Here is a 56,218-nt window from a genome sequence, read left to right as displayed (position 1 = left end):
AGTCAAAAATCGCTCAGCTGTTTCAGGTGGCGGACGCAAACCATGGCGTCAAAAAGGAACTGGACGTGCTCGTCAAGGTTCTATCCGCTCTCCACAATGGCGTGGTGGTGGAACTGTCTTCGGACCAACTCCACGTAGCTATGCGTACAAACTTCCTCAAAAAGTTCGTCGCCTTGCGCTTAAATCTGTTTACTCAGAAAAAGTTGCTGAAAACAAATTTGTAGCCGTTGATTCTCTTGAATTTACAGCTCCAAAAACTGCTGAATTTGCAAAAGTTCTTGCAGCTTTGAGCATCGATTCTAAAGTCCTTGTTATTCTTGAAGAAGGAAACGAATTCGCAGCTCTTTCAGCTCGTAACCTTCCAAACGTGAAAGTTGCGACCGCTACAACTGCAAGTGTTCTTGACATCGCAAATAGTGACAAACTTCTTGTTACTCAAGCAGCTATCTCTAAAATCGAGGAGGTTCTTGCATAATGAATTTGTATGATGTTATCAAAAAACCTGTTATCACTGAAAGCTCAATGGCTCAACTTGAAGCAGGAAAGTATGTATTTGAAGTTGACACTCGTGCACACAAACTTTTGATTAAGCAAGCTGTTGAAGCTGCTTTTGAAGGTGTTAAAGTTGCAAATGTCAACACAATCAACGTAAAACCTAAAGCTAAACGTGTTGGACGTTACACTGGTTTTACTAACAAAACTAAAAAAGCTATCATCACTCTTACAGCTGATTCAAAAGCAATCGAGTTGTTTGCTGCTGAAGCTGAATAATCTAAGGAGGAAATATCGTGGGAATTCGTGTTTATAAACCAACAACAAACGGTCGCCGTAATATGACTTCTTTGGATTTCGCTGAAATCACAACAAGCACTCCTGAAAAATCATTGCTTGTTGCTTTGAAGAACAAGGCTGGTCGTAACAACAACGGTCGTATCACTGTTCGTCACCAAGGTGGTGGGCACAAACGTTTCTACCGTTTGGTTGACTTCAAACGTAACAAAGACAACGTTGAAGCAGTTGTTAAAACTATCGAGTACGATCCAAACCGTTCTGCAAACATCGCTCTTGTGCACTACGCTGACGGTGTGAAAGCATACATCATCGCTCCAAAAGGTCTTGAAGTTGGTCAACGTATCGTTTCAGGTCCTGAAGCAGATATCAAAGTCGGAAACGCTCTTCCGCTTGCTAACATCCCAGTTGGTACTTTGATCCACAACATCGAATTGAAACCATGCCGTGGTGGAGAATTGGTCCGTGCGGCTGGAGCTTCTGCTCAAGTATTGGGTCAAGAAGGTAAATACGTTCTTGTTCGTCTTCAATCTGGCGAAGTTCGTATGATTCTTGGAACTTGTCGTGCTACAGTTGGTGTTGTCGGAAACGAACAACATGGACTTGTAAACCTTGGTAAAGCAGGACGTAGCCGTTGGAAAGGTATCCGCCCAACGGTTCGTGGTTCTGTAATGAACCCTAACGATCACCCACACGGTGGTGGTGAAGGTAAAGCACCAGTTGGTCGTAAAGCGCCATCTACTCCATGGGGCAAACCTGCTCTTGGTCTTAAAACTCGTAACAAGAAAGCGAAATCTGACAAACTTATCGTTCGTCGTCGCAACGAGAAATAATAGTAAACTAGTCGCTTAAGCAACTAGGAAATCCGCCAGCTCGGTAGCGCTCCATGTGAGCGCAAGCCGCTGTGGTACAATATTTAAAGGAGAAAACATAAAAATGGGACGCAGTCTTAAAAAAGGACCTTTCGTCGATGAGCATTTGATGAAAAAAGTTGAAGCTCAAGCTAACGACGAAAAGAAAAAAGTTATCAAAACTTGGTCACGTCGTTCAACGATCTTCCCAAGTTTCATTGGTTACACTATTGCAGTTTATGACGGACGTAAACACGTACCTGTTTACATCCAAGAAGACATGGTAGGTCACAAACTTGGTGAATTCGCACCAACTCGTACTTACAAAGGTCACGCTGCAGACGACAAGAAAACACGTAGAAAATAAGGAGAACATAAATGGCAGAAATTACTTCAGCTAAAGCAATGGCTCGTACAGTACGTGTTTCACCTCGTAAATCACGTCTTGTTCTTGACAATATTCGTGGTAAAAGCGTAGCCGACGCTATTGCAATCTTGACATTCACTCCAAACAAAGCTGCTGAAATCATCTTGAAAGTTTTGAATTCAGCTGTAGCTAACGCTGAAAACAACTTTGGTTTGGACAAAGCTAACTTGGTAGTATCTGAGGCATTCGCAAACGAAGGACCAACTATGAAACGTTTCCGTCCACGTGCGAAAGGTTCAGCTTCACCAATCAACAAACGTACAGCTCACATCACTGTAGCTGTTGCAGAAAAATAAGGAGGTAACATCGTGGGTCAAAAAGTACATCCAATTGGTATGCGTGTCGGCATCATCCGTGATTGGGATGCCAAATGGTATGCTGAAAAAGAATACGCGGATTACCTTCATGAAGATCTTGCAATCCGTAAATTCGTTCAAAAAGAACTTGCTGACGCAGCAGTTTCAACTATCGAAATCGAACGCGCAGTGAACAAAGTTAACGTTTCACTTCACACTGCTAAACCAGGTATGGTTATCGGTAAAGGTGGCGCTAACGTTGATGCACTCCGTGCAAAACTTAACAAATTGACTGGAAAACAAGTACACATCAACATCATCGAAATCAAACAACCTGATTTGGATGCTCACCTTGTAGGTGAAGGAATTGCTCGTCAATTGGAGCAACGTGTTGCTTTCCGTCGTGCACAAAAACAAGCAATCCAACGCGCAATGCGTGCTGGAGCTAAAGGAATCAAAACTCAAGTATCAGGTCGTTTGAACGGTGCAGATATTGCCCGTGCTGAAGGATACTCAGAAGGAACTGTTCCACTCCACACACTTCGTGCAGATATCGATTACGCTTGGGAAGAAGCAGATACTACATACGGTAAACTTGGTGTTAAAGTATGGATCTACCGTGGTGAAGTTCTTCCAGCTCGTAAAAACACTAAAGGAGGTAAATAACCAATGTTAGTACCTAAACGTGTTAAACACCGTCGTGAATTCCGTGGAAAAATGCGCGGTGAAGCAAAAGGTGGAAAAGAAGTAGCATTCGGTGAATACGGTCTTCAAGCTACAACTAGCCACTGGATCACTAACCGCCAAATCGAAGCTGCTCGTATCGCCATGACTCGTTACATGAAACGTGGTGGTAAAGTTTGGATTAAAATCTTCCCACACAAATCATACACTGCTAAAGCTATCGGTGTGCGTATGGGATCTGGTAAAGGGGCACCTGAAGGTTGGGTAGCACCAGTTAAACGTGGTAAAGTGATGTTCGAAATCGCTGGTGTATCTGAAGAGATTGCACGTGAAGCGCTTCGTCTTGCAAGCCACAAATTGCCAGTTAAAACTAAATTCGTAAAACGTGAAGCAGAATAAGGAGAAGGCATGAAACTTAATGAAGTAAAAGAATTTGTTAAAGAACTTCGTGGTCTTTCTCAAGAAGAACTCGCGAAGCGCGAAAACGAATTGAAAAAAGAATTGTTTGAACTTCGTTTCCAAGCTGCTACTGGTCAATTGGAACAAACAGCTCGCTTGAAAGAAGTTAAAAAACAAATCGCTCGTATCAAAACAGTTCAATCTGAAGCGAAATAATAGACTAGGGAAGGAGAAATTTCAATGGAACGCAATAATCGTAAAGTTCTTGTTGGACGTGTTGTATCTGACAAAATGGACAAGACAATCACAGTTGTAGTTGAAACAAAACGTAACCACCCAGTCTATGGTAAACGTATTAACTACTCTAAAAAATACAAAGCACATGATGAAAACAATGTTGCCAAAGAAGGCGATATCGTACGTATCATGGAAACTCGCCCGCTTTCAGCTACAAAACGTTTCCGTCTTGTAGAAGTTGTTGAAGAAGCGGTTATCATCTAATCAAGCCTGAAAGGAGAAAACTGAAATGATTCAAACAGAAACTCGTTTGAAAGTCGCAGACAACAGCGGTGCACGCGAAATCTTGACTATCAAAGTTCTTGGTGGTTCTAAACGTAAATTTGCGAACATCGGTGATGTCATTGTGGCATCTGTAAAACAAGCTACTCCTGGTGGTGCGGTTAAAAAAGGTGACGTTGTAAAAGCTGTTATCGTTCGTACTAAATCAGGTGCTCGTCGCGCTGATGGTTCATACATCAAGTTTGACGAAAATGCAGCTGTTATCATCCGTGATGACAAAACTCCTCGCGGAACACGTATCTTTGGCCCAGTTGCACGTGAATTGCGTGAAGGTGGCTTCATGAAGATCGTGTCACTTGCTCCAGAAGTACTTTAATTTTTAGAAACAAACTAGTCCCCTAGCTTCAAGCTAGGGTGCCCTTGTGGGCGTAAGAAAAATCAAGGAGAAACCTAATGTTTGTAAAAAAAGGCGACAAAGTTCGCGTAATCGCTGGTAAAGATAAGGGAACAGAAGCTGTTGTCCTTACTGCCCTTCCAAAAGTAAACAAAGTTATCGTTGAAGGTGTTAACATCGTTAAGAAACACCAACGTCCAACTAACGAGCTTCCTCAAGGTGGTATCATCGAGAAAGAAGCAGCTATCCACGTATCAAACGTTCAAGTATTGGACAAAAATGGTGTAGCTGGTCGTGTTGGTTACAAATTTGTAGACGGTAAAAAAGTTCGCTACAACAAAAAATCAGGCGAAGTGCTTGATTAATCACGAAGGAAAGGAGAAGTATAATGGCAAATCGTTTAAAAGAAAAATATCTTAATGAAGTAGTTCCTGCTTTGACAGAACAATTCAACTACTCATCAGTGATGGCTGTGCCTAAAGTAGATAAGATCGTTTTGAACATGGGTGTTGGTGAAGCTGTATCAAACGCTAAAAGCCTTGAAAAAGCTGCTGAAGAATTGGCGCTTATCTCAGGTCAAAAACCACTTATCACTAAAGCTAAAAAATCAATCGCCGGCTTCCGTCTTCGTGAAGGTGTAGCGATCGGTGCAAAAGTTACCCTTCGTGGGGAACGTATGTACGAATTCTTGGATAAATTGGTTTCAGTTTCACTTCCACGTGTGCGTGACTTCCACGGTGTTCCAACAAAATCATTTGATGGACGCGGAAACTACACTCTTGGTGTGAAAGAACAATTGATCTTCCCAGAAATCAACTTTGATGACGTTGACAAAACTCGTGGTCTTGACATCGTTATCGTAACAACTGCTAACACTGACGAAGAGTCACGCGCATTGCTTACAGGCCTTGGAATGCCTTTTGCAAAATAATATAGGAGGTAAATCTAATGGCTAAAAAATCAATGATTGCTAAGAACAAACGTCCAGCGAAGTTCTCTACTCAAGCTTATACTCGTTGTGAAAAATGTGGTCGTCCACATTCAGTTTACCGCAAATTTAAACTTTGCCGTGTTTGCTTCCGTGAATTAGCTTACAAAGGACAAATTCCTGGTGTAACAAAAGCATCTTGGTAATATCATGATACAAAGAGCGTAACAACCACAGCGAAAATAGGAAATTTGGTGAGGGAGCGATGCTCCAAAACAAATTTATCTTTTTTGCACAGGTTGTAGCTCGTGTTCAAATAAGAGTTCTCTCATTTGAATGTGTCAATACTATCTGAGCCCAGCTCAATCATTAACTAGCAAGTGCAACTTGCAAACTACTAGTAAGAGGAGAAAAACAAAATGGTTATGACTGACCCAATCGCAGACTTCCTAACTCGTATTCGTAACGCTAACCAAGCGAAACACGAAGTACTTGAAGTACCTGCATCAAACATCAAAAAAGGGATTGCTGAAATCCTTAAACGCGAAGGTTTTGTAAAAAACGTTGAAATCATCGAAGATGACAAACAAGGCATCATCCGTGTATTCCTTAAATACGGACCAAACGGTGAAAAAGTTATCACTAACTTGAAACGTGTTTCTAAACCAGGACTTCGTGTCTACAAAAAACGTGAAGATCTTCCAAAAGTTCTTAACGGACTTGGAATTGCTATCCTTTCAACTTCTGAAGGTTTGCTTACTGATAAAGAAGCTCGTCAAAAGAACGTTGGTGGAGAAGTTATCGCTTACGTTTGGTAATATTTAGCTCCCAATTTCTTTGTGACTCTTCGTTATCGTCTCTTGCCTAACCCAAAGTTATGCCTGCGAGACGATGCCTAGATTCACTTTGAAATTGAAACCTAAATGTTCCTTTAAATCGAGAAATCGATTTAACCCCGTGAAAACTGGCCGTCAAGGCCTGACAATTTAACAGGAGAAAATAAACATGTCACGTATTGGTAATAAAGTTATCGTGTTGCCTGCTGGTGTTGAAGTCACTAACAATGACAACGTAGTAACTGTAAAAGGACCTAAAGGAGAACTTACTCGTAAGTTCTCAAAAGATATTGAAATTCGCGTGGAAGGTACTGAAGTAACTCTTCACCGTCCAAACGATTCAAAAGAAATGAAAACTATCCACGGAACTACTCGTGCCCTTTTGAATAACATGGTAATTGGTGTATCAGAAGGATTTAAGAAAGAACTTGAAATGCGTGGGGTTGGTTACCGTGCACAACTTCAAGGATCAAAACTTGTTTTGGCTGTTGGTAAATCTCATCCAGATGAAGTTGAAGCTCCAGAAGGGATTACTTTTGAACTTCCAAACCCAACAACAATTGTTGTTAGCGGAATTTCAAAAGAAGTGGTTGGGCAAACAGCTGCTTACGTACGTAGCCTTCGTTCACCAGAACCTTACAAAGGTAAAGGTATTCGTTACGTTGGAGAGTACGTTCGTCTTAAAGAAGGTAAAACAGGTAAATAATGTTGAGTTGTTGATTTTCAACCACCAACCTATTTTCCAACTTTGTGCATAGCACGCGATTTAAAACTAAAGAGGTGAAAACTGTGATTTCTAAACCAGATAAAAACAAACTCCGTCAAAAACGCCACCGTCGCGTTCGCGGAAAACTCTCTGGAACTGCTGATCGCCCACGTTTGAACGTATTCCGTTCTAATACAGGCATCTACGCTCAAGTGATTGATGACGTAGCGGGTGTAACGCTCGCAAGTGCTTCAACTCTTGACAAAGAAGTTTCAAAAGGAACTAAAACTGAACAAGCCGTTGCTGTCGGTAAACTCGTTGCAGAACGTGCAAACGCTAAAGGTATTTCAGAAGTGGTGTTCGACCGCGGTGGATATCTATATCACGGACGTGTGAAAGCTTTGGCTGATGCAGCTCGTGAAAACGGATTGAAATTCTAATAGGAGGACACTAGAAAATGGCATTTAAAGACAATGCAGTTGAATTAGAAGAACGCGTAGTTGCTGTCAACCGTGTTACAAAAGTTGTTAAAGGTGGACGTCGTCTTCGTTTCGCAGCTCTTGTTGTTGTCGGTGACCACAACGGTCGTGTAGGATTTGGTACTGGTAAAGCTCAAGAAGTTCCAGAAGCAATCCGCAAAGCAGTAGAAGATGCTAAGAAAAACTTGATTGAAGTTCCTATGGTTGGAACAACAATCCCACACGAAGTTCTTTCAGAATTCGGTGGAGCTAAAGTATTGTTGAAACCTGCTGTAGAAGGTTCTGGAGTTGCCGCTGGTGGTGCAGTTCGTGCCGTTGTGGAATTGGCAGGTGTGGCAGATATTACATCTAAATCACTTGGTTCTAACACTCCAATCAACATTGTTCGCGCAACTGTTGAAGGTTTGAAACAATTGAAACGCGCTGAAGAAGTTGCTGCCCTTCGTGGTATTTCAGTTTCTGATTTGGCATAAGAAAGGGGATAAAATGGCTCAAATTAAAATTACTTTGACTAAGTCTCCAATCGGACGCATTCCATCACAACGTAAAACTGTTGTAGCACTTGGACTTGGCAAATTGAACAGCTCTGTTATCAAAGAAGACAACGCTGCTATCCGTGGTATGATCACTGCAGTATCTCACTTGGTAACAGTTGAAGAAGTAAACTAATGAATTTTTAGGGGATGTGGCAATACTCATCCCCTAAAACTAGGTATAGTCATCTTAGATGACGATGTATAGGCGAGTTGATAAGGGAGACAACCTTTTCTCTCTTATCGGCGCTAGCATTTTACAAAAGAGGAGAAAAAAATAATGAAACTTCATGAATTGAAACCTGCAGAAGGTTCTCGTAAAGTACGTAACCGTGTTGGTCGTGGTACTTCATCAGGTAACGGTAAAACATCTGGTCGCGGTCAAAAAGGTCAAAAAGCTCGTAGCGGTGGCGGAGTTCGCCTTGGTTTTGAAGGTGGACAAACTCCATTGTTCCGTCGTCTTCCAAAACGTGGATTCACTAACATCAACGCTAAAGAATACGCAATTGTAAACCTTGACCAATTGAACGTCTTTGAAGACGGTGCAGAAGTGACTCCAGTTGTGCTTATCGAAGCAGGAATTGTGAAAGCTGAAAAATCAGGAGTTAAAATTCTTGGTAACGGTGAGTTGACTAAGAAATTGACTGTGAAAGCAGCTAAATTCTCTAAATCAGCTGAGGAAGCTATCACTGCTAAAGGTGGTTCTGTAGAAGTCATCTAAGAGAGGTGACCCATGTTTTTTAAATTATTAAAAGAAGCGCTCAAGGTTAAACAAGTTCGATCAAAAATTCTCTTTACGATTTTTATCATTCTTGTTTTCCGTATTGGGACAAGTATTACTGTTCCAGGTGTGAATGCAAAAAGTTTAGAAGCTCTTAGTGGTTTATCTTTCTTGAACATGCTTAGTCTTGTTTCAGGGAATGCCATGAAGAACTTCTCCGTTTTTGCACTCGGAGTAAGTCCGTATATCACTGCTTCCATCGTTGTTCAATTGCTACAAATGGATATTTTACCGAAGTTTGTAGAATGGGGCAAACAAGGGGAAGTAGGACGGAGAAAACTAAACCAAGCTACTCGTTATATTGCACTTGTGCTTGCATTTGTTCAATCTATCGGGATTACAGCAGGATTTAATACTCTATCTGGAGCGAAATTATTAACGACAGCTTTAACTCCACAAGTTTTTGTTACTATTGGTATTATCCTCACAGCAGGTAGTATGATTGTAACTTGGCTCGGGGAACAAATTACAGATAAGGGATACGGAAATGGTGTTTCTATGATTATCTTTGCAGGTATTGTTGCTTCAATTCCTGAGATGATTAAAGGCATCTATGTTGACTACTTCGTCAATATTCCAAGTAGCCGTTTGACTTCATCTATTATCTTTGTCGTTATTTTGATTATCGCTGTCTTGTTGATTGTTTACTTTACAACCTTTGTTCAACAGGCAGAATATAAAATTCCAATCCAATATACAAAAGTTGCTCAAGGAGCCCCATCAAGCTCATACCTTCCTTTGAAGGTGAACCCAGCGGGGGTTATCCCAGTTATCTTTGCAAGTTCCATTACAGCAGCACCTGCAGCCATTCTTCAATTTTTGAGTGCTACAGGTCATGATTGGGCTTGGGTACGTACGGCACAGGAAATGTTATCTACAACATCTCCAACAGGTGTTGCTATGTATGCCTTGTTGATCATTCTCTTTACATTCTTCTATACGTTTGTACAGATCAATCCAGAGAAGGCAGCAGAAAACTTGCAAAAGAGTGGAGCCTACATTCATGGGGTCCGTCCTGGTAAAGGGACAGAAGAATACATGTCGAAACTTCTTCGTCGTCTTGCTACCGTCGGCTCTCTCTTCCTAGGTGTTATTTCTATCTTACCTATCGTAGCTAAAGATGTATTTGGCCTTTCAGAAGTTGTTGCTTTTGGGGGAACAAGTCTACTAATCATTATCTCGACAGGTATTGAAGGAATTAAACAATTGGAAGGGTATCTATTGAAACGTAAGTATGTTGGTTTCTTAGACACAACAGAATAGTTGTAATAGGAAATAAAATTGACTATTGCTCAGAGAGTGGAGTGTAAAAATCGAAGACTTTGTCAGATTTTTATCTCCTCTCTTCTATTTTGTTTTTAAATAGGGGTTGAAATAGATTTCTGCTTCTATTTAAATACAAAATAAGGAGATCCTATCATGAATCTTTTGATTATGGGCTTACCTGGAGCAGGTAAGGGAACGCAAGCAGCTAAAATTGTGGAGAAATTCCATGTTGCACATATCTCAACAGGCGATATGTTCCGTGCTGCAATGGCTAATCAAACTGAAATGGGTGTACTCGCAAAGTCATACATTGACAAAGGTGAGTTGGTCCCAGACGAAGTTACAAATGGTATTGTTAAAGAACGCCTTTCACAGGACGATATCAAAGAAACAGGTTTCTTGTTAGATGGTTACCCACGTACGATTGAACAAGCCCATGCCTTGGATGAAACATTGGCTGAACTTGGTATTGAACTTGAAGGAGTAATCAACATCGAAGTGAATCCAGACTGTCTCTTGGAACGCTTGAGTGGCCGTATCATTCACCGCAAAACAGGTGAAACTTTCCACAAAGTTTTCAATCCACCAGTTGACTACAAAGAAGAGGATTACTACCAACGCGAAGATGATAAACCTGAGACAGTTAAGCGTCGTTTGGATGTGAATATTGCACAAGGTGAACCAATCATTGCTCACTATCGTGCTAAAGGTTTAGTTCATGATATCGAAGGAAATCAAGATATCAATGATGTGTTCAAAGACATCGAAAAAGTATTGACAAATTTGAAATAAAGCGTTTTTCATGCTTGCAAAAAATCGCGACAAATGTTATACTGAAATAGTCTGACTTATAATTGTTGCCTCTGTGTCTTGAGGCATCGAATCGAAATTTATGGAGGTGCTTTTGCGTGGCAAAAGACGATGTGATTGAAGTTGAAGGCAAAGTAGTCGATACAATGCCGAACGCAATGTTTACGGTTGAACTTGAAAATGGACATCAGATTTTAGCAACAGTTTCTGGTAAAATTCGTAAAAACTATATTCGTATTTTAGCGGGAGATCGTGTTACTGTCGAGATGAGTCCATATGACTTGACACGTGGACGTATCACTTACCGCTTTAAATAATCGAAAAACTTGGAGGGATAAGAAATGAAAGTAAGACCATCGGTCAAACCAATTTGCGAATACTGTAAAGTAATTCGTCGTAATGGTCGTGTTATGGTAATTTGCCCAGCAAATCCAAAACACAAACAACGTCAAGGATAAGATAGAAAGGAGAAAACATGGCTCGTATTGCTGGAGTTGACATTCCAAATGACAAACGCGTAGTAATCTCATTGACTTACGTTTATGGTATCGGACTTTCAACATCTAAGAAAATTTTGGCTGCTGCTGGAATCTCAGAAGATGTTCGTGTACGTGACCTTACATCAGATCAAGAAGATGCTATCCGTCGTGAAGTGGATGCAATCAAAGTTGAAGGTGACCTTCGTCGTGAAGTAAACTTGAACATTAAACGTTTGATGGAAATCGGTTCATACCGTGGTATTCGTCACCGTCGTGGACTTCCTGTCCGTGGACAAAACACTAAAAACAACGCTCGCACTCGTAAAGGTAAAGCTGTTGCGATTGCTGGTAAGAAAAAATAATATAGGAGGTAAAAGTCTTGGCTAAACCAACACGTAAACGTCGTGTGAAAAAGAATATCGAATCTGGTATTGCTCATATTCACGCTACATTTAATAACACTATTGTTATGATTACTGATGTGCATGGTAATGCAATTGCTTGGTCATCAGCTGGTGCTCTTGGTTTCAAAGGTTCTCGTAAATCTACACCATTCGCTGCTCAAATGGCTTCTGAAGCTGCTGCTAAATCTGCACAAGAACACGGTCTTAAATCAGTTGAAGTTACTGTAAAAGGTCCAGGTTCTGGTCGTGAGTCAGCTATTCGTGCGCTTGCTGCCGCTGGTCTTGAAGTAACAGCAATTCGTGATGTGACTCCAGTGCCACACAATGGTGCTCGTCCTCCAAAACGTCGCCGTGTATAATCATCGCATTACACTGCTTTTCGTTTAAGAGGGAGTAACTAAATGATTGAGTTTGAAAAACCAAATATAACAAAAATTGATGAAAATAAAGATTATGGCAAGTTTGTAATCGAACCACTTGAACGTGGCTACGGTACAACTCTTGGTAACTCTCTTCGTCGTGTACTACTAGCTTCTCTACCAGGGGCAGCTGTGACATCTATCAACATTGATGGTGTGTTACATGAGTTTGACACAGTTCCAGGTGTTCGTGAAGACGTGATGCAAATCATTCTGAACATTAAAGGGATTGCAGTGAAATCATACGTTGAAGACGAAAAAATCATTGAGCTTGACGTTGAAGGTCCTGCTGAAATTACAGCTGGAGATATTTTGACTGACAGTGATATTGAGATTGTAAATCCAGATCATTATCTCTTTACAATCGGTGAAGGTTCTTCTCTAAAGGCGACATTGACTGTTAACAGTGGTCGTGGATATGTGCCTGCTGATGAAAACAAAAAAGATAATGCGCCAGTTGGAACACTTGCTGTAGATTCTATTTATACACCAGTTACAAAAGTCAACTATCAAGTTGAACCTGCTCGTGTAGGTAGTAACGATGGTTTTGACAAATTAACCCTTGAAATCTTGACAAATGGAACAATTATTCCAGAAGATGCTTTAGGGCTTTCAGCACGTATCTTGACAGAACATCTTGATTTGTTTACAAATCTTACAGAGATTGCTAAATCTGCAGAAGTGATGAAAGAAGCTGATACTGAATCGGACGACCGTATTTTGGATCGTACGATTGAGGAACTGGACTTGTCTGTGCGTTCATACAACTGTTTGAAACGTGCCGGTATCAATACGGTGCATGATTTGACAGAAAAATCTGAAGCAGAGATGATGAAAGTACGAAATCTTGGACGTAAGAGTTTGGAAGAAGTGAAACTCAAACTCATTGACTTGGGTCTTGGATTAAAAGATAAATAAAGGAGGAATACATGGCTTACCGTAAACTAGGACGCACTAGCTCACAACGTAAAGCAATGCTTCGCGATTTGACAACTGACCTTTTGATCAACGAATCAATCGTGACAACTGAAGCTCGTGCTAAAGAAATCCGTAAAACTGTTGAAAAAATGATTACACTAGGTAAACGTGGTGATTTGCATGCACGTCGTCAAGCAGCTGCTTTTGTACGTAATGAAATCGCATCTGAAAACTATGATGAAGCAACTGATAAGTACACTTCTACTACAGCACTTCAAAAATTGTTCTCAGAAATCGCACCTCGTTATGCTGAACGTAACGGTGGATACACTCGTATCCTTAAAACTGAACCACGTCGTGGTGATGCTGCGCCAATGGCGATCATCGAATTAGTATAAAATCATCAATTTTGTTGAGTGTTATGATGATGGAGTCTTGTGCTCTTAGTCTAGCTCTGGTCTACCGCTGGGACTTCGGTCCTAGCGGGAACACTCATCATCATTTGATAGGGTAGACGCTTGTTTACGAAATTGTTTTTTTCTTAAGAACAACTTCGTAAGCAGGCGTTTTTTAGTATTTTCTATGGAAATATGCTATACTAGGTAAAAAGAAAATCAAAAACGTTCAGGTTTTTTAATAATCGTAGAGATGGGGTATAAGGATGAAGGCTATTATTACAGTGGTTGGCAAAGACAAGGCTGGGATTGTTGCAGGTGTATCTACTAAGATTGCAGAGTTGGGTTTGAATATTGACGATATTTCTCAAACAGTACTGGATGAATACTTTACCATGATGGCGGTCGTTTCTAGTGACGAAAAGCAGGATTTTACCACTCTTAGAAATGAGTTTGAAAGTTTTGGGCAAACCTTGAATGTTAAAATCAATATTCAAAGTGCAGCGATTTTTGACGCTATGTACAATATCTAGGAGGTTATCATGGATATTAGACAAGTTACGGAAACCATTGCCATGATCGAAGAGCAGAACTTCGATATCAGAACCATCACCATGGGGATTTCCCTTTTGGACTGTATTGATCCAGATATTGAACGTGCTGCTGAAAAAATTTACCAAAAAATCACCACTAAAGCTGCAAATCTAGTGGCTGTAGGAGATGAAATTGCTGCAGAACTTGGGATTCCTATTGTCAATAAACGGGTATCGGTGACTCCGATTTCCTTGATTGGTGCTGCGACTGATGCGACGGACTATGTCGTTTTGGCAAAGGCTCTTGACAAGGCTGCCAAGGAGATTGGTGTTGACTTTATCGGTGGATTCTCAGCTTTGGTACAAAAAGGCTACCAAAAAGGAGATGAAATTCTCATCAATTCTATCCCACGCGCTCTAGCTGAGACAGACAAGGTTTGTTCGTCTGTTAATATTGGCTCAACCAAGTCAGGTATCAACATGACTGCGGTTGCAGATATGGGACGTATCATCAAGGAGACAGCGAACTTATCAGATATGGGAGCGGCTAAGTTGGTCGTATTTGCTAACGCTGTTGAGGACAATCCTTTTATGGCGGGGGCCTTCCATGGTGTCGGTGAAGCAGATGTCATCATCAATGTTGGTGTTTCGGGTCCTGGCGTTGTCAAGCGTGCCTTGGAAAAGGTTCGTGGACAGAGCTTTGATGTAGTAGCCGAGACGGTCAAGAAAACGGCCTTCAAGATTACTCGTATCGGTCAATTAGTTGGGCAAATGGCGAGTGAACGTCTTGGTGTTGACTTTGGTATTGTTGACCTAAGCTTGGCGCCAACACCTGCGGTTGGTGATTCTGTGGCTCGTGTCCTTGAGGAAATGGGCCTAGAAACAGTTGGTACGCATGGGACGACGGCTGCCCTCGCTCTTTTGAATGACCAAGTTAAGAAGGGAGGAGTGATGGCTTGTAACCAAGTCGGTGGCTTGTCAGGTGCTTTTATCCCCGTTTCTGAAGATGAGGGGATGATTGCTGCGGTGCAAAATGGCTCTCTGAATTTAGAGAAACTTGAGGCCCTGACGGCTATCTGTTCTGTCGGGTTGGATATGATTGCCATTCCGGAAGATACGCCTGCTGAAACCATTGCAGCTATGATTGCGGATGAGGCGGCCATCGGTGTTATTAACATGAAAACAACGGCTGTCCGTATTATTCCAAAAGGCAAAGAAGGCGATATGATTGAGTTTGGTGGCTTGCTAGGAACAGCTCCAGTGATGAAAGTTAACGGGGCTTCGTCTGTTGATTTCATCTCTCGCGGTGGCCAAATTCCTGCGCCAATCCATAGTTTTAAAAATTAATAAAAAGTGAGAGGATTTAAGTTGAGTTTAAGGATGACGGTGTATACTATAATCATTAAATAAAGACCTCCTAACTTTATTTAATAGAAATCCTAAACTTTTTCATAATAATCTCCTAGGGAAGCTACCATGAGGGTAGCTTTTCTTTTGGATAATTTACAAATGTTGGATTTGCTTTTGAAAGCCGAATATTTCTTTGTTCCATGATATAATAGAAGAAATGGAGGATAGAAAATGTCTAAAGTAAGATTGTACTTGGTCCGTCATGGGAAAACGATGTTTAACACGATTGGACGTGCACAAGGATGGAGTGATACGCCTCTAACCGCAGAAGGTGAGTTGGGAATCCATGAACTGGGAATTGGCTTGAGAGAGTCTGGTTTACAATTTGACCGCGCTTATTCCAGTGATTCAGGGCGCACCATTCAAACTATGGGAATTATCCTAGAAGAACTTGGTTTGGAGGGAAAAATCCCTTACCGCATGGACAAGCGCATCAGAGAGTGGTGCTTTGGTAGTTTTGATGGGGCCTATGATGGGGACCTCTTTATGGGCTTGATTCCGAGAATTTTCAATGTAGACCATGTTCATCAGTTGTCCTATGCGGAGCTAGCAGAAGGTCTAGTTGAGGTTGATACTGCAGGCTGGGCTGAAGGTTGGGAAAAACTCAGTGGTCGAATCAAGGAAGGCTTTGAAGCGATTGCCAAAGAAATGGAAGAACAAGGTGGGGGCAATGCTCTCGTCGTAAGCCATGGAATGACCATTGGGACCATTGTTTATTTGATTAATGGTATGCATCCGCATGGCCTCGATAATGGTAGCGTGACGATTCTTGAATATGAGGACGGTCAGTTTAGCGTTAAGGTTGTTGGTGACCGTAGTTATCGAGAGCTAGGACGTGAGAAGATGGAAGAAATAAAAAATTGATAGAAGTTAGCTCCGATTAGGAGCTAATTTTTTTCCTGTTAAATAAGGTGGATTTGCGACCTCAGTATTTCTTGTTATCCAAGTCTAAAAGAACATTTCTCGTCTTTCAAATTCCCCTAAAAATGGTATAATAGTAACATCATAAAATTGGAGAGAGACCATGAGTTTTTACAATCATAAAGAAATTGAGCCTAAGTGGCAGGGCTACTGGGCAGAACATCATACATTTAAGACAGGAACAGATGCATCAAAACCGAAGTTTTATGCTCTCGATATGTTCCCATATCCTTCAGGAGCTGGATTGCACGTAGGACACCCAGAAGGTTATACAGCAACGGATATCCTCAGCCGTTACAAACGTGCGCAAGGATACAACGTCCTTCACCCAATGGGATGGGATGCCTTTGGTTTGCCAGCTGAGCAGTATGCTATGGATACGGGGAATGACCCAGCTGACTTTACAGCGGAAAACATTGCCAACTTTAAACGCCAAATCAATGCGCTTGGATTCTCTTACGACTGGGACCGTGAAGTCAACACAACAGATCCAAACTACTATAAGTGGACGCAATGGATTTTCACTAAGCTTTACGAAAAAGGCTTGGCCTATGAAGCCGAAGTGCCTGTAAACTGGGTTGAAGAGTTGGGAACAGCTATCGCAAACGAAGAAGTCCTTCCTGACGGAACGTCTGAGCGTGGAGGCTATCCAGTTGTCCGCAAACCGATGCGCCAATGGATGCTTAAAATCACGGCCTATGCAGAGCGCTTGCTTAATGACTTGGATGAGTTGGATTGGCCAGAGTCTATCAAGGAAATGCAACGTAACTGGATTGGGAAATCAACTGGTGCTAATGTCACTTTTAAAGTGAAAGGGACTGACAAGGAATTTACCGTCTTTACTACTCGTCCTGATACGCTTTTCGGTGCGACCTTCACAGTCTTGGCTCCTGAGCATGACTTGGTAGATGCCATCACAACAGCTGAACAAGCTGAGGCTGTAGCGGACTACAAACACCAAGCTAGTCTCAAGTCTGACTTGGCTCGTACAGACCTTGCCAAGGAAAAAACAGGGGTTTGGACGGGCGCTTATGCCATCAACCCTGTCAATGGCAAGGAAATTCCAATCTGGATTGCCGACTATGTTCTTGCGAGCTATGGTACAGGTGCAGTAATGGCTGTTCCAGCCCACGACCAACGTGACTGGGAATTTGCCAAACAATTTGACCTCCCAATCGTAGAAGTACTTGAAGGTGGAAACGTAGCAGAAGCTGCCTACACAGAAGATGGTCTTCATGTCAATTCAGACTTCCTAGATGGCCTTAACAAAGAAGACGCTATTGCTAAGATTGTGGCTTGGTTGGAAGAGAAAGGTTGTGGACAAGAGAAGGTGACTTACCGTCTCCGTGATTGGCTCTTTAGCCGTCAACGTTACTGGGGTGAGCCAATTCCAATCATTCATTGGGAAGATGGAACTTCAACAGCTGTCCCTGAAAATGAATTGCCACTTGTCTTGCCTGTAACCAAGGACATTCGCCCTTCAGGTACTGGGGAGAGTCCATTGGCTAACTTGACTGACTGGTTGGAAGTAACTCGTGAAGATGGCGTCAAAGGTCGTCGTGAAACCAACACCATGCCACAATGGGCAGGTTCGAGTTGGTACTACCTCCGCTATATCGACCCACATAACACAGAAAAATTGGCTGATGAGGACCTCCTCAAACAATGGTTGCCAGTAGATATCTATGTGGGTGGTGCAGAGCATGCTGTACTTCACTTGCTTTATGCTCGTTTCTGGCACAAATTCCTCTATGACCTCGGTGTTGTTCCGACTAAGGAACCATTCCAAAAACTCTTTAACCAAGGAATGATTTTGGGAACAAGCTACCGTGACCACCGTGGAGCTCTTGTAGCGACTGATAAGGTTGAAAAACGTGACGGTTCTTTCTTCCATGTGGAAACAGGAGAAGAGTTGGAGCAAGCGCCAGCTAAGATGTCTAAATCGCTCAAGAACGTTGTCAACCCAGACGATGTGGTGGAACAATACGGTGCCGATACCCTTCGTGTTTATGAAATGTTCATGGGGCCGCTGGATGCATCTATCGCTTGGAGCGAAGAAGGGTTAGAAGGCAGCCGTAAATTCTTAGACCGTGTTTATCGTTTGATTACAAGTAAAGAAATCACTGCGGAAAACAATGGTGCTCTTGACAAGGTTTACAATGAAACAGTTAAATCTGTCACTGAGCAAATCGAGTCCATGAAATTCAATACAGCCATTGCCCAACTTATGGTCTTTGTCAACGCTGCTAATAAGGAAGACAAACTCTATGTGGACTACGCCAAAGGCTTTATCCAATTGATCGCCCCATTTGCACCTCACTTGGCAGAAGAACTCTGGCAAACTGTTGCAGCAACAGGTGAGTCCATCTCTTACGTGGCTTGGCCAACATGGGACGAAAGCAAATTAGTTGAAGATGAAATCGAAATCGTCGTCCAAATCAAAGGTAAAGTCCGTGCCAAATTGATGGTCGCTAAAGACCTGTCACGTGAAGAATTGCAAGAAATCGCTCTAGCGGATGAAAAAGTTAAAGCGGAGATTGACGGTAAGGAAATCGTGAAGGTGATTGCGGTACCTAACAAACTCGTTAATATCGTCGTTAAATAACGAGTTTATTAGCCCTATCTGCCACCTTCAATAGTCCACTGGACTATTGAAGCCAACCAAACTCGTTAATATCGTTGTGAAATAAGATAGGAATCCTTCAGAGTAGAATCTGGAGGATTTTTAAATTGGATTATGCTATAATAGTCCCAACTAAGATAAAAACACAGTTCTGGTTGGTAGTCCAGACGTAGGCAAGCCTATCAGTAACCTTCCTCCTTGGTTGTCCATTCTTAGGGATAGATTTAAGGAGGTGCTGTCGTGGAAATCGTTTCAATTGGCTTGACAGTTTATTTTAAAGATGGATTTTGGCATGGATTGTTTGAACAAGAGTATGAGGGAACTTATCAAGTTTGTCGTGTGACATTTGGTCAGGAACCAAAAGAGGATGAAATTTTGAGACTTTTACAGACTCAGTTTGCTCGGTTATCTTTTAGTCCAGAGGCGACAGTTAAACAGCATGTGAAGATTAAGAATCCGAAGCGTCTGCAGCGAGCTGTAAAGAAACAGGTGAAGCAGAAAGTTTCTTCTAAGTCACAAGAGCTTTTACAGTTGCAGTACGAGGAACGAAAAAAGCATTCAAAACAACAGTCCAGTCTCCAAAAGCAATTGCTCAAGCAAGAGAAATTTGAACGCAAACATCAAAAACGTAGAGAGAAGCACAAGGGTCACTAGTGACTCTCTCTTTCATAAAATAGAACAGCTCTTCTTGGATAACAAGAGCTGTTTTTGCTTGTATTGAAGATTTCTTTCCTAATAGATAGACTTATCGTTAATGGCAGTTTCAAATTCAGGACCATACTTGCTTACTTCAAATTTAATCCTGCCCCATTCAGCATTTTCATTTTACTAGAAGGGAGTGTGTGCTATGATTTCTGATTCATTTTTTATTGTTTGGTTTAGCGAGAACAATACTATTGACTCTTGGATTTTTCTGCCGGATGCTATAAAACACCTCTTTTATAGCACATGTTTAAAAATATAATGTGTGGTTGTAAGTGATTTTAAACTTCCTCTAGTGATTCGATAGGAGAAAAACGGTTGCAGTCTGCTCTACTTTAATTTAACCCCCATTATTTTACCACTTGGCCTTTCATTTTAACTGCTTATCTCAAAAGTCGATTTTTCTTTCATTCTTTTTGTTAAACTAGTGAGGTAAAGAGGAGGGGAAAATATGATTTTACAAGCTAAACATTTGACTAAACGGTACGGTAATCATATGGCTGTCGATGATATTCAGTTAGAGTTTGAAAAAGGAAGTTTCAATGCTATTTTGGGACCCAATGGTGCAGGGAAATCAACCACCATTTCCATGTTAATCGGTTTGAAAAAGCCGACACAAGGTCAGATTCGATATGCGCCAAATACGAAAATCGGAGTTGTTTTTCAAGCTAGTGTACTGGATGAGATGTTGACGGTTAGGGAAAATCTCACGATTCGTGCTCAACAGTATAAGGAGATTGCGGCAAGTCGTGTGGATGATTTGATTCATCAATTGAGTTTGACTGCTTTCCAGAAACAACTATATGGGACTTTGTCAGGTGGGCAAAAACGTCGGGTTGATATTGCGCGTGCTCTTCTTTCGCGACCAGATATTCTTTTCTTGGATGAACCAACGACAGGTCTTGATATTCAAACTCGCAAATCCATCTGGGATCTACTGTATCGACTACAAAAGGATGAAGGGATGACTATTATCTTAACGACTCATTATCTGGATGAAGCAGATGAAGCGGATCAGATCTATATCGTTGATCATGGGAAAGTGATTGCGCAAGGTTCTGCGACTGCTATTAAAAGTCAGTATGCATCTAATATTCTAAAAATTCGTTTTAAGGAAATGAAGGATCTAGAAAAATTGCTACAGACTGGAATGACAGTCGAGGAAGAAAATGAGATGGAATATCTTTTTTATCCAAGGACGTCACAGGAGGCCATTGAATATTTGACAAAAGTTCGAGAAGAAATTGATTCTTTTGAGTTTCGTCCGGGTACTATGGATGATGCCTTTATTGCACTTACAGGAAGAGAGGTTCGCTAATGTTAGCTTTATTGAAACGGAATTTTATCTTATATTTTCGTAATCGTTCGGGAGTATTTTTCTCATTATTGGGGGCATTGATTTCCTTCCTCCTTTATATCATTTTTTTGCAGAAGAACTTAACGGATGCTTGGTCTCAACTCCCTGATAATACGAACCTTTTAAACAACTGGCTGATGGGTGGGACCTTGGCTGTGACTGGGATTACAACCAGTTTTACGGCTCTTACACAAATGGTACAGGATCGTGAAAATCAAGTAGATCAAGATCTCTTCTTGACAGATTTAGGTAGCTGGGGCTTACAGGCGTCCTATCTAATCAGCAGTATTATCATTTCTTTTGTCATGCAGGTGTTTATGTTTGCTGTTATGAGCCTTTATTTTAAAGAAAGTCCAGTTATCAGCCATTTACCGGAAATCGCTTTGATTATGTTATTAAGCAGTCTGATTTCAAGTTTGGTAAATGTTCTCTTGATTTACCGTTTTCAATCTGTAGATAGCCTTGGCAAACTGGCAACGATAGTGGGAACTGCCTCTGGATTTTTAGTAGGAACTTATATCCCCATTGGAGTATTACCTGATTCTGCACAGCTTTTCATGAAATGTACCCCTGCAACTTATATTGCCTCTCTCTATCGACAAGTCTTGATGAAAGAGCGGTTAGAGACCGCATTTTCAGGAAATAACAGTCTGTTACAGGAATTTCAAGAAAAAATGGGAATCCAAATCAACTGGCAAGAACTATTGACAAAGGAAGAAACATACTTTATAGTGGTTATTATCAGTCTCGTCGCTATTCTTCTTTGGATGTTATTTGTTAAAGTGTTTAGCAAGAGAAAATAAAGATGTATTGGAGAGAAAATGAAGATTCGTTTTGAAATGAAGACAGAGTTTTCAGAAAAAGACCCACACATTTTAATTCAGGCAGCTCAGTTAACCGACCAAGCAAGAGAGGTCATGGAGTATTTAGAACAATTTTCAACGACTAATCAGGTGGTCATTCCTATTCGAACGGATGATCATCTGGTTATGGTGAAAATTGAGGATCTTATTCTAGCAGATATCGATAAAAATTTGTTGACCATTTATACGGTAGATGGGATTTATAAAACTAAGGAAACATTGACAAACTTTCAGAATCGGGTTAACCGACGTAACTTTATACAGATATCACGTCATTCAATTATAAACATTGACCATCTAGAGTCATTATCGGATAGCTTTTCAGGGAACATGATGGCTAAGATGACTCGGGGTATCAAATCGAGTGTGAGTCGGAAATACGTTAAGTCCTTAATGGATTATCTAGGTTTATAGGAGAAAATCATGAAGCGATTGATTGCTTATTTTGTATCGGGAATGCGTACGGCCTCCTTTGTTTATTTGAGTTTGGTGTTATTGGCTCAGTTTTATTCAGGTATTACCTATCCCACACCAACGACAAAAAATATTCTAGCTTTGTTTTTGATGAGCGGAATTATGGGGGTATTGACCTTAATCCTTGAAAGGCTAGAGTTTCTTGCTTATAGTATGCGTGTAGGAGTTCATTTGTTAGCGACAGCTACTATTTTAGTATTGACCTACCTATTTTTTGGCTGGGGTTCAGCCTTGTTGAGTCCCTTGCTTTGGTTCTTTTTCTTATTAATTTATGGACTGATATGGTTGTACCAGATCTGGCAAACTCACAAGCTCACCCAACGAATTAATCAGGCCTTAGAAGATAAAAGAAAGAAAACGAATCACTAATGTAGTGTTGAGGATGAGGTTTGAGGAGAGTGCTAGTTTCCATATAGAGCAAATTATGATATAGTATTTTCAGCGTAAAGCAAGGAGAAAAACGATGCCAGTAAATGAATATGGTCAGATAATTGGTGAGTCAATGGAAGGTTATACTCCAGGAGAATTGCCTTCCATTGATTTCTTAGAAGGGCGCTACGCTCGGATAGAGGCTCTTTCGGTGGAAAAGCATGCGGAGGATTTATTAGCTGTTTATGGTCCAGGTACTCCTCGGGAGATGTGGACCTACCTCTTTCAGGAACCAGTGGCAGATATGGAGGAACTGGTTAGCCTTTTAAATCAGATGTTGGCTCGTAAGGATCGCTTTTACTATGCGATTGTAGACAAGGCAACTGGTAAGGCCTTGGGAACTTTTTCTCTCATGCGCATTGACCAGAATAACCGAGTAATAGAAGTGGGTGCCGTCACTTTTTCTCCAGAGCTCAGGGGAACACGTATAGGGACAGAGGCTCAGTATCTCCTAGCGCGATATGTTTTTGAGGAGCTTAACTATCGTCGCTACGAATGGAAATGTGATTCTCTAAATATCCCATCAAGACGAGCTGCGGAGCGTTTGGGCTTTGTCTATGAAGGAACCTTCCGTCAGGCAGTCGTTTATAAGGGGCGTACGAGGGATACGGATTGGCTCTCTATGATTGATAAGGACTGGCCTCAAGTCAAAGCTCGTTTGGAAGCATGGCTGGCTCCTGAAAATTTTGATAAAAATGGACGGCAGTACAAGAGCTTAAGAGAATTCTGAGAGGTATTGAGATGATGACTATTAGAAGGCAAGAAATTGTCAAGCTAGAGGATGTTTTGCATCTCTATCAGGCAGTTGGATGGACAAATTATACCCATCAACCTCAGATGTTGAAGAAAGCCTTGTCTCACTCATTAGCGATTTATCTGGCACTTGATGGCGATGCCGTGGTGGGCTTGGTCCGTTTGGTCGGAGATGGTTTTTCATCGATTTTTGTCCAGGATTTGATCGTTTTGCCTAGCTATCAGCGCCAAGGGATTGGTAGCGACTTGATGAAAGAGGCTTTAGGTGACTTCAAAGATGCCTATCAAGTCCAACTAGTGACCGAACAGACAGAAAAAACCTTGGGATTCTATCGTTCTCTGGGATTTGAAACCTTATCTACTTATGATTGTACAGGAATGATTTGGGTGGATCGAAAAAGATAAAAAAATTATTTTTTCTTAAGTAAAGTTTAAGCCTTTTCCTGTATTATATAATCATTAAATAAAGACCTCCTAACTTTATTTAATGAAATCCTAAACTTTTCTTTTTCATCATAATCTCCTAAAGAAGTCACCCAATCAGGTGGCTTTTTTGTTTGAAAAAACTCCTTAGAAAAGACTAAGGAGAAAGAATTATGTTTTCTTTTTTAGTTGTTGGTTTCGATACTGTCTAGGTGTTAGGTAATAGTGCTGCTTAAATTGACGGTTGAAGTTTGAAAGGTTGGTGAAACCGACCTGGCTTGCAATTTCTTGAATACTGAGGTTGGTTTGGACGAGTTTCTCACAGGATTTCTCAAGACGTAACTGGAGCAGGTAGTCCATACAACTGGCTCCAGTATGTTGCTTGAAAATACTCATAAAGTGATTTTTACTATATCCAAATGTTGCAGCCAGTTGCTCAATATGAATGGCTTCTGAGTAGTGCTGTTCAAGGTAGCAAATCACTTCTTTTAGTTTTTGGTATTTTTGGTAGGTATCATCTGTATAGTGTCGATTAACGTATCTATACTTAAAGAGAAGATGAAGCAATTCGTATAGTTTAGATTTTATGAGTAGATCGTAGTATATGCCTTTTTCTTCAAGGATAGAAAAAAGGGAAAGAAGGCAGGATTGAATTTGATCATAGGCCTTATCGCCTGGTGATATTTGAGGAGTGAGGCAAAAGTGACCAGAGTGGAGGGGTTGGATATAGCGTTGGCTAAAGCTGTCAATTTGACTTCTCCCAAGATAATCTAGATGAATCCGAAAGCTGGTAGAAAATAGTTCTTGATCTTTGTGAGAATAGATAGCATGGAGAGAGGTCGGTTGGATAAGAAAAATATCTCCTTCACGACTTTCAAAGCGTTCTGAGTTGATATGAACGATGGCAGAACCCTTTGTAACATAAATAATCTCTAGCTCAGGATGACAATGATAGATTGTGTCAGGAGATGTTTTGGATAAGATTTGTTTTTCAAAATCATATGGGAAGTCAGATGGGTTATCTCGTAAGAAACGTGAACGGTCTGCCATGGTAAATCCTCCCAATATTCTATTACTACTTTTATTATACCAAAAAAACTTCCTTATTTAGGAAGTTTTCGAGTTTTAAGCTTTCTTTTTCATATAAAAAATAGTAAGCATAAGTCCAATGAAGGCCAAAGCGATAGCAACATAAAAAGCTACACTATAATTTCCATTATTAGCCATTGCCATTTGAACAGCGACCTTGGGAGCGAAAAATGCTGCTAAAGAATATCCAGTGAAGACGATACCGTAGTTGACTCCTTGATTTGCAGGACCGTAATTTTCCATGACGATAGATGGGAAGACCCCCATAACACCGCCAAAGCAGATACCAAGTCCAATAATTCCTAAGGTAAACCCGAATTGACCAGGAACGATTGTTAGGGAGAATAAAGCTAGGACAATGACAGAATAAATAATCAATAAGGTCTTTGAACGGCCGATTTTATCAGAAAGTGATCCCCAGATAAAACGACCACTAGAGTTTGCGATTGAATAAAGAGAGACATAGAGAGCTGCAGTGCCTGCAGAGAGTCCAAACATTGATTGACCGATTGGTGATGCCTGAGAGGCAATCATCAAACCAGAAAAGGCGCCAACAAAGAACATGCTAATGATAATGTAAAACAGAGGACTTTGTAGCATTTGTTTCCAGTTTTTATTAGTAGATCCTTGCTTAGTTTGTACTGGAGCTTTCCAGCCTGCTGGTTGGTAGCCAATTGGAGCTGCCTTGATAAAGAAAATTGCACAGATGATAACAACTATATAGACTAGCCCAATTGTACGAAAAGCAAAGAAGGCATCTTGTTGTTGAATGAGATTGCTCGCGACTGGGGAAGCGATGACTGCGGCAAATCCCATGCCACCTGTCAGAATTCCGGAGGCTAAGCCACGTTTATCAGGGAAGAGGCGAAGTGAATTGGAGAGGGCACCCGAATAGGCAAAACCTTGACCAAGCCCAGCCATTAATCCATAAGTCAAATAAAGCATGGCTGGTGAATTGGCATAGCCGGTTAAGTAAAATCCGCTAGCAAATAGGAGAGCGCCGAGGGCGATGGTCCATTTTACATAACCTTTGTCAACTAAATAACCTCCGAGAATCATGGGGATAGGGCCGATTGCAGAGTTGATAGCAAATGCTAACATAATATCAGACATGGACCAGCCTGTTGAACTGCTAAGTGGTCCGGCAAAAACAGAAAAGGAATAGACGGCACCTGTGCAAAGAAGAATGGCTGTAGACGCGACTAAAATCCTCCAACGATTGAATGTCTCTTTCATAAAAACATCCTCCTTAAATGTATATTTTTTCACCAAGACTATATCATAGTTAAGGAAGCTGGTCAATAGTTTAAGAAGATATTTTGTTAATTTTTTCACGAACTTGTACTAAAGTACGATAATCTGATAGAATAACACGGTCTTTATTATCAAGGATTTACAAGATTTTCTAAAGTAGTATAATGAAAGTAGATTAAATAAATGAAAGGGGTATCAAGATGAAACTAGTTGCTATCGTTGGAACCAATTCAGATCGCTCAACCAATCGGAAACTCTTGAAATTTATGCAAAAGCACTTTTCGGATAAAGCCGACATTGAGGTATTGGAAATCAAACAATTGCCAGCATTTAACGAACCTGAGGACAAGCAAGCGCCAGCTGAAGTTCAAGCTTTTTCAGAAAAAATTCTTGCCGCAGATGGTGTGATTATTTCAACACCTGAGTACGACCACACGATACCAGCTCCTTTGGCCTCTGCTTTGGAGTGGATTGCTTATACCAGTCGTGCTTTGGTTAACAAACCAACTATGATTGTCGGTGCTTCTCTTGGCTTGCTAGGAACATCTAGAGCGCAGGCACATTTACGTCAGATTTTAGATGCGCCGGAGCTTAAAGCGAGAGTTATGCCTGGTACGGAGTTCTTTCTAGGTCATTCTGAGCAAGTCCTAGATGATGAGTGTCATTTGAACAATCCTGAAAAGGTTGCAGAACTAGAAGAACATTTTTCAGAGTTTCAAAATTTTGTTGAATTAACAAAAGCTTTAGTCAAACCAGAAGATACAAATCGTAAGAAATCTTTCATTTGGGAAGAATGGTTGAAAGCATAGGTATTTCAAGAAAGGAGAACAATCCATGAAATTAGTAGCTATTGTTGGGACTAATGCAAAAAAATCCTATAATCGCAACCTGTTGCAATTTATGAAAAGACATTTTGCTCAGAAAGCGGATATTGAGATTTTAGAGATAACAGATGTACCAATGTTCAATGAAACAGATGATCAAACAGATACACCTATTATTCAGAAGTTTAATCAAGCTATTTCAGAAGCTGATGGTGTCATTATCTCGACACCCGAGCACAATCATACGATTCCATCAAGTTTGAATAGCTTGCTCGAGTGGTTATCTTTTAACATTCATCCACTAGACGGAAAGCCGACAATGATTGTCGGAGCTTCTTACGATATTCAAGGTTCTTCACGTGCACAACTTCATCTTCGTCAGATTCTGGATGCTCCTGGGGTAAATGCAACAGTTATGCCAGGTAGTGAGTTTTTACTTGGTCGAGCGCATCGAGCATTTGATGATAATGGAGATTTGATTGATGAGCGAACCGTTGATTTCCTAGATAGTTGTTTTTATCGCTTCCTTCGCTTTGTATCTGTTGCAAACCAACTAAATCTTCCTGAAGAAGTCCGCTTTGAACCGGGGACTTACCATGTTACAACTGAAGGCCATAATGGTAAATTGCCGATGGATGTCACAGTTTCTGAAGGCCGTATTGAAAAAATTGAAATCGATTCTTCTGGAGAATCTTCAGGAATCGCAGATGTCGTCTTTACCCGTATTCCAGCAGAAATCATTGAGGGGCAAACATTAAATGTCGATGCGGTGTCAGGAGCTTCTGTGACTTCAAATGGTGTTTTAGATGGAGTTGCGCGTGCAGTCAAACAAGCTGGTGCAAATCCAGATGTTTTACGCAAGCGTTCAAAAGCAGCATCTGCCCTAGATAAAGAAGATAAGACCTATCAGGCAGACGTTGTCATCGTCGGAGGTGGAGGAGCTGGTTTAGCTGCGGCTGCAGCAGTCTTACAAGCGGGTAAGAAGCCAATTGTTGTTGAGAAATTTCCTGCAATTGGAGGAAATACTGTTCGTGCAGGTGGTCCAATGAATGCACCAGATCCAGCATGGCAAGGAACCTTCGCAGCTCATCCAGGTGAGGCACATACGCTTCAAGAATTGATTGCGACAGATGAATCAACGATTGACTCAGAATATCTAGAGGACTTTAGAGCCTTGAAAGTTGAGGTTGAACAGTATTTGCAGGACCCAAGCTATTTGTTCGATTCTACCTTGCTCTATCGTATCCAAACCTATATCGGTGGGAAACGAAAAGATTTACAAGGAAATGAAATTCATGGCCAATATGATTTAGTATCTGTCCTAACTGAGCGAGCCCTAGAGTCTGTTCGTTGGTTGGAAGACATCGGCGTTGAATTTGTTCGTAGCGAAGTGACAATGCCAGTTGGAGCCCTTTGGCGTCGTGGCCATAAGCCGGTTCAACCAATGGGGTATGCCTTTATATCTGTCCTACAAAAATATGTTCTAGAACATGGTGGCAAGATCTTGACTGACTCTCCAGTTAAAGAATTGCTTGTAAAAGACGGGGATGTCAAGGGTGTCAGAGCAGAAGGTCGAAACGGTCAAACCATCATTGTCAATGCAGATGCTGTTGTTCTAGCTTCTGGAGGATTTGGTGCCAATACCAAGATGCTACAAAAATACAATACCTACTGGACTGAAATTGCAGATGATATTGCCACATCTAATACACCAGCTGTAACAGGAGATGGTATTCTTTTAGGGCAAAGTGTAGGTGCAGATCTAGTGGGTATGGGCTTTAGTCAAATGATGCCAGTATCCGATCCAGTGACAGGAGCCCTCTTCTCAGGACTTCAAGTTCCTCCAGCTAACTTCATCATGGTAAATACTCAAGGGAAGCGCTTTGTAGATGAGTACGGTAGCCGAGACAAGCTATCTCAAGCGGCGATTGATAATGGAGGCTTGTTCTATCTAATCGCAGATGAACGTATCAAGGAAACTGCCTACAATACTAGCCAAGAAAAAATCGATGCCCAAGTCAAAGCAGGTACTCTCTATCGTGCAGATACGATAGAAGAGTTGGCGGTTCAGATTGGTGTAGATCCACAAGTTCTAGTGGAAACGATTAAGAATTACAATTCCTATGTAGATGCAGGTTTTGATCCTGAATTTAATAAAGGTAGCTTTGATCTTAAGTGTGAGGTTGCGCCATTTTACGCAACACCGAGAAAACCAGCTGTTCACCATACAATGGGTGGGCTCAAGATTGATACTTCAACACACGTTTTGAATGCAAAAGGTCAGATTATCCCTGGTTTGTATGCTGCCGGAGAAGTCGCAGGTGGACTCCATGCAGGTAACCGTCTAGGAGGAAATTCGCTTACGGATATCTTTACTTTTGGACGTATTGCAGGTCAAACAGCTGTTAAAGAAAATTGTTAGTGATTGATTTAAAAATTAAGGGAATTTTAAGTCTCCTTGTGTATTATATAATCATTAAATAAAGACCTCCTAATACTCTTCGAAAATCTCATCAATCTTCGTTAGAGTCGACTTAGCTAACTATAGTTACGCTTGCGTCTATCTGCCTAGTCTGATTTCGATTTTCATTGAGTACCCTTTATTTAATGAAATCCTAAACTTTTCTTTTTCATAATAATCTCCCTAAAGAGGCCACCCAATCAGGTGGCTTTTTTGTTTGTGGCTTGGATTTTTGATATAATAGAGCCATGAGTAGAATTTTAGATAATGAAATCATGGGGGATGAGGAGTTGGTAGAACGTACGCTCCGTCCTCAGTATTTACGTGAATATATTGGGCAGGATAAGGTCAAGGACCAGCTGCAAATCTTTATCGAGGCTGCCAAAATGCGTGATGAGGCGCTGGACCATGTTCTTTTATTTGGTCCTCCAGGTCTCGGGAAAACAACCATGGCCTTTGTTATTGCCAATGAACTGGGAGTCAATCTCAAGCAAACGTCAGGTCCTGTCATTGAAAAAGCGGGTGACCTAGTAGCGATTTTGAATGATTTGGAGCCTGGAGACGTTCTCTTTATTGACGAGATTCATCGCTTGCCCATGTCGGTGGAAGAGGTGCTTTATAGTGCCATGGAAGACTTCTACATTGATATCATGATTGGTGCTGGTGAAGGCAGTCGCAGTGTTCATTTGGACTTGCCACCATTCACCTTGATTGGTGCAACGACACGGGCAGGAATGCTCTCAAATCCGCTACGGGCACGTTTTGGGATTACAGGTCATATGGAATACTATGCTCACGCTGACTTGACAGAGATTGTTGAGCGGACAGCAGATATTTTTGAGATGGAAATCACTCATGAGGCAGCTACTGAGCTGGCCTTACGTAGTCGTGGAACTCCTCGTATTGCCAATCGTCTCCTCAAGCGCGTGCGCGACTTTGCCCAGATTATGGGGAATGGGGTTATCGATGATGTCATTACCGATAAGGCTTTGACCATGCTGGATGTTGACCATGAAGGCTTAGACTATGTGGACCAAAAAATCCTTCGCACCATGATTGAGATGTACGGTGGTGGTCCTGTCGGTTTAGGAACTCTTTCTGTTAATATTGCCGAGGAGCGTGAGACAGTCGAAGATATGTACGAACCTTACCTGATTCAGAAAGGTTTCATCATGCGAACTCGTTCTGGACGGGTGGCAACTGCTAAGGCATATGAGCATTTAGGTTATGAATACAGTGAAAAATGAACAAGATATTCTAGAGGTTTTTAGAGAAAATCCAGATATGATGACCATTCTGACCATCATTCGTGACCTTGGTCTGAAAGACTCGTGGTTGGCGGCAGGTTCTGTCAGGAATTTCATCTGGAATCTCTTGTCTGATAAATCGCCTTTTGACCGTGAGACGGATGTTGATGTGATTTTCTTTGATCCAGATGTTTCTTATGAGGAAACAGTATCCATAGAGAAAAAACTGAGAGAAGATTTCCCTCAGTATCAGTGGGAGTTAAAAAATCAGGTCTATATGCATCTGCACAGTCCCCACACTGTGCCTTACACGAGTTCTCGTGATGCTATGAGTAAGTATCCAGAACGTTGTACGGCTATAGGACTCCGCTTGCATGCCGACGCAACTTTAGAGCTCTTTGCGCCTTATGGTATAGAGGATATTTTGAACTTTCAGGTTTCCCCAACTCCTCATTTTTTAGAGAATGAGGACCGAATGAAGCTCTATCAAGAACGCTTATCTAAGAAAAATTGGCAAGAAAAATGGAAAAATCTCACTTTCTAAAAAAACTTAAGAAAAATTTAAGTTAGGGACGGTATACTAGGTTCATAAGTTAAGAGGAACTTAACTTAAACTCCTAAAACTTTTTCATAATAATCTCCCTATAAAATTAAGTCGCCCAATCAGGCGGCTTATTTTTTGTCTTTACGGAGAGCTAATAACTTAGCAATAGAAGAAAATAGGGAAATATGGTATAATGAAACGATAGATTTTTGAATAGGAATAAGAACATGTTTGGATTTTTTAAGAAAGATAAAGCTGTAGAAGTTGAGGTTCCAACACAGGTTCCTGCTCATATTGGCATCATCATGGATGGGAATGGTCGTTGGGCTAAAAAACGGATGCAACCACGGGTTTTTGGTCATAAGGCGGGGATGGAAGCCCTCCAAAAGGTGACCAAGGCAGCTAATAAGATGGGAGTCAAGGTCATCACGGTTTATGCCTTTTCAACGGAAAATTGGACACGCCCAGATCAAGAAGTCAAGTTTATCATGAACTTGCCAGTCGAATTTTATGATAACTACGTCCCTGAATTGCACGCAAATAACGTTAAGATTCAGATGATTGGGGAGACAGATCGTTTGCCTAAGCCGACTTTTGAAGCTTTGAAAAAAGCAGAGGAGTTGACTAAGAACAATACGGGCTTGATTCTCAATTTTGCGCTCAACTATGGTGGTCGTGCTGAAATTACGCAGGCTCTTAAGGGCTTGGCTCAAGATGTTCTAGATGCTAAAATAAACCCTGGTGACATCACAGAAGATATGATTGGGGACTATCTTTTTACGCAACACCTGCCAAAGGATTTGCGGGATCCTGATTTGATTATCCGTACGAGTGGTGAGTTGCGTTTAAGTAATTTCTTGCCATGGCAAGCAGCCTATAGTGAGCTTTACTTTACGGATACCTTGTGGCCTGATTTTGATGAAGCCGCCTTGCAGGAAGCTATTGCTGCTTTTAACCATCGCAATCGCCGTTTTGGAGGAGTTTAGGAGAAGATATGACCAAGGATTTACAAAAGAGAACATTGTTTGCGGTATTGGCCCTGGCGATTTTCCTTCCAGTCTTGTTTGCAGGAGGGCTCTTGTTGCAGATAGGGATTGGCTTGTTAGCGATGCTAGGCGTCCATGAACTCTTGCACATGAAGGGACTAAAGACTATGACCATTGAGGGTGCTTTGACTCTCTTTGCGACCTTCGCTCTCACAGTTCCTTTAGAAAATTACCTAACTTTTTTGCCTGTTGATGGGAATGTGGTTGCCTACAGTGTTTTGATTACCATAATGCTAGGGACGACCGTTTTCAGTAAGAACTATACGATTGAAGATGCCGCTTTCCCAATTGCTGTGAGCTTTTATGTTGGTTTTGGCTTCAATGCCTTACTAGATGCTCGGGTGGCAGGTTTTGACAAGGTACTTTTGGCCCTTTTTATCGTCTGGGCGACAGATAGCGCAGCCTACCTGACAGGGATGAATTTTGGTAAACATAAGTTGGCTCCGAGAGTTTCTCCTAATAAGAGTATTGAGGGATTTGTCGGGGGTATTCTAGGTGCGGTACTGATAACGGTAATCTTCATGCTAGTGGACAGTACAGTTGCTCTTCCTTATGGGATTTATAGAATGAGTCTCTTTGCTGCCTTCTTCAGTGTGGCAGGTCAGTTTGGTGACTTGATTGAGAGTGCCATGAAACGCCATTTCGGTGTCAAGGATTCTGGAAAATTTATCCCTGGACATGGTGGTGTATTGGATCGCTTTGACAGCATGCTGATTGTGTTTCCAATGATGCACTTATTTGGCCTGTTTTAAAGAAAGGAATATTGAATGATTGGATTGCTAACCTTTATCCTCGTTTTTGGGATTATTGTGGTGGTGCATGAGTTTGGACATTTTTATTTTGCCAAGAAATCAGGCATTCTAGTTCGTGAATTTGCTATTGGTATGGGGCCCAAGATTTTTTCCCATATCGGTAAGGATGGCACTGCTTATACCATTCGAATCCTTCCTCTAGGAGGCTATGTTCGTATGGCAGGCTGGGGTGATGATGCGACAGAGATCAAGACAGGAACTCCAGTCAGTTTAACACTTGCTGATGATGGTAAGGTCAAACGGATCAACCTCTCAGGGAAGAAACTGGATCAAACAGCTCTTCCTATGCAGGTAACCCAGTTTGACTTTGAAGACAAGCTCTTTATCAAGGGTTTGGTCCTGGAAGAAGAAAAGACTTTTACAGTGGATCATGATGCAACGGTTGTTGAAGAAGACGGAACCGAAGTGCGCATCGCTCCTTTGGATGTACAGTATCAAAATGCTTCTATCTGGGGCAAGCTCATCACCAACTTTGCAGGTCCCATGAATAACTTTATCTTAGGAGTTGTTGTTTTTTGGATCTTGATCTTTTTGCAAGGCGGTGTTAGAGATACTCAGACCAATCTCTTTCATGTCATGCCAGAGGGAGCTTTGGCTAAGGTAGGTTTAGCTGAGACCGCTCAAATTACCAAGGTCGGCTCGCATGAGGTTAAGAATTGGCAAGACTTGACCCAGGCTGTGGAAGCAGATACCAAGGACAAGACAGCCCCGACCTTGGATGTGACCATTTCTGAAAATGGTAGCGAAAAACAAGTCACGGTAACGCCAGAAGAAAATCAAGGACGTTATATTTTAGGTGTTCAACCGGGGATCAAGTCAGACTTTCTATCCATGTTTGTTGGTGGATTTACGACTGCTGCTGACTCGGGGCTCCGTATCCTTTCGGCTCTGAAAAACTTGATTTTCCATCCAGATTTGAACAAACTCGGTGGTCCCGTTGCCATTTTTAAGGCAAGTAGCGATGCTGCTAAAAATGGTCTTGAGAATGTCCTCTACTTCCTAGCCATGATTTCCATCAATATTGGAATTTTTAACTTGATTCCGATCCCGACTTTGGATGGTGGAAAGATTGTGCTCAATATCCTAGAGGCTATCCGCCGGAAACCCCTTAAACAAGAAATTGAAACCTATGTCACCATGGCTGGTGTAGTTATCATGGTTGTCTTGATGCTAGCTGTGACCTGGAATGACATTATGCGACTCTTCTTTTAGATAATCGAGGAATATTATGAAACAAAGTAAAATGCTAATCCCAACGCTTCGCGAAATGCCAAGCGATGCTCAAGTTATCAGCCACGCCCTTATGTTGCGTGCTGGTTATGTTCGTCAAGTTTCTGCCGGTGTTTATTCTTACCTACCACTCGCTAACCGTGTGATTGAAAAGGCTAAGAATATCATGCGCCAAGAGTTTGATAAGATTGGTGCGGTGGAGATGTTGGCTCCTGCCCTTCTCAGTGCCGATCTTTGGCGTGAATCAGGTCGTTATGAAACCTATGGTGAAGACCTTTATAAACTGAAAAACCGTGAAAAGTCAGACTTTATCCTAGGTCCGACACACGAAGAAACTTTTACAGCTATTGTTCGTGACTCTGTCAAGTCTTACAAGCAATTGCCACTCAACCTTTATCAAATCCAACCGAAGTACCGTGATGAAAAACGTCCACGTAACGGACTTCTCCGTACGCGTGAATTTATCATGAAAGACGGCTATAGTTTCCATGCTAATTACGATAGTTTGGATGCGACTTATGATGAGTACAAGGCAGCCTATGAACGTATCTTCACTCGTAGTGGTTTGGACTTCAAGGCCATCATCGGTGATGGTGGCGCCATGGGTGGTAAGGATAGCCAAGAATTTATGGCCATCACACCAGCCCGTACAGACCTTGACCGCTGGGTTGTCTTGGACAAGTCAGTTGCCTCATTTGATGAAATTCCTGCAGAAGTGCAAGAAGAAATCAAGACAGAATTGCTCAAATGGATGGTTTCTGGTGAAGACACCATTGCCTACTCAAGTGAGTCTAGCTATGCAGCTAACTTAGAAATGGCAACAAACGAGTACAAACCAAGCAACCGTGTCGTTGCGGAAGAAGAAGTAACTCGCGTGGAAACACCAGGTGTTAAATCTATTGACGAAGTCGCAGCCTTCCTAAATGTCCCAGAAGAACAAACAATCAAAACCCTCTTCTACATGGCAGATGGTGAGCTTGTTGCAGCCCTTCTAGTTGGAAATGACCAACTCAATGAAGTCAAGTTGAAGAACCACTTGGGTGCAGATTTCTTTGATGTTGCGAGCGAGGAAGAAGTAGCAAATGTTATCTCAGCTGGCTTTGGTTCGCTTGGCCCAGTTGGTTTGCCAGAAAATGTGAAAATCATTGCAGACCGTAAGGTGCAAGATGTTCGCAATGCTGTTGTGGGGGCTAACGAAGATGGCTACCACTTGACGGGTGTGAATCCAGGTCGTGACTTTACTGCAGAATATGTAGATATCCGCGAAGTTCGTGAGGGTGAAATTTCCCCAGACGGACAAGGTGTCTTAAACTTCGCCCGTGGTATTGAGATCGGTCATATTTTCAAACTCGGAACTCGCTACTCAGCAAGTATGGGCGCAGATGTTTTGGACGAAAATGGCCGTGCTGTGCCAATCATCATGGGATGTTACGGTATCGGTGTTAGCCGTCTTCTTTCAGCAGTTATGGAACAACACGCTCGCCTCTTTGTCAATAAAACGCCTAAAGGTGAATTCCGTTACGCTTGGGGAGTTAACTTCCCTAAAGAATTGGCACCATTTGATGTGCATTTGATTACTGTCAATGTTAAAGATGAAGAAGCGCAAGCCTTGACAGAAAAATTGGAAGCCAACTTGATAGACGCTGGTTACGAAGTCTTGACAGATGACCGTAACGAACGTGTCGGAGTGAAGTTTAGCGATAGCGACTTGATTGGTCTGCCAATCCGTATCACTGTTGGGAAGAAAGCAGCCGATGGCATCGTAGAAGTCAAGATCAAGGCGACTGGTGACACAATTGAAGTTCACGCAGATAACTTGCTCGAAACCCTTGAAATCCTAAGCAAGAAATAAAACTATAATCAGAAGAAAAACAAGGCAAAAATGTAACTAGTTTTTACCTTGTTTTTTCTGTATAATGGGAAAAATGAGTAAATGAAGAGGTAAAGCTATGCTAAAATTTCCAAAGGATTTTGTCTGGGGTTCCTCCACTTCTGGACCACAGACAGAAGGACGAGTGCCAGGTGATGGTAAAGGAGATAATCTCTGGGATTATTGGTATCAAGTAGAGCCAAACCGCTACTACAATGGGATTGGATCTGATAAAACATCGACCTTCTATGAAAACTGGGAAAAGGATATTGAGCTTTTGGTAGAGACTGGGCATACAGCCTTTCGTACTTCTATCCAGTGGTCTCGTATTTTCCCGCAAGGTCGTGGAAAAGTCAATCCTCAAGGTGTGGCTTTCTACCGTCAGGTATTTGAAGCGATTAAGGCCAAGGGCATTCGTCTCTTAGTCAATCTCTATCACTTTGACCTGCCTTTTGCCCTGCAGGAAGATGGGGATGGTTGGGAAAACAAGGCAACCATTAAGGCTTACGAAGACTATGCTCGTTTTTGTTTTGAGACTTACGGTGACTTGGTGGACCAATGGATTACCTTTAACGAGCCCATCGTCCCTGTGGAGTTTGGCTATTTTTATGATGCTCACTATCCTCACAAGGTGGATGCCAAAGCGGCGGTTAAGGTTGCTTATCATACGCAACTGGCTAGTAGTCTTGCGGTTAAGGCTTGTCATGAGATTTTGCCTGATTCTAAGATTGGGATTGTCCTCAACTTGACACCAGCCTACCCACGTAGTCAGCATACCGCAGATGTCAAGGCTGCGCGCATTGCGGATCTCTTCCAAGCCCAATCTTTCCTAGACCCGTCTGTCTTGGGAGCTTATCCAGAAGAATTAGTAGAAATCTTGTCTGAGCATGATTTGCTGCCAGAGTACACTGTTGAAGAGTTAGAACTCATTCGGGAGCATACAGTGGACTTTCTTGGAGTCAATTACTACCAACCTTTGCGCGTTATGGCGCCACGTTTTGCCAAGCATCCAGACAGTCCACTCTTGCCAGAACATTTCTATGAGCCTTATATCATGCCGGGCCGTAAAATCAATCCTCATCGCGGTTGGGAAATCTATGAGCAGGGGATTTATGATATCGCTCAAAATATCAAGGAAAATTATGGCAATATTGAGTGGATGTTGACAGAGAATGGCATGGGTGTTGAAGGTGAAGATAAATTCCGTGTGAATGGCATGATTCAGGATGACTATCGTATCGACTTTGTCAAAGGACATCTGCGTGAACTTCACCGTGCCATTGAAGACGGAGCCAATTGTAAGGGTTACTTAATCTGGACCTTTATCGACTGCTGGTCATGGCTCAACAGCTATAAAAATCGCTATGGTCTGGTTGAGCTTGACTTGGAAACACAGGAACGTCGCCTGAAGAAATCAGGCCACTGGTTCAAAGAACTCAGCGACCATAATGGATTTTAAGAATAAAAAGAGTGAGATGGCGTTCATCTCACTTTTTATTACAATATCATCACCAAGGTCCCGATCGTAATCAGGATACAGCCAATAATTGTTTTAAACGTCAGGATATCTTGTAGGAAGAAAAAGGCTAGAACGAGGGTAAGGACGAGACTGAATTTATCGACAGCAGATACCTCAGTTGCACTGCCCATCTGCAAGGCCTTGTAGTAGCAGAGCCAAGAGGCGCCAGTGGCCAAACCAGATAAGATGAGAAAGAGCCAACTTTTTCTACTGATATTGACAATTTCGGTCTGACTATTGGTCAAGAAAACCATGGCCCAGGCCATAAGAATGACGACGACCGTACGAATAGCGGTTGCTAGATTGGATGGAACTCCCTCAATTCCAATCTTAGCTAAAATTGACGTTAAGGCTGCAAAGATAGCTGATAAAAGTGCGAAGAAAAACCACATGGCAAATACCTCCTCTTTTTATTATAAGTAATTGATGCTGACTTGTCAGGTATCAAGTGAAATCTTGATAAAACACCAGATAGAAAAACTATACCAATTTTTATCCTTGACAAGTGAGAAAAACAAGTATATACTGTTTTTGCTGATTCCGTAAAGTGAGAATTAGACTATACCAATTTAAGGAGAAAGCACAGCTGGTCTGTGTCGTATATACTATGTGTGGAATTGTTGGTGTTGTTGGAAACACAAATGCAACTGATATTTTGATTCAAGGGCTTGAAAAGCTCGAATACCGTGGCTATGATTCTGCGGGGATTTTTGTCCTAGGTGGTGCTGAAAATCACCTGGTTAAGGCTGTCGGTCGTATCGCAGAATTGTCTGCTAAGACGGCTGGTGTTGAGGGAACAACAGGTATCGGACATACGCGTTGGGCGACTCACGGGAAACCAACGGAAGACAATGCTCACCCACACCGCTCTGAGACTGGACGTTTTGTCTTGGTCCACAATGGGGTCATTGAAAACTACCTTGAAATCAAGGAAGAATACCTTGCAGGTCACCACTTCAAGGGACAAACAGATACAGAAATCGCTGTTCACTTGATTGGGAAATTTGCAGAAGAAGATGGCTTGTCAGTTCTTGAAGCCTTCAAAAAAGCCCTTCACATCATCCGTGGGTCTTATGCCTTTGCCTTGATTGATTCACAAGATCCTGATGTCATCTATGTCGCTAAGAACAAATCACCACTCTTGATTGGTCTTGGGGAAGGTTATAACATGGTCTGCTCAGATGCTATGGCTATGATTCGTGAGACCAACCAATACATGGAAATTCATGACCAAGAGTTGGTAATCGTCAAGGCTGATAGCGTCGAAGTTCAAGACTATGATGGTAACAGTCGTGAGCGTGCTAGCTATACTGCTGAGCTCGACTTGTCAGATATCGGTAAGGGGACTTACCCTTACTACATGCTCAAGGAAATTGATGAGCAACCAACGGTTATGCGTAAACTCATCCAAGCCTACACAGATGAGGCAGGTCAAGTTATCGTAGATCCAGCTATCATCAAGGCTGTTCAAGATGCAGACCGCATCTACATCCTTGCAGCTGGAACATCTTACCACGCAGGATTTGCTTCTAAGAAGATGCTGGAAGAATTGACGGATACACCAGTTGAACTTGGAATCTCATCTGAGTGGGGCTACGGTATGCCACTTCTCAGCAAGAAACCACTCTTTATCTTTATCAGCCAGTCTGGTGAAACAGCTGACAGTCGTCAGGTTTTGGTTAAGGCCAATGAAATGGGAATCCCAAGCTTGACAGTGACAAACGTTCCAGGCTCAACTCTTTCACGTGAAGCCAACCATACCATGCTCCTTCATGCAGGTCCTGAAATTGCCGTAGCATCAACCAAGGCTTATACTGCGCAAATCGCAGCTCTTGCCTTCCTAGCAAAAGCAGTCGGAGAAGCAAACGGTAATGCCAAAGCTCAAGCCTTTGACTTGGTTCATGAGTTGTCAATCGTAGCTCAGTCTATCGAATCAACTCTTTCTGAGAAAGAAACCATTGATGCAAAGGTTCGTGACCTTCTCGAAACAACTCGCAACGCCTTTTACATCGGACGTGGTCAAGACTACTATGTAGCCATGGAAGCCAGTCTTAAGCTAAAAGAGATTTCTTACATCCAGTGTGAAGGTTTTGCGGCAGGGGAACTCAAGCATGGAACCATTGCCTTGATTGAAGAAGGAACGCCTGTCTTGGCCCTCTTATCAGATCCAGTCCTTGCCAACCATACTCGTGGAAATATCCAAGAGGTCGCAGCCCGTGGTGCCAAGGTTCTCACTATTGCAGAAGAGAATGTTGCTAAAGAGACAGACGATATCGTCCTTACGACCGTCCACCCTTACCTCTCACCAATCTCAATGGTCGTACCAACGCAATTGGTCGCTTATTTTGCAACACTCCACCGTGGCCTTGATGTGGACAAACCACGTAACCTTGCTAAGTCAGTAACAGTAGAATAAACCAAGAAAGTCTAGTTGATCTAGGCTTTTTCTAATGAGCAAATTTATTGAAAATAAAACTAATTAGTGATAAAATACCCTAAAACTAAAAGAGATAGCGAGGAAACAGGATGGTAGAATTAGGAATTTCAACATTTGGTGAAACAACAGCTCTAGAAGCGACTGGACAGATTTACAGTCATGATGAACGTATTCGTCAGTTGGTGGCAGAGATAGAGCTTGCTGATAAGGTTGGTTTGGATGTGTACGGGATTGGGGAGCATCATCGGGAGGACTTTGCGGTATCGGCGCCAGAGATTGTTCTTGCAGCTGGGGCAGTCAATACCAAGAAGATTCGTTTGACTAGTGCGGTCAGCATTCTCTCGAGTATGGATCCGATTCGCTTGTTCCAACAATATGCTACCATCGATGCCTTGTCAAATGGACGTGCAGAGATCATGGCTGGGCGTGGTTCATTCACCGAGTCCTTCCCACTGTTTGGCTATGACTTGAAAGACTACGAAGCCCTTTTTGATGAGAAATTAGACTTGCTCCAGTTAGTCAATGAAAAGACCAAGATAGACTGGCAAGGTCAATTGACCCAAAGCATTGCTGGAAAAGAAGTCTATCCCCGTCCAGTTCAGGACAAATTGCCATTGTGGGTGGCGACAGGTGGTCATGTCGAATCAACAGTGAAGATTGCTCAGGCGGGGTTTCCGATTGTCTATGCCATTATCGGTGGCAATCCGTGTTATTTTAAAAAGTTGATTCAAGCTTATCGTGAGATTGGTAGGGAAGCCGGTTATGCGGATAAAGACCTGAAAGTGGGCGCTCATTCTTGGGGGTGGATTGCGGAAGATGGCGAGCAGGCGGTGAAAGATTATTTCCATCCGACCAAGCAAGTGGTGGATGCGATTTCCAAGGACCGTCCACACTGGCAGGAGTTGACCTATGAGCAATATTTGGAGCAAGTTGGGCCAAATGGAGCCATGTTTGTAGGAAATCCAGATCAGGTAGCAGAAAAATTGATTCGCATGATTGAGGATTTAGACTTGGACCGTTTCATGCTCCATCTACCGCTTGGTTCTATGCCACATGATCAAGTTTTGAGAGCTATTGAACTCTTCAGCACACAAGTGGCGCCGAAAATACGTGCTTACTTTGCTATGAAAGAGGAGTTATAAAAAAATTTCAGTTGAGTCGATTGGTGAGGAACACCCATGGATTCAGCAACAGGTGGAAGTGGTACAAGCGATAGAGCATACTATCTAGTGGAATATATACTAGTTTATACCAAGTACAAGATAAAATAGTAAAAAAGACGATTTCCGCTTGGAAGTCGTCTTTTTTCGCTATTCTCGCAAATACGATATCTTGTAGTTGGTATAAACTGGTAGATAGCTCTCTTATTTTATTTATCAAAACCTTGTAAGTTTTTTTGGCGCTCTTCAGTTTGACCCTTGGCATCCAATTTATTACCATTGTAGACAGTGCTTTCCCATGATCCGTACATTGGGTTAGGGAAAATGATGAATTTCTCACCAAACTCTTTTTGTAATTCCTCTAATTTTTGGTCGCGCTCAGTTTCAGAGGTCTTTGAAAACTCTGCAAAGTCCACAAGATTATCTCCTAGTAGCATGACTAAGTTGGTTTTTTCTTGGACTGCTTGTCTACGACCTTCTTTAGATTTGACGCCTTTTTCTAAGAACATGAGATGATCGCGGCTTTGTACAGGAATTCCTTCGTTTTCTAGGTTTTTGATCGTATCATCTACCTGATCTATCGTACGGTCAGATACATAGTAAATTTGGACACCGTTTTGGTCTGCAAATTGGAGAAAGTCTTTAGCACCTGGTACAGCCTTGGCTGCGGCTTTTTTTACCCAGACATCCCAGTTTTCTGGAGTAAATGCTGTTCCATCTTTGACATTTTGCGCTTGATAAGGGCTATTGTCTAATACGGTTTCGTCTAAGTCCAAAACGATAGAGTAGGGTTTATCTGTCTGTGTTTTTAGTAGTTCTTTCAAACGATCAGTAGCGACATTGTAACCTTGTAGATAGAGTGCCTTGGTCTCAGCTGCTTTTTGATACCAAAGAGTTGACATAGTGTTCTCTCTTGAACGCAACTGATCATAGGTCATTGTAACCTGATTATCAGATGTACTACTTTGTGTTGTCTGTGAATTTGCCGAATTTGTGCCACAGCCAGTCAGTAAAATGACGGAAGCAAGTGTAGAAGTAATTGTAATAGTAACTTTGGATATTTTCATAATCCCATCCTCCTAATAATAGTCTATTAATATTGTAGCGCTTTCATGGGATTTGTGCAAGGAAATATCGGGAGAAAATAAATTTTTCAGTAGTAATTTGGTATTAGGATAAAATTATGTACTTAATTTTGGAATGAAGATGGATATAAAAAAATCCAATCGGCTTGATAGAAAATCTATATCAGCTTCTTTTTGAAAAATAGATGAAAATAAAGTGAATCTTTGAAAGGCTAGTAACATCAAGCTTTTCAGGGATTTTTTTCTTTATAGATATAAAAATTTCTAATCGAGTTGATAGTCAATATATATTGGGAAAAGGGGAAAAGGAGTGGTAAGATGGTTTCAATCCAAATGGAAGGAGAAAGGTATGGCAAGTAAAAGAGATTTAGTCTTTAGAGCGATTCGAGGCGATGAAGTGGAAAGAGTTCCTGTGGGATTTTGGTTTCATTTTGTAACACTCGAAGAAAAGGGGCAGGGATTAAATAATTCACGTATCTTTCAAAAGAGTGTTGATGGGCATCGCAGCTATGTGGAAAGGATTCGTCCTGATTTTGTCAAAATTATGAGCGACGGTTTTTTCCTTTATCCAAGTAATGTCTATAGTCCTAAGATTGCAGGCATTCAGGAGCTGACTTCTATCGAGTCGATTGGTGAGGAACACCCATGGATTCAGCAACAGGTGGAAGTGGTACAAGCGATTCGAGAGACCTTTACCGAAGAGATTGCTTCTTTCTACAATATCTTTTCCCCTATCTCCCACCTCAAGCGCTGGTTCCGTACAGAAACTTCACGAGGAGATAGGGAAGTGGCTGATCTATTGCTTGAAAATCCTGAGCAATTTAGAGCGATTCTAGATGTGATTGCAGGAGATATTGCTATCCTAACTCAGAAAATCATCCAGCAAGGCGGTGTTGACGGGATTTACCTCAGCACCCAGGAAATTCAAGATGAACGCATCACACCAGCACTCTACCAAACCTATATCGAACCGAGCAATATAGCGATTTTGGAGGCTGCCAATCAGATTGGTGGGACCAATATCCTCCATATCTGTGGTTTTGAAGGTGCGAGCAATGATGTGACGATATTTAAGGACTATCCAGCTCAAGTGGTCAACTGGGCGACCCACCATGAGGATGTTAGTTTGACACAGGGTCAGGAGTTGTTTCCAGGCAAGGCCGTTTTAGGTGGATTTGAAAATGACAAGAAAAGCTTGCTTTATCAAGGGTCCAAGGCGGAATTGCAAGATGAAACGAGACGGTTGCTGGCTGAAGCGGGTAGTAAAGGTGTTCTTCTGGGAGCTGACTGTACTGTTCCAGATGACTTTGACTTAGAGAGGTTGGACTGGATTCGGCAGGCAGCTGTTCTCTAAAAGGAGGAGCTATGAAAAGTAAAAGATGGGTTAGCTTCATTGCAGTTGTCGGTTTGCTGGCCTTGGTCGCCATAAGCGTCGTAAAAAATGGGCACTGCAAAAATGGAGAGAGATGTCGTGGAGTTCAGGATTTTTCCAAGTCCAGTCTCCCCTTTCTGCGCTCGAATGATATTGCAAGCAGTTTATTAGTTGAAAAAGTAAGAAATGGAGAATAAGAATGTCAGAAAAAAAAGAATGGGTTTTAAAAGCATTTAAAGGTGAGAAGGTTGATCGTGTGCCAGTTGGTTTTTGGCACCATTTCACATCCGAAGACGAATGGCTAGACGGTTTCTCAAATCCAGCCATTATCGAGAAGAATATCGAGGGGCATAAGCGCTTTATCCGAGAAGTTCAGCCAGACTTTATCAAACTCATGAGTGATGGCTACTTTGCTTATCCAAATCCAGCGATTGCCAAAGGAAAATCACTTCAAGAATTGGCGAGCATTCAACCACTCGGACCAGATCACGCTTGGATAAAAGAGCAGGTGGCCTTGGTTAAGAAAATCAAGCAAGAGTCCACAGAAGATATCGTTGCGATTTACAATATTTTTGCTCCTGTGACCTATCTCAAGTGGCTACTAGGGGAAGTGTCTGGCGGAGATGACCTTATTGCAGATTTTTTGGTGGAAGATCCTGAAGATCTGAAAAAGGTGTTGGATGTGATTGCAGAAGATATTGCTAGTCTCAGCCGAGCTGTCATCAAAGAGGCTGGTGCTGACGGAATCTACCTCAGCGTGCAAAGTATCCAAGATCAACGAGTGTCGGCAGCAGATTATCAAGCCGTCATTGCACCTAGCGAGATAACGGTTCTGGAAGCGGCTAGTGCTGTTGGTGGTGTTACTGTTCTTCATATCTGTGGCTACGAGGGAGCGCGAAATGATATTCATCTTTTTGCAGACTATCCAGCCCAAGTCTTTAACTGGGCTGTAGGACCAGAAGGAATCACTCTCAAGGAAGGTCGTGAGATTTTCAAGGGACGTACGGTTCTTGGAGGATTCGAAAATGGTAAGACAGGCTTGCTGTATACTGGTAGCAAGGACGCCATTCAGGCTGAGGCAAAGAAACTAGTTGCAGAAGCTGGGGAACAGGGTTTGGTAATTGGGGCAGATTGTACCATTCCAAGTGATATTGCAGTTGAACGTATCCAGTGGGTGAGAGAAGCGCTTGAAAACTAAAGGAGAAAAAGATGAGTAAAAAAGCATGGATTATCGGTGGTGTAGCAGTTGTTGCAGTAATTGGGGCGACGATTATCGGGAGAAGTTTAGCTGGTGCTCCAGCCAAGGATGGAAAAACGGCTTCGTCTGCTGAAGTCATAACCTTGAAGGTTGCCCATACACAAAACTACGTACCTTATGACTTTGTAAATGAAAAAGGGGAATCAGATGGTTATGAAGTAGCTGTTTTGAAGGCTGTTGATGAGAAGTTGGCAAACTATCAATTTGAATATACGGGTACCAGTGATGATGACCTCTTGATTGGTCTGGAATCAGGTAAGTATGACATCGGAACCAAGGGAGCTTGGTACACAGATGAACGAGCTAAAAAGTTTGTCATTCCATCTGAACCAGTCGGAGCGAGCATCATCGGATTTACGGTCAGAAAAGAAGATGAACAGAAATACAAAACCATTGATGACTTTGCTAAGAATAAAGGGAAATTGGTTCCCATCTCTCCACAGAATGCTCAATGGAATGTCATCACCAGCTACAATGAAAAACATCAGGATGCACCGATTGAGCTAACAGCAGCTGAATCCTTTAAAGTGGCAGATGCCTATGCTTGGGTCTTAGAAGGACGTTATGATGCCTTCTTTGATATCAAACTGTCCTTTGAAAAAGCAGTTACCGCAGAAGATGGCCCTTACCACCAATATGCGGACAAACTCAGCTGGTTCCCATATAAGGGCATTCCAACTTATCCCTTGATTCACCGTGATGAAAAGGGTGAGAAATTTGCTAAAGAATACGAAAAAGCAATTAAAGAGTTGAAAGAAGATGGCACGCTTGCTAAGCTATCTCAGCAATACTTTAAAGAAGATGTCTTTAGTTACGTAGACAAAGACTAGACCAGAAATTTCAAGACTAGAAAGGGTTTTGCATGGTTTCTTATGATTTTTCCAAGGTCTTTCAGTTTTTGCCGACCTTATGGCAGGCGCTTCCTATGACCTTGTCCATTCTCTTTTTTACCACTCTTCTTGGGTCCCTTTTTGGAGGTCTCTTGGCCTGGGCACAAGTAGGAGAAGACAAGAGTTTTGCAGCGATTTCCAAAGGCTATATCTTTACCCTTCGTTGTACACCGCCGATTGTCTTGCTTTTTCTAGTCTTTTATGGCTTGCCAGAATTTCTGAAATGGTGGCTTGGTTTAGATATCAACAACTGGTCTAAAACTATTTTTGTTCTCTTGACGATGATTCTCTTGTTTGCCGCTATTGTTGCCGAGGTTTTCAAGGCGGCCTATCAAGCTATTCCAAAGGGGCAGACAGAGGCTGGGCTTAGTATTGGTTTGACTCCAAGTCAGACTTTTTGGAGAATCATTTTTCCTCAAGCTTTTCAAGTTGCTCTTCCCAATATAACGACTGCTATTCTCAATCTCATGCGGGATGCTGCCTTGGCTTATACGATTGGTCTCGTTGATGTTATGGGGGCAGGCAATCTCTTGATTAGTCGCAATTTAGGGAACTACTCGCTGGAAACCTATACGGCAGTTGCACTTCTTTATTGGGGGATTGCCTTGGTTATTTCTAGTTTGAGTCGTTTGCTTGAGAAGTCTTTGGAAACAAAAGGGAGGTAAGAAATGGATATAGACTATATTGTAAAGACCTTTCTGGAGACCTTGAAGGGTGTGCCAATCACCTTGATTATCATGATTGTGGCTATGGTCCTAAGCTTTTTACCAGCTCTATTTTTAGCCTTGGGGCAGATTTACAAGGTTCGAGGGGTGAGGAGTTTTTCTCTGGTCTATCTGGCTTTTATCCGAGCGACTCCTCCGATTTTATTGATTCTCTTCTTTTATAGTTTGTTTCCAAGTTTGCTGAATCAATTTCTCAAAAGCATAGGAAGTGACTTTAATATTTTCAAGCTTGATCCTCTCTACTATGCCTTTATCATTTATAGTTTGATGACAGTCGGGAGTTTATCGGAGATTTTGCGTTCAGCTATCTTGACGGTGGACAAGGGACAACTAGAGGCAGCGCATGCGATTGGGCTGACTACGACCCAGGCTTATCTAAGGATTGTTTTTCCTCAAGCCTTGCGCTCAGCCTTGCCTAACTTGGCCAATCTGGTGATCAATATCGTCAAAGGGACCTCCCTGGTCTTTGTCATGACCATCAAGGACATCACCGCTATTGCCCGTGTGGAAGCATCCTACGGCTACCAGTATTTCGAGTCTTATTTTGTGATCTTTTTGCAGTATATTTTGATCTGTGGTTTGATTCAGTGGGGCTTCTCCCTACTGGAGAAAGGCTATTTGAAAAAAGAAAAGAGTGCAAAAGCATCTAGCGCGCGTTTTGTATAGGAGGACAGGATGTTACAAGTAGAACATATCGCAAAAACATTTGGTGAGAGGCAGGTGCTGGAGGATGTCAATCTCCAGGTTAACCAAGGGGATGTCGTCGTTATCTTAGGACCATCAGGTTCGGGGAAAACGACCTTTCTCCGTTGTCTCAACCACTTAGAAAAAGCTGATAGTGGCCGTTTGACCTTGGCAGGAAAAACCTATGACTTATCCAAATTGAGCAAGAAAGACATTCTAGAAATTCGCCAAAAAACAGCCTTTGTTTTCCAGCACTACAATCTTTTTGCGAATAAAACTGCTCTGGAAAATATTCTAGAAGGCCTAATCGTAGCTCGTAAAGTTCCCAAGGAAGAAGCGCTCAAACGTGCAGAATCTGCCTTGGGGAAAGTTGGTTTACTGGCCTACAAAGACTACTACCCTTCCCAGCTATCTGGAGGGCAACAACAACGAATAGGAATTGCGCGTGCTATTGCCGTCAAGCCCGAGGTCATTTTGCTGGATGAACCAACATCAGCACTAGACCCTGAGTTGGTTGGAGATGTTTTGGATGTTATGAAACAGTTGGCGGGAGAAGGTGTGACCATGGTGGTCGTCACGCATGAGATGGGATTTGCTAGAGATGTCGCTAACCACGTTATTTTCATGGATGGAGGCCGTATCGTAGAGGAGAATAATCCCCACGATTTCTTTAACCGTCCACAAGAAGAACGAACCAAGCAGTTTCTGGCTCGTATCTTATCAGACGCTAGCTATAGTGTAGAATATATGATTTGATAGATAAGTGTATCATAAAAAGCAACACCCCATGACTAGAAGATTCTTCTGACCATGGGGTGTTTTTCTATAGGAGGGCTAGTTTATATTCTTTGAAAATCTCTTTAAACCAGGTCAGCTTCGCCTTGTCTACAACCTTAAAGCTGTGCTTTGAGCAGCCTGCGGCTAGCTTTCTAGTTTATTCTTTGATTTTCATTGAGTATTAGTTCTTTTTCTTGTTTTTTATCAACCATCCAAGTCCGAGAAGGGCAAGGATGCTGAATCCAGCAAGGGCAAGAAGGGATTTGTTCTCAGTACCTGTGTTTGGAAGGAGTTTTTGAGAAAGAGTCTCTGTAGTAGTTTCTTGAGTTTCAGGATTGGCTGCTAGGCTTTGAGCTTGACCTTGTTCTGGTTCAACTTCCAAGCTAGAAAGATCAAATTCTGGTTTTTCTTCCACAGCTGGGGCAACGATGGCACCACCTTGAGACAAGCGGAGAACAACGGCAGTGAGAGCGTTCAATTTCAAGCCTTTTTCAGTCCATTCGAGACCTTGAGGTTTAGCGATTCCTACTGGTCCAGCTTGATTTTCATCTGCCAGGACTTCAGCCTTTCTCAAGTGAGCAAAGGCAGTTCCCAAGTTGAATTCGCGAGCCTTATCATCTGCATTGACAAAGACTGCGTAGATATCTCCATTTGGAGCAGTGATTTGGTAGCCGATGACCACGTCTTCTTTTTCAACACCATTTTTTCCTGGGACAGTAATGAGTTGGACGCGTTCTTTGATATCTTGTAGACTCTTGAGTCGGAAGGCATCTGTCGATTGACGAAGGGCAATCAAACCTTTCATGTAGTTACGGCTCTTGACATTTTCAGGGAAAGCTTTACCATCTGTTGCCTTGGTCCAATCAAACTTGTTGACAGCATCACTAGAATCGTAAGAGTCATGGATAAAGTAAGGATAGACAAATGGCTTGCCGTCCTTGTCGCGCAACAAGTGAGACTTGTTTGGAACCTTATCTTCAGGAACAGGAGTCTTATAGGCTGGGTCTAGGAATTGTTTGGTACGTCCGTATTCCTGACCAGAGTGGATAAACGGAGTTCCTTGAGCAGTCAAGACCATGAGGTTTCCAAGTCGCAAACGACGATGAATCTCAGCGTAGTTTTCAGCCTTGCTTGGGTCTTTTTTGATCGACTGGGCAATGATGTCAAAGAGGGTCAAGTTATCATGGGCTGCGATATACTGGATAACATCTCCAGGATTGTCAGCCTCAAAGTTAGTTGGTTGGGCAATGAGATTTTTAAAGATGGTATTGATATCGCGTTTGCCACCTGTGATAAAGGCAGGTTGACCTTCGTTTGGATAGCCAGACTTGAGGTTGTTACGGATGTCGTCTGAAAAGACAGCGACAGTATCTGTTTTCTTCATCCAATCTTGGTCAGCAGGTTGTACAGGCGTATTTTCATCACCAGTATAGGTTCTCCAGCCTTCACCTAACATGATAAGATTTGGATTGAGGGCGCGTGCAGCTTTGTACGCTTCTTCGATAGAAGCCGCATCGTGGTCACCCATCATATCAAAGCGGAAACCATCTACTTTGTAAGTTTCAACCAGATACTTGATAGAGTCTACCAAGACACGTTTAGACATGTAGTGGGTAGTTCCCAAACGACCGCCACCGAAGCTAGTACGTGGAGTTCCGTCTGCGTCCATAAAGTGATAGTAGTTTGGCTCAATATCCTCAAAAATGTCAACCTTGGCAGTATGGTTGTAGACCACATCCAAGATAGCCCCCATGCCACGTTTGTGGATTTCGTTGATGAGGTTTTTGAATTCTGCGATACGTTTTTCTGGATCCTTAGGATCGCTTGAGTACATACCAGTCAAGGAGAAGTAGTTTTGAGGGTCATATCCCCAGTTGTAGTTGCTGTTGCTTGAAGCGTAGGCAGACAAACGTCCTTGGTTCTTCAATTCATTGACAAAGTAGTAAGACAAGACTGGAAGGAGCTGGATGTGGGTCACACCCAAGTCTTTGAGATAGTCCAATTTTTCTATAAAGGCTTCAAAGGTACCAAATGGCTTGGTCAAGTCTTTTGCGATGGCAGGATCCGAAGTGAAGTCACGTACATGAGCTTCATAGATGACGGCATCTTCACGCGATTTGAAGTTGCGAATCTTCCCATAGGTCAAGTCTCGCGGTCCTAGTTTGGATGGGTCGACAAAGGCAGCTTTAGCGACCTTATGAGCGACATCTGTTTTTGCTAGGTCACTGTTCCAAGCTGCTAGTGACTTGGCATAAGGGTCAAGAACGAGAACGGTTTTACCTTGGCGCTCGATCTGGTAGTGGTAGTAGTAGCCAGTATAGTTGCTGATACCGAGACCAGAGTTTGTGTCCAGAGTTTGTTTCCAGGTTCCTTTTTCTCCTTTTTCAAGGGCGACAGTTCCGACTACCTTTTCAGGGTCTTTCTTGTCATAGACGACAACGGAAACCTTATCAGCACTTGGAGACCAGAGGGTGAGATCAACACGCTTGCCATCTTCTTTTAGAGTTGCGCCGAGTGGACCGTCGTAACTGTAGGACTCATCCTTGAGGCGCCAGCTTGAACGTGTGGTAAATCGGTCTGAATTGTAGCTGACAGTGTACGGGTGTTGAGTGTCAGAGAAGTCGCCGATATAGGTCGCTTTTTTACCTGCCTCATCCACTTCCACGTCTGTGATATCTACTTTATTCCCTTGGTAATCAGTGATGCTGGAGTGTTTGAGGATATCGTCTTTCTTAGCTCCAACTAGGGTAGAAAAGCTGCTTTCGATACGAGACTTAGCCACGTGTTGGGCACCAGTCATGCGGATATCGTGCACATAGTAGGGGTTAGTGTAGATGGTTTCGTCATCATCTTTGAGGAAAATCTGACTGTGATTTTTTAGATCAGTGAATTTATAATCTTCTTTTCTGATTTTCACATCATCGCCTTTCTTGCTTTCGTCTAGTAATAAAAATCCAAATTCTCTCGCAGCTTCATTGAGTGGGATATCAATGTAACGGCCATATTTTCCAGTTGCGGTAAAGTCAGTACCGTCAGGCCATTCTCCGCTGCTTGGGTTTTTAACATCGCCCCAATACCAAAGAGATTTTTTGTCATAGTTCCCGTCGGTACGGTAGTAGTTGACACGGACAGTTCCCGCTGGCTGAGGACGATAGTTGTATACCTTGTAGTTTTCATCTAGCCAGGCCTCATTCATTTTTGGAGAGAGGCGCTCTACTGAACGGTCCCCTGTCAGGTTATCCCCTTTGGTATTGTTGATAAGGAAGCTGACTTTCTTGGCTTGCTCATTTTTGAGTTTGACATCTAGATAATAGCCATAGTCATCTTTCTTGGCATCCTTAAAGGACTTGGCACCATTGGGCCAGTTTTCAGACGGCTTTTCAACATCATCCCAAGTCCAAAGACCTTGAGATTCTTTGTTTTCTTCAGGGAGTTTTTTTACATGGATGCGGAAGTGGTTGTCTGCGATGGGTTCTTCAGAGGATGTATCAGCTTGTGGTTTTTGATCTGAAGTTGGTGTCGAAGTGCTGGCATTTACTTTCTCTTCCTTGCTGTTAGCTTGGCTTGTAGTAGCATTTTCTGTTTTAGGTGTTTCTGGTGCTGTAGTAGTTTCCGCAGCTGGAGCTTCCTTTTTAGAATTGAGGGAAGCGTTTGCATTCTTTTGTTCAGAAATAGGCGTTTCCTTTTGAGTTTGACTCGTTTCAGTCTCAGTAGGGGCCTTGGTCACAGCGCTGGTATTTTCCTGAGTTTGAGGAAGGTTTTCGTTAGCCGAAATAGTTGGCATTGCAGCAGAAAGCAGGATAATGCTTGCACCAATAAGGACAGAACCAGTTCCGTTCTTCAAGGAACGGATACCGTAAATCATTTTTTTCTCAGTTTGAGATGGGATCTTTTTCATCACAATTCTCCTTGTGTAGTTGTTCCTTATCAGTATAGCACGAGGTAAACATTAGTGCAAGCGTTTTCCTAATTTTTGAGAGAAAATATAATGCTTCATTCTCTTAAAATTTTAAAATAATATATAGGAAAAGATTGTTTAAAAAATAGTAAAAAAACCTTGAAAAGTCTAGCTAAATAAGGTATAATATGAATAATCATTTGTCGTAGGTTTTGTCTGAAATATTGTCCAGACAAGGCTCACAGCAGTTAAATCTTCTGAAAAAGTCAGATTTAGCTGCTCTTTTTGTGCTTTTTTTCAGGTTTTCGAGTGTTTGTAACAAAGATTTAAAGATTCTGAAAATTCGTCAAAGGGACACGGTGATAGGGGTTTTAAAAACCATATGACGATTAGAAAAGCCTGATTGACAAGGCTTGGAATTTATTTACAAAGGAGAATCATCTTGGCAGGACATGACGTTCAATACGGGAAACATCGTACCCGTCGTAGTTTTTCAAGAATCAAAGAAGTTCTTGACTTACCAAATTTGATTGAAATTCAAACGGATTCATTCAAAGATTTCCTAGATCACGGACTTAAGGAAGTGTTTGAAGATGTATTGCCAATTTCAAACTTCACAGACACAATGGAGTTGGAATTTGTTGGCTATGAAATCAAGGAACCAAAATACACGCTCGAAGAAGCTCGTATCCACGATGCTAGCTACTCAGCACCCATTTTTGTAACCTTCCGCTTGATTAATAAAGAAACAGGCGAAATCAAGACTCAAGAAGTCTTCTTTGGTGATTTCCCAATCATGACCGAAATGGGTACTTTCATCATCAATGGTGGTGAACGTATTATCGTTTCTCAGTTGGTCCGCTCACCAGGTGTTTACTTTAACGATAAAGTAGACAAGAATGGTAAAGTGGGTTACGGTTCTACTGTTATCCCTAACCGTGGAGCTTGGTTGGAACTTGAAAGCGACTCAAAAGACATCGCTTATACTCGTATCGACCGTACTCGTAAGATTCCATTTACGACCTTGGTTCGTGCGCTTGGTTTCTCAGGTGATGATGAAATCTTTGATATCTTTGGTGACAGCGAATTGGTTCGCAACACCGTTGAAAAAGATATCCACAAGAATCCAATGGACTCTCGTACAGACGAAGCCTTGAAAGAAATCTACGAACGCCTTCGTCCAGGTGAGCCTAAGACTGCTGAAAGTTCACGTAGCTTGCTTGTAGCTCGTTTCTTTGATCCACGTCGCTACGATTTGGCAGCTGTTGGTCGATACAAGATTAATAAAAAATTGAACATCAAAACACGCTTGCTCAACCAAACCATTGCGGAGCCATTGGTAGACCCTGAAACTGGTGAAATCTTGGTAGAAGCTGGTACCGTTATGACTCGCAGTGTGATTGAAAGTATCGAGAGTCATTTGGATGGCGACTTGAACAAGATCGTTTATATTCCGAACGATGCAGCTGTTTTGACAGAACCAGTTGTCCTTCAAAAATTCAAGGTTGTTGCGCCAACAGACCCAGACCGTGTCGTAACCATCATCGGAAATGCCAATCCAGACGACAAGGTTCGTGTTGTAACTCCTGCGGATATCCTTGCAGAGATGAGCTACTTCCTCAACTTGGCAGAAGGTATCGGACGTGTGGATGATATCGACCACCTTGGAAACCGTCGTATCCGTGCAGTTGGTGAATTGCTTGCAAACCAAGTACGTCTTGGACTTTCTCGTATGGAACGTAATGTCCGTGAACGTATGTCTGTTCAGGATAATGAAGTTTTGACACCGCAACAAATTATCAACATCCGCCCTGTGACAGCTGCGATCAAAGAATTCTTTGGTTCCTCACAATTGTCCCAGTTCATGGACCAACACAACCCGCTTTCTGAGTTGTCTCACAAACGTCGTTTGTCAGCCTTAGGACCTGGTGGTTTGACTCGTGACCGTGCTGGATATGAAGTACGTGACGTGCACTATACTCACTATGGTCGTATGTGTCCAATTGAAACACCTGAAGGACCTAACATCGGTTTGATCAATAACTTGTCATCATACGGACACTTGAACAAGTATGGATTTGTTCAAACACCATACCGTAAGGTTGACCGTGAAACTGGTGTAGTCACAAACGAAATCGTTTGGTTGACAGCCGATGAAGAAGATGAATTTACTGTAGCACAGGCTAATTCAAAATTGAACGAAGATGGTACTTTTGCTGAGAAAGTCGTCATGGGACGTCACCAAGGGGTCAACCAAGAGTATCCAGCAGAAGTGGTTGACTACATGGATGTGTCACCAAAACAGGTAGTTGCCGTTGCGACTGCATGTATTCCATTCTTGGAAAACGATGACTCCAACCGTGCCCTCATGGGTGCCAACATGCAACGTCAGGCTGTGCCATTGATTGATCCAAAAGCACCTTACGTTGGTACTGGTATGGAATACCAAGCAGCTCATGACTCTGGAGCTGCAGTTATTGCTCAGCATGACGGTAAAGTTACCTACGCAGATGCGGACAAGGTAGAAGTACGTCGTGAAGATGGTTCATTGGATGTCTACCACATCCAAAAATTCCGTCGTTCAAACTCAGGTACTGCCTACAACCAACGCACGCTTGTTAAAGTTGGGGATGTCGTTGAAAAAGGCGACTTTATCGCTGACGGACCTTCTATGGAAAAAGGGGAAATGGCGCTTGGACAAAACCCAATCGTTGCCTACATGACATGGGAAGGTTACAACTTCGAGGATGCCGTTATCATGAGCGAACGCTTGGTCAAAGACGATGTCTACACATCTGTCCACCTTGAAGAATACGAATCAGAAACGCGCGATACAAAGCTTGGGCCTGAAGAAATTACTCGTGAGATTCCAAACGTTGGTGAAGATGCCCTTAAAAACCTTGACGAAATGGGGATTATCCGTATTGGTGCCGAGGTTAAAGAAGGGGATATTCTTGTAGGTAAAGTAACGCCTAAAGGTGAAAAAGACCTTTCAGCTGAAGAACGTCTCTTGCACGCTATCTTCGGAGACAAGTCTCGTGAAGTGCGTGATACTTCTCTTCGTGTACCACACGGTGCCGATGGTGTCGTTCGTGATGTTAAGATCTTTACACGTGCAAATGGAGATGAGTTGCAATCAGGAGTTAACATGCTGGTTCGTGTCTACATCGCTCAAAAACGTAAGATCAAGGTCGGAGATAAGATGGCCGGACGTCACGGAAACAAAGGGGTTGTCTCTCGTATCGTCCCTGTAGAAGACATGCCTTACCTTCCAGACGGAACTCCAGTCGATATCATGTTGAACCCACTTGGGGTGCCATCACGTATGAATATCGGTCAGGTTATGGAACTCCACCTTGGTATGGCAGCCCGTACTCTTGGTATCCACATCGCAACACCAGTCTTTGACGGAGCAAGTTCTGAAGACCTTTGGGACACTGTTAAAGAAGCAGGTATGGATAGCGATGCTAAGACAATCCTATACGACGGACGTACAGGTGAGCCGTTTGACAACCGTGTATCAGTTGGTGTCATGTACATGATCAAACTCCACCACATGGTTGATGATAAATTGCACGCGCGTTCAGTCGGACCTTACTCAACCGTTACTCAACAGCCACTTGGAGGTAAAGCTCAGTTTGGTGGACAACGTTTCGGTGAGATGGAGGTTTGGGCCCTTGAAGCCTACGGTGCGTCAAATGTCCTTCAAGAAATCTTGACTTACAAATCTGACGATATCAACGGACGTTTGAGAGCTTATGAAGCTATTACAAAAGGAAAACCAATTCCAAAACCAGGTGTTCCAGAATCATTCCGAGTTCTTGTGAAAGAATTGCAATCTCTTGGTCTTGACATGCGTGTCCTTGACGAAGATGACCAAGAAGTGGAACTTCGCGACTTGGATGAAGGAATGGACGAAGATGTCATCCACGTAGATGACCTTGAAAAAGCCCGCGAAAAAGCAGCTCAAGAGGCTAAAGCAGCCTTTGAAGCTGAAGAAGCTGAGAAAGAAGCAAAAGCGGAAGCAACAGAAGAAACTGCTGAACAAGAATAAGCAGTTCACTTAGAATAGAAAGGGAAGAAATAGTGGTTGATGTAAATCGTTTTAAAAGTATGCAAATCACCCTAGCTTCTCCAAGCAAAGTCCGTTCATGGTCTTATGGAGAAGTCAAAAAACCTGAAACAATCAATTACCGTACGTTGAAACCAGAACGTGAAGGACTCTTTGACGAAGT

The 56,218-nt window shown here is 42.3% G+C and carries 63 protein-coding genes (2 of these 63 only partly in view); 58 read left to right on the top strand and 5 right to left on the bottom strand.

The genetic code is table 11. The annotated features are described in order from the left end of the window. From rplD to DB729_RS02395, 38 genes are all read left to right on the top strand, one after another. Positions 1 to 475, top strand: the 3' portion of a protein-coding gene (gene rplD, locus DB729_RS02580; RefSeq protein WP_000024550.1) for a 50S ribosomal protein L4. 149 nt of this gene lie to the left of the window's left edge; only the last 475 of its 624 coding nucleotides appear in the window; the start codon falls outside the window, past its left edge; the stop codon is at positions 473 to 475. Further along, positions 475 to 771 (top strand): 50S ribosomal protein L23, encoded by a 297-nt coding sequence (locus DB729_RS02575; RefSeq protein ID WP_001055347.1) that lies wholly within the window; start codon positions 475 to 477, stop codon positions 769 to 771. The genes rplD and DB729_RS02575 overlap by 1 nt, the downstream gene beginning before the upstream one ends. A gap of 17 nt (positions 772 to 788) precedes the next feature. Continuing rightward, a complete protein-coding gene (gene rplB / locus DB729_RS02570) occupies positions 789 to 1,622 on the top strand; it encodes a 50S ribosomal protein L2 (protein WP_109289600.1) in 834 nt (277 codons plus the stop codon). Between the two features lie 103 nt (positions 1,623 to 1,725). Further along, positions 1,726 to 2,007 (top strand): 30S ribosomal protein S19, encoded by a 282-nt coding sequence (rpsS, locus tag DB729_RS02565; protein ID WP_000533766.1) that lies wholly within the window; start codon positions 1,726 to 1,728, stop codon positions 2,005 to 2,007. A gap of 11 nt (positions 2,008 to 2,018) precedes the next feature. Next, on the top strand, positions 2,019 to 2,363 hold the full coding sequence (rplV, locus tag DB729_RS02560) for a 50S ribosomal protein L22 (protein ID WP_000818137.1): 345 nt from the start codon (positions 2,019 to 2,021) through the stop codon (positions 2,361 to 2,363). Between the two features lie 12 nt (positions 2,364 to 2,375). Then, complete coding sequence (gene rpsC, locus DB729_RS02555; protein WP_000529936.1) at positions 2,376 to 3,029, top strand: 30S ribosomal protein S3; 654 nt, start codon at positions 2,376 to 2,378, stop codon at positions 3,027 to 3,029. 3 nt (positions 3,030 to 3,032) lie between these two features. Further along, positions 3,033 to 3,446 (top strand): 50S ribosomal protein L16, encoded by a 414-nt coding sequence (gene rplP / locus DB729_RS02550; protein WP_000960947.1) that lies wholly within the window; start codon positions 3,033 to 3,035, stop codon positions 3,444 to 3,446. Between the two features lie 9 nt (positions 3,447 to 3,455). Continuing rightward, on the top strand, positions 3,456 to 3,662 hold the full coding sequence (rpmC, locus tag DB729_RS02545; protein ID WP_000772918.1) for a 50S ribosomal protein L29: 207 nt from the start codon (positions 3,456 to 3,458) through the stop codon (positions 3,660 to 3,662). Between the two features lie 24 nt (positions 3,663 to 3,686). After that, on the top strand, positions 3,687 to 3,947 hold the full coding sequence (rpsQ, locus tag DB729_RS02540) for a 30S ribosomal protein S17 (protein ID WP_000440801.1): 261 nt from the start codon (positions 3,687 to 3,689) through the stop codon (positions 3,945 to 3,947). 25 nt (positions 3,948 to 3,972) lie between these two features. After that, positions 3,973 to 4,341: a 50S ribosomal protein L14 gene (gene rplN / locus DB729_RS02535; protein ID WP_000616547.1), complete on the top strand. Its 369-nt coding sequence runs from the start codon at positions 3,973 to 3,975 to the stop codon at positions 4,339 to 4,341. Between the two features lie 77 nt (positions 4,342 to 4,418). Beyond that, on the top strand, positions 4,419 to 4,724 hold the full coding sequence (gene rplX, locus DB729_RS02530) for a 50S ribosomal protein L24 (protein WP_000497691.1): 306 nt from the start codon (positions 4,419 to 4,421) through the stop codon (positions 4,722 to 4,724). Positions 4,725 to 4,747: 23 nt separating this feature from the next. Then, entirely contained in the window at positions 4,748 to 5,290 is a 543-nt protein-coding gene (gene rplE / locus DB729_RS02525; protein ID WP_000013542.1) for a 50S ribosomal protein L5, read from the top strand. Positions 5,291 to 5,307: 17 nt separating this feature from the next. Further along, positions 5,308 to 5,493 carry a type Z 30S ribosomal protein S14 gene (locus tag DB729_RS02520; RefSeq protein WP_001085697.1) on the top strand — a complete coding sequence of 62 codons (186 nt, stop codon included), beginning with the start codon at positions 5,308 to 5,310 and terminating at the stop codon, positions 5,491 to 5,493. Positions 5,494 to 5,706: 213 nt separating this feature from the next. Continuing rightward, positions 5,707 to 6,105 (top strand): 30S ribosomal protein S8, encoded by a 399-nt coding sequence (gene rpsH, locus DB729_RS02515; protein WP_000245504.1) that lies wholly within the window; start codon positions 5,707 to 5,709, stop codon positions 6,103 to 6,105. 187 nt (positions 6,106 to 6,292) lie between these two features. Then, a complete protein-coding gene (gene rplF, locus DB729_RS02510) occupies positions 6,293 to 6,829 on the top strand; it encodes a 50S ribosomal protein L6 (protein WP_000086642.1) in 537 nt (178 codons plus the stop codon). An 83-nt stretch (positions 6,830 to 6,912) separates the two neighbouring features. Beyond that, on the top strand, positions 6,913 to 7,269 hold the full coding sequence (gene rplR / locus DB729_RS02505; RefSeq protein ID WP_000624044.1) for a 50S ribosomal protein L18: 357 nt from the start codon (positions 6,913 to 6,915) through the stop codon (positions 7,267 to 7,269). 17 nt (positions 7,270 to 7,286) lie between these two features. Continuing rightward, on the top strand, positions 7,287 to 7,781 hold the full coding sequence (gene rpsE, locus DB729_RS02500) for a 30S ribosomal protein S5 (protein ID WP_000874204.1): 495 nt from the start codon (positions 7,287 to 7,289) through the stop codon (positions 7,779 to 7,781). Positions 7,782 to 7,794: 13 nt separating this feature from the next. Continuing rightward, complete coding sequence (gene rpmD, locus DB729_RS02495; protein WP_000057241.1) at positions 7,795 to 7,977, top strand: 50S ribosomal protein L30; 183 nt, start codon at positions 7,795 to 7,797, stop codon at positions 7,975 to 7,977. 144 nt (positions 7,978 to 8,121) lie between these two features. Beyond that, positions 8,122 to 8,562, top strand: coding sequence for a 50S ribosomal protein L15 (rplO, locus tag DB729_RS02490; protein ID WP_000766089.1), 441 nt, complete (start codon positions 8,122 to 8,124; stop codon positions 8,560 to 8,562). A gap of 12 nt (positions 8,563 to 8,574) precedes the next feature. Then, entirely contained in the window at positions 8,575 to 9,885 is a 1,311-nt protein-coding gene (gene secY, locus DB729_RS02485) for a preprotein translocase subunit SecY (protein WP_109289601.1), read from the top strand. A gap of 156 nt (positions 9,886 to 10,041) precedes the next feature. After that, complete coding sequence (locus DB729_RS02480; RefSeq protein ID WP_001050426.1) at positions 10,042 to 10,680, top strand: adenylate kinase; 639 nt, start codon at positions 10,042 to 10,044, stop codon at positions 10,678 to 10,680. 116 nt (positions 10,681 to 10,796) lie between these two features. Beyond that, entirely contained in the window at positions 10,797 to 11,015 is a 219-nt protein-coding gene (gene infA / locus DB729_RS02475; RefSeq protein WP_001029883.1) for a translation initiation factor IF-1, read from the top strand. 24 nt (positions 11,016 to 11,039) lie between these two features. Further along, the gene (gene rpmJ / locus DB729_RS02470) at positions 11,040 to 11,156 is read left to right on the top strand and encodes a 50S ribosomal protein L36 (RefSeq protein WP_001808836.1); all 117 of its coding nucleotides are present in this window, start codon (positions 11,040 to 11,042) and stop codon (positions 11,154 to 11,156) included. A gap of 17 nt (positions 11,157 to 11,173) precedes the next feature. After that, positions 11,174 to 11,539: a 30S ribosomal protein S13 gene (gene rpsM, locus DB729_RS02465; protein ID WP_000090786.1), complete on the top strand. Its 366-nt coding sequence runs from the start codon at positions 11,174 to 11,176 to the stop codon at positions 11,537 to 11,539. A 17-nt stretch (positions 11,540 to 11,556) separates the two neighbouring features. After that, positions 11,557 to 11,940 (top strand): 30S ribosomal protein S11, encoded by a 384-nt coding sequence (gene rpsK, locus DB729_RS02460; RefSeq protein WP_001118385.1) that lies wholly within the window; start codon positions 11,557 to 11,559, stop codon positions 11,938 to 11,940. A gap of 42 nt (positions 11,941 to 11,982) precedes the next feature. Then, a complete protein-coding gene (locus tag DB729_RS02455) occupies positions 11,983 to 12,918 on the top strand; it encodes a DNA-directed RNA polymerase subunit alpha (RefSeq protein ID WP_109289602.1) in 936 nt (311 codons plus the stop codon). A gap of 11 nt (positions 12,919 to 12,929) precedes the next feature. After that, complete coding sequence (gene rplQ, locus DB729_RS02450; RefSeq protein WP_000331493.1) at positions 12,930 to 13,316, top strand: 50S ribosomal protein L17; 387 nt, start codon at positions 12,930 to 12,932, stop codon at positions 13,314 to 13,316. 263 nt (positions 13,317 to 13,579) lie between these two features. Continuing rightward, complete coding sequence (locus DB729_RS02445; protein WP_000644110.1) at positions 13,580 to 13,846, top strand: ACT domain-containing protein; 267 nt, start codon at positions 13,580 to 13,582, stop codon at positions 13,844 to 13,846. A gap of 9 nt (positions 13,847 to 13,855) precedes the next feature. Further along, a complete protein-coding gene (locus DB729_RS02440; RefSeq protein WP_109289603.1) occupies positions 13,856 to 15,193 on the top strand; it encodes a PFL family protein in 1,338 nt (445 codons plus the stop codon). 234 nt (positions 15,194 to 15,427) lie between these two features. After that, positions 15,428 to 16,120: a histidine phosphatase family protein gene (locus tag DB729_RS02435; RefSeq protein WP_109289604.1), complete on the top strand. Its 693-nt coding sequence runs from the start codon at positions 15,428 to 15,430 to the stop codon at positions 16,118 to 16,120. Positions 16,121 to 16,280: 160 nt separating this feature from the next. Continuing rightward, complete coding sequence (gene leuS, locus DB729_RS02430; RefSeq protein WP_109289605.1) at positions 16,281 to 18,782, top strand: leucine--tRNA ligase; 2,502 nt, start codon at positions 16,281 to 16,283, stop codon at positions 18,780 to 18,782. Positions 18,783 to 19,040: 258 nt separating this feature from the next. Then, on the top strand, positions 19,041 to 19,454 hold the full coding sequence (locus tag DB729_RS02425) for a YjdF family protein (RefSeq protein WP_109289606.1): 414 nt from the start codon (positions 19,041 to 19,043) through the stop codon (positions 19,452 to 19,454). Between the two features lie 499 nt (positions 19,455 to 19,953). After that, positions 19,954 to 20,820, top strand: a complete 867-nt coding sequence (locus DB729_RS02420) for an ABC transporter ATP-binding protein (protein ID WP_109289607.1) — start codon at positions 19,954 to 19,956, stop codon at positions 20,818 to 20,820. Further along, on the top strand, positions 20,820 to 21,662 hold the full coding sequence (locus DB729_RS02415) for an ABC transporter permease (protein ID WP_061418345.1): 843 nt from the start codon (positions 20,820 to 20,822) through the stop codon (positions 21,660 to 21,662). The genes DB729_RS02420 and DB729_RS02415 overlap by 1 nt, the downstream gene beginning before the upstream one ends. 18 nt (positions 21,663 to 21,680) lie before the next feature. Next, entirely contained in the window at positions 21,681 to 22,136 is a 456-nt protein-coding gene (locus DB729_RS02410) for a LytTR family DNA-binding domain-containing protein (RefSeq protein WP_000701940.1), read from the top strand. A gap of 9 nt (positions 22,137 to 22,145) precedes the next feature. After that, a complete protein-coding gene (locus DB729_RS02405; RefSeq protein ID WP_000825488.1) occupies positions 22,146 to 22,565 on the top strand; it encodes a DUF3021 domain-containing protein in 420 nt (139 codons plus the stop codon). 94 nt (positions 22,566 to 22,659) lie between these two features. After that, positions 22,660 to 23,355, top strand: coding sequence for a GNAT family N-acetyltransferase (locus DB729_RS02400; protein WP_033605849.1), 696 nt, complete (start codon positions 22,660 to 22,662; stop codon positions 23,353 to 23,355). 11 nt (positions 23,356 to 23,366) lie between these two features. Further along, the gene (locus DB729_RS02395) at positions 23,367 to 23,783 is read left to right on the top strand and encodes a GNAT family N-acetyltransferase (protein WP_057488806.1); all 417 of its coding nucleotides are present in this window, start codon (positions 23,367 to 23,369) and stop codon (positions 23,781 to 23,783) included. 189 nt (positions 23,784 to 23,972) lie between these two features. Here DB729_RS02395 and DB729_RS02390 read toward each other — a convergent pair whose 3' ends face one another. After that, the gene (locus DB729_RS02390) at positions 23,973 to 24,851 is read right to left on the bottom strand and encodes an AraC family transcriptional regulator (protein WP_070569312.1); all 879 of its coding nucleotides are present in this window, start codon (positions 24,849 to 24,851) and stop codon (positions 23,973 to 23,975) included. 75 nt (positions 24,852 to 24,926) lie between these two features. Continuing rightward, positions 24,927 to 26,126 carry an L-lactate MFS transporter gene (locus DB729_RS02385; protein WP_109289608.1) on the bottom strand — a complete coding sequence of 400 codons (1,200 nt, stop codon included), beginning with the start codon at positions 26,124 to 26,126 and terminating at the stop codon, positions 24,927 to 24,929. Positions 26,127 to 26,344: 218 nt separating this feature from the next. Here DB729_RS02385 and DB729_RS02380 point away from each other — a divergent pair, with 218 nt between their 5' ends. The 9 genes from DB729_RS02380 (at position 26,345) to DB729_RS02340 (ending at position 37,637) form a co-directional block, all read left to right on the top strand. Beyond that, positions 26,345 to 26,953: an NADPH-dependent FMN reductase gene (locus DB729_RS02380; protein WP_000779601.1), complete on the top strand. Its 609-nt coding sequence runs from the start codon at positions 26,345 to 26,347 to the stop codon at positions 26,951 to 26,953. 25 nt (positions 26,954 to 26,978) lie between these two features. After that, positions 26,979 to 29,390 carry a flavocytochrome c gene (locus DB729_RS02375; protein WP_109289609.1) on the top strand — a complete coding sequence of 804 codons (2,412 nt, stop codon included), beginning with the start codon at positions 26,979 to 26,981 and terminating at the stop codon, positions 29,388 to 29,390. A 287-nt stretch (positions 29,391 to 29,677) separates the two neighbouring features. Further along, on the top strand, positions 29,678 to 30,676 hold the full coding sequence (ruvB, locus tag DB729_RS02370; RefSeq protein ID WP_109289610.1) for a Holliday junction branch migration DNA helicase RuvB: 999 nt from the start codon (positions 29,678 to 29,680) through the stop codon (positions 30,674 to 30,676). Then, positions 30,657 to 31,220: a nucleotidyltransferase family protein gene (locus DB729_RS02365; RefSeq protein WP_109289611.1), complete on the top strand. Its 564-nt coding sequence runs from the start codon at positions 30,657 to 30,659 to the stop codon at positions 31,218 to 31,220. Before ruvB ends, DB729_RS02365 begins: the two co-directional genes overlap by 20 nt. Positions 31,221 to 31,447: 227 nt before the next feature. Beyond that, positions 31,448 to 32,206: an isoprenyl transferase gene (locus tag DB729_RS02360; protein ID WP_000466705.1), complete on the top strand. Its 759-nt coding sequence runs from the start codon at positions 31,448 to 31,450 to the stop codon at positions 32,204 to 32,206. A gap of 8 nt (positions 32,207 to 32,214) precedes the next feature. Beyond that, positions 32,215 to 33,018 (top strand): phosphatidate cytidylyltransferase, encoded by an 804-nt coding sequence (locus DB729_RS02355; RefSeq protein WP_000159119.1) that lies wholly within the window; start codon positions 32,215 to 32,217, stop codon positions 33,016 to 33,018. 15 nt (positions 33,019 to 33,033) lie between these two features. Next, positions 33,034 to 34,290 (top strand): RIP metalloprotease RseP, encoded by a 1,257-nt coding sequence (gene rseP / locus DB729_RS02350; RefSeq protein ID WP_109289612.1) that lies wholly within the window; start codon positions 33,034 to 33,036, stop codon positions 34,288 to 34,290. A gap of 16 nt (positions 34,291 to 34,306) precedes the next feature. Continuing rightward, positions 34,307 to 36,160: a proline--tRNA ligase gene (locus DB729_RS02345; RefSeq protein WP_109289613.1), complete on the top strand. Its 1,854-nt coding sequence runs from the start codon at positions 34,307 to 34,309 to the stop codon at positions 36,158 to 36,160. 97 nt (positions 36,161 to 36,257) lie between these two features. Then, positions 36,258 to 37,637: a glycoside hydrolase family 1 protein gene (locus DB729_RS02340; RefSeq protein WP_000911360.1), complete on the top strand. Its 1,380-nt coding sequence runs from the start codon at positions 36,258 to 36,260 to the stop codon at positions 37,635 to 37,637. A gap of 38 nt (positions 37,638 to 37,675) precedes the next feature. On the opposite strand, the gene DB729_RS02335 is transcribed toward DB729_RS02340, so the two are convergent. Further along, on the bottom strand, positions 37,676 to 38,089 hold the full coding sequence (locus DB729_RS02335; RefSeq protein WP_000264209.1) for an EamA family transporter: 414 nt from the start codon (positions 38,087 to 38,089) through the stop codon (positions 37,676 to 37,678). Between the two features lie 215 nt (positions 38,090 to 38,304). Here DB729_RS02335 and glmS point away from each other — a divergent pair, with 215 nt between their 5' ends. Next, a complete protein-coding gene (gene glmS / locus DB729_RS02330) occupies positions 38,305 to 40,113 on the top strand; it encodes a glutamine--fructose-6-phosphate transaminase (isomerizing) (protein ID WP_109289614.1) in 1,809 nt (602 codons plus the stop codon). A gap of 110 nt (positions 40,114 to 40,223) precedes the next feature. Beyond that, the gene (locus tag DB729_RS02325; RefSeq protein ID WP_084937548.1) at positions 40,224 to 41,276 is read left to right on the top strand and encodes an LLM class flavin-dependent oxidoreductase; all 1,053 of its coding nucleotides are present in this window, start codon (positions 40,224 to 40,226) and stop codon (positions 41,274 to 41,276) included. A gap of 227 nt (positions 41,277 to 41,503) precedes the next feature. Here DB729_RS02325 and DB729_RS02320 read toward each other — a convergent pair whose 3' ends face one another. After that, positions 41,504 to 42,361 carry a 5'-nucleotidase, lipoprotein e(P4) family gene (locus DB729_RS02320; protein WP_109289615.1) on the bottom strand — a complete coding sequence of 286 codons (858 nt, stop codon included), beginning with the start codon at positions 42,359 to 42,361 and terminating at the stop codon, positions 41,504 to 41,506. A gap of 367 nt (positions 42,362 to 42,728) precedes the next feature. On the opposite strand from DB729_RS02320, the gene DB729_RS02315 reads away from it, so the two are divergent. The 7 genes from DB729_RS02315 to DB729_RS02285 are packed head-to-tail and all read left to right on the top strand — an operon-like array spanning position 42,729 to position 48,064. Then, positions 42,729 to 43,733, top strand: coding sequence for a uroporphyrinogen decarboxylase family protein (locus DB729_RS02315; RefSeq protein WP_109289616.1), 1,005 nt, complete (start codon positions 42,729 to 42,731; stop codon positions 43,731 to 43,733). 11 nt (positions 43,734 to 43,744) lie between these two features. Beyond that, positions 43,745 to 43,948, top strand: a complete 204-nt coding sequence (locus tag DB729_RS02310; RefSeq protein WP_109289617.1) for a hypothetical protein — start codon at positions 43,745 to 43,747, stop codon at positions 43,946 to 43,948. Positions 43,949 to 43,950: 2 nt separating this feature from the next. Then, the gene (locus tag DB729_RS02305) at positions 43,951 to 44,949 is read left to right on the top strand and encodes a uroporphyrinogen decarboxylase family protein (RefSeq protein WP_109289618.1); all 999 of its coding nucleotides are present in this window, start codon (positions 43,951 to 43,953) and stop codon (positions 44,947 to 44,949) included. Between the two features lie 11 nt (positions 44,950 to 44,960). Continuing rightward, complete coding sequence (locus DB729_RS02300; RefSeq protein WP_000036997.1) at positions 44,961 to 45,839, top strand: transporter substrate-binding domain-containing protein; 879 nt, start codon at positions 44,961 to 44,963, stop codon at positions 45,837 to 45,839. A 32-nt stretch (positions 45,840 to 45,871) separates the two neighbouring features. After that, a complete protein-coding gene (locus DB729_RS02295) occupies positions 45,872 to 46,564 on the top strand; it encodes an amino acid ABC transporter permease (protein ID WP_109289619.1) in 693 nt (230 codons plus the stop codon). A 3-nt stretch (positions 46,565 to 46,567) separates the two neighbouring features. Continuing rightward, positions 46,568 to 47,290, top strand: coding sequence for an amino acid ABC transporter permease (locus tag DB729_RS02290; RefSeq protein WP_000350567.1), 723 nt, complete (start codon positions 46,568 to 46,570; stop codon positions 47,288 to 47,290). 9 nt (positions 47,291 to 47,299) lie between these two features. Continuing rightward, positions 47,300 to 48,064, top strand: a complete 765-nt coding sequence (locus DB729_RS02285; protein ID WP_109289620.1) for an amino acid ABC transporter ATP-binding protein — start codon at positions 47,300 to 47,302, stop codon at positions 48,062 to 48,064. A 202-nt stretch (positions 48,065 to 48,266) separates the two neighbouring features. Here DB729_RS02285 and DB729_RS02275 read toward each other — a convergent pair whose 3' ends face one another. Further along, positions 48,267 to 51,983, bottom strand: a complete 3,717-nt coding sequence (locus DB729_RS02275; RefSeq protein ID WP_109289621.1) for a pullulanase — start codon at positions 51,981 to 51,983, stop codon at positions 48,267 to 48,269. Between the two features lie 442 nt (positions 51,984 to 52,425). Between DB729_RS02275 and rpoB the strand changes: the two genes are divergently transcribed. Then, positions 52,426 to 56,037, top strand: coding sequence for a DNA-directed RNA polymerase subunit beta (rpoB, locus tag DB729_RS02270; RefSeq protein WP_109289622.1), 3,612 nt, complete (start codon positions 52,426 to 52,428; stop codon positions 56,035 to 56,037). A gap of 32 nt (positions 56,038 to 56,069) precedes the next feature. Further along, positions 56,070 to 56,218 carry the 5' portion of a DNA-directed RNA polymerase subunit beta' gene (gene rpoC, locus DB729_RS02265; RefSeq protein ID WP_000228779.1) on the top strand. It continues 3,517 nt past the right edge of the window, so 149 of the gene's 3,666 nt are visible here — the first part of the coding sequence; it begins with the start codon at positions 56,070 to 56,072; its stop codon lies off the right edge, out of view.

The organism is Streptococcus halitosis, assembly GCF_003143695.2.
Taxonomy (GTDB): Bacteria; Bacillota; Bacilli; order Lactobacillales; family Streptococcaceae; genus Streptococcus; species Streptococcus halitosis.
This window is presented reverse-complemented; position numbering and strand designations above follow the sequence as displayed.

What these genes read in the sequence shown, in the direction of transcription:
- DB729_RS02575 (WP_001055347.1), top strand. Translation starts at nt 475, where the DNA reads ATGAATTTGTATGATGTTATCAAAAAACCTGTTATCACTGAAAGCTCA.
- rpsS (WP_000533766.1), top strand. Translation starts at nt 1,726, where the DNA reads ATGGGACGCAGTCTTAAAAAAGGACCTTTCGTCGATGAGCATTTGATG.
- rplV (WP_000818137.1), top strand. Translation starts at nt 2,019, where the DNA reads ATGGCAGAAATTACTTCAGCTAAAGCAATGGCTCGTACAGTACGTGTT.
- rplP (WP_000960947.1), top strand. Translation starts at nt 3,033, where the DNA reads ATGTTAGTACCTAAACGTGTTAAACACCGTCGTGAATTCCGTGGAAAA.
- rpmC (WP_000772918.1), top strand. Translation starts at nt 3,456, where the DNA reads ATGAAACTTAATGAAGTAAAAGAATTTGTTAAAGAACTTCGTGGTCTT.
- rpsQ (WP_000440801.1), top strand. Translation starts at nt 3,687, where the DNA reads ATGGAACGCAATAATCGTAAAGTTCTTGTTGGACGTGTTGTATCTGAC.
- rplN (WP_000616547.1), top strand. Translation starts at nt 3,973, where the DNA reads ATGATTCAAACAGAAACTCGTTTGAAAGTCGCAGACAACAGCGGTGCA.
- rplX (WP_000497691.1), top strand. Translation starts at nt 4,419, where the DNA reads ATGTTTGTAAAAAAAGGCGACAAAGTTCGCGTAATCGCTGGTAAAGAT.
- rplE (WP_000013542.1), top strand. Translation starts at nt 4,748, where the DNA reads ATGGCAAATCGTTTAAAAGAAAAATATCTTAATGAAGTAGTTCCTGCT.
- DB729_RS02520 (WP_001085697.1), top strand. Translation starts at nt 5,308, where the DNA reads ATGGCTAAAAAATCAATGATTGCTAAGAACAAACGTCCAGCGAAGTTC.
- rpsH (WP_000245504.1), top strand. Translation starts at nt 5,707, where the DNA reads ATGGTTATGACTGACCCAATCGCAGACTTCCTAACTCGTATTCGTAAC.
- rplF (WP_000086642.1), top strand. Translation starts at nt 6,293, where the DNA reads ATGTCACGTATTGGTAATAAAGTTATCGTGTTGCCTGCTGGTGTTGAA.
- rpsE (WP_000874204.1), top strand. Translation starts at nt 7,287, where the DNA reads ATGGCATTTAAAGACAATGCAGTTGAATTAGAAGAACGCGTAGTTGCT.
- rpmD (WP_000057241.1), top strand. Translation starts at nt 7,795, where the DNA reads ATGGCTCAAATTAAAATTACTTTGACTAAGTCTCCAATCGGACGCATT.
- rplO (WP_000766089.1), top strand. Translation starts at nt 8,122, where the DNA reads ATGAAACTTCATGAATTGAAACCTGCAGAAGGTTCTCGTAAAGTACGT.
- secY (WP_109289601.1), top strand. Translation starts at nt 8,575, where the DNA reads ATGTTTTTTAAATTATTAAAAGAAGCGCTCAAGGTTAAACAAGTTCGA.
- DB729_RS02480 (WP_001050426.1), top strand. Translation starts at nt 10,042, where the DNA reads ATGAATCTTTTGATTATGGGCTTACCTGGAGCAGGTAAGGGAACGCAA.
- rpmJ (WP_001808836.1), top strand. Translation starts at nt 11,040, where the DNA reads ATGAAAGTAAGACCATCGGTCAAACCAATTTGCGAATACTGTAAAGTA.
- rpsM (WP_000090786.1), top strand. Translation starts at nt 11,174, where the DNA reads ATGGCTCGTATTGCTGGAGTTGACATTCCAAATGACAAACGCGTAGTA.
- DB729_RS02455 (WP_109289602.1), top strand. Translation starts at nt 11,983, where the DNA reads ATGATTGAGTTTGAAAAACCAAATATAACAAAAATTGATGAAAATAAA.
- rplQ (WP_000331493.1), top strand. Translation starts at nt 12,930, where the DNA reads ATGGCTTACCGTAAACTAGGACGCACTAGCTCACAACGTAAAGCAATG.
- DB729_RS02445 (WP_000644110.1), top strand. Translation starts at nt 13,580, where the DNA reads ATGAAGGCTATTATTACAGTGGTTGGCAAAGACAAGGCTGGGATTGTT.
- DB729_RS02440 (WP_109289603.1), top strand. Translation starts at nt 13,856, where the DNA reads ATGGATATTAGACAAGTTACGGAAACCATTGCCATGATCGAAGAGCAG.
- DB729_RS02435 (WP_109289604.1), top strand. Translation starts at nt 15,428, where the DNA reads ATGTCTAAAGTAAGATTGTACTTGGTCCGTCATGGGAAAACGATGTTT.
- leuS (WP_109289605.1), top strand. Translation starts at nt 16,281, where the DNA reads ATGAGTTTTTACAATCATAAAGAAATTGAGCCTAAGTGGCAGGGCTAC.
- DB729_RS02420 (WP_109289607.1), top strand. Translation starts at nt 19,954, where the DNA reads ATGATTTTACAAGCTAAACATTTGACTAAACGGTACGGTAATCATATG.
- DB729_RS02415 (WP_061418345.1), top strand. Translation starts at nt 20,820, where the DNA reads ATGTTAGCTTTATTGAAACGGAATTTTATCTTATATTTTCGTAATCGT.
- DB729_RS02410 (WP_000701940.1), top strand. Translation starts at nt 21,681, where the DNA reads ATGAAGATTCGTTTTGAAATGAAGACAGAGTTTTCAGAAAAAGACCCA.
- DB729_RS02405 (WP_000825488.1), top strand. Translation starts at nt 22,146, where the DNA reads ATGAAGCGATTGATTGCTTATTTTGTATCGGGAATGCGTACGGCCTCC.
- DB729_RS02400 (WP_033605849.1), top strand. Translation starts at nt 22,660, where the DNA reads ATGCCAGTAAATGAATATGGTCAGATAATTGGTGAGTCAATGGAAGGT.
- DB729_RS02395 (WP_057488806.1), top strand. Translation starts at nt 23,367, where the DNA reads ATGATGACTATTAGAAGGCAAGAAATTGTCAAGCTAGAGGATGTTTTG.
- DB729_RS02390 (WP_070569312.1), bottom strand. Translation starts at nt 24,851, where the DNA reads ATGGCAGACCGTTCACGTTTCTTACGAGATAACCCATCTGACTTCCCA.
- DB729_RS02385 (WP_109289608.1), bottom strand. Translation starts at nt 26,126, where the DNA reads ATGAAAGAGACATTCAATCGTTGGAGGATTTTAGTCGCGTCTACAGCC.
- DB729_RS02380 (WP_000779601.1), top strand. Translation starts at nt 26,345, where the DNA reads ATGAAACTAGTTGCTATCGTTGGAACCAATTCAGATCGCTCAACCAAT.
- DB729_RS02375 (WP_109289609.1), top strand. Translation starts at nt 26,979, where the DNA reads ATGAAATTAGTAGCTATTGTTGGGACTAATGCAAAAAAATCCTATAAT.
- ruvB (WP_109289610.1), top strand. Translation starts at nt 29,678, where the DNA reads ATGAGTAGAATTTTAGATAATGAAATCATGGGGGATGAGGAGTTGGTA.
- DB729_RS02365 (WP_109289611.1), top strand. Translation starts at nt 30,657, where the DNA reads ATGAATACAGTGAAAAATGAACAAGATATTCTAGAGGTTTTTAGAGAA.
- DB729_RS02360 (WP_000466705.1), top strand. Translation starts at nt 31,448, where the DNA reads ATGTTTGGATTTTTTAAGAAAGATAAAGCTGTAGAAGTTGAGGTTCCA.
- DB729_RS02355 (WP_000159119.1), top strand. Translation starts at nt 32,215, where the DNA reads ATGACCAAGGATTTACAAAAGAGAACATTGTTTGCGGTATTGGCCCTG.
- rseP (WP_109289612.1), top strand. Translation starts at nt 33,034, where the DNA reads ATGATTGGATTGCTAACCTTTATCCTCGTTTTTGGGATTATTGTGGTG.
- DB729_RS02345 (WP_109289613.1), top strand. Translation starts at nt 34,307, where the DNA reads ATGAAACAAAGTAAAATGCTAATCCCAACGCTTCGCGAAATGCCAAGC.
- DB729_RS02340 (WP_000911360.1), top strand. Translation starts at nt 36,258, where the DNA reads ATGCTAAAATTTCCAAAGGATTTTGTCTGGGGTTCCTCCACTTCTGGA.
- DB729_RS02335 (WP_000264209.1), bottom strand. Translation starts at nt 38,089, where the DNA reads ATGTGGTTTTTCTTCGCACTTTTATCAGCTATCTTTGCAGCCTTAACG.
- glmS (WP_109289614.1), top strand. Translation starts at nt 38,305, where the DNA reads ATGTGTGGAATTGTTGGTGTTGTTGGAAACACAAATGCAACTGATATT.
- DB729_RS02325 (WP_084937548.1), top strand. Translation starts at nt 40,224, where the DNA reads ATGGTAGAATTAGGAATTTCAACATTTGGTGAAACAACAGCTCTAGAA.
- DB729_RS02320 (WP_109289615.1), bottom strand. Translation starts at nt 42,361, where the DNA reads ATGAAAATATCCAAAGTTACTATTACAATTACTTCTACACTTGCTTCC.
- DB729_RS02315 (WP_109289616.1), top strand. Translation starts at nt 42,729, where the DNA reads ATGGCAAGTAAAAGAGATTTAGTCTTTAGAGCGATTCGAGGCGATGAA.
- DB729_RS02310 (WP_109289617.1), top strand. Translation starts at nt 43,745, where the DNA reads ATGAAAAGTAAAAGATGGGTTAGCTTCATTGCAGTTGTCGGTTTGCTG.
- DB729_RS02305 (WP_109289618.1), top strand. Translation starts at nt 43,951, where the DNA reads ATGTCAGAAAAAAAAGAATGGGTTTTAAAAGCATTTAAAGGTGAGAAG.
- DB729_RS02300 (WP_000036997.1), top strand. Translation starts at nt 44,961, where the DNA reads ATGAGTAAAAAAGCATGGATTATCGGTGGTGTAGCAGTTGTTGCAGTA.
- DB729_RS02295 (WP_109289619.1), top strand. Translation starts at nt 45,872, where the DNA reads ATGGTTTCTTATGATTTTTCCAAGGTCTTTCAGTTTTTGCCGACCTTA.
- DB729_RS02290 (WP_000350567.1), top strand. Translation starts at nt 46,568, where the DNA reads ATGGATATAGACTATATTGTAAAGACCTTTCTGGAGACCTTGAAGGGT.
- DB729_RS02285 (WP_109289620.1), top strand. Translation starts at nt 47,300, where the DNA reads ATGTTACAAGTAGAACATATCGCAAAAACATTTGGTGAGAGGCAGGTG.
- DB729_RS02275 (WP_109289621.1), bottom strand. Translation starts at nt 51,983, where the DNA reads ATGAAAAAGATCCCATCTCAAACTGAGAAAAAAATGATTTACGGTATC.